Here is a 57,671-nt window from a genome sequence, read left to right on the forward strand (position 1 = left end):
AATTCGGGATCCTGCTCGTCCATGATGCCGCTTAAAGACTTCCGGACGATCTTGTATCCGACAAAGATGATATAGAGCCCGAAAATCAAAGCTACCACCGAGTCCAGCCAATAGATTTTTGTAAAATAAACCACGATCAAACTCATAACCACTCCAAGGGTCGTTACCGTATCGGATTGCAGGTGCTTTCCCGACGAAATCAACACCAGGGAATTTTCCGCTTTTCCTTTTTTAATGGAAATATACCCTAACAGATAATTGATAATGGCGGTAGCGGCAATGATCCATATTCCGACGTCCAGTTTGCTTAATACCTTGCCGGTGATAAGGCTGTTAACTCCTTCATAAATAATCATAAGTCCGGCAATGGCAATCAGTGCCCCTTCAATTCCGGAGGTTACAAATTCTACTTTTCCATGACCGTACGGATGGTCTTCATCTTTAGGTTTTGCGGCCAGGTATAGTGAATATAGCCCCATAAAGGCACTGATCACATTCACGATACTTTCCATTGCATCCGAAAAAACGGCATCGGAATTCGTCAGTTTCCATGCTACGATTTTTCCGATAAAAAGGATGATCCCAAAAACGGCAATAAGCTTCTGAAAGGCCAGTTTATCTTTATTTTTATTCTGCTGAACGTTCATAGGTTTGATAAAAAAAAGAATCTCAATTCTGAGACTCTTTTTAGGTTTGTTAGTTTATACTAAGTTCTTTTCTACCAGGTATTCTGCAATCTGTACCGCGTTGGTAGCGGCTCCTTTTCGCAGGTTGTCCGCCACAATCCAGAGATTCAGAGTCTTGGGTTGCGACAGGTCCCGCCGGATCCTTCCGACGAAAACTTCATCTTTCCCTTCGGAGTAGAGCGGCATCGGGTATTCGTTGTTTTTTACATTATCCATAACAACAACGCCTGGCGTTTCAGATAAGATTTTTCTTACTTCATCCAGATCGAATTCGTTTTCAAATTCGATGTTTACACTTTCCGAGTGGCCTCCCTGTACCGGAACCCGTACGGCAGTAGCCGTTAAATTAAAGGTGTCGTCTCCTAAAATTTTCTTGGGTTCCTTCATCAGTTTAATTTCTTCCTTCGTGTAATCGTCATCTGCAAAGACATCGCAATGCGGCAATGCATTTTTGAAGATCTGGTAAGGATATACTTTGGCAATCGATTCATCTCCTCCGATTTCCCCGTTCAGCTGGTCAACGGCTGCTTTTCCGGTTCCTGTAACGGATTGGTAAGTGGAAACGATCACTCTTTTAAGATCGTACTTTTTATTCAATGGCCCTAATACCATCACCAGCTGAATGGTGGAACAGTTCGGATTGGCGATGATCTTATCTTCCTTTGTTAATACATCCGCATTGATTTCAGGAACCACCAGTTTTTTGTCGGGATCCATTCTCCAGGCTGAAGAATTGTCGATCACGGTAGTTCCCGCTTCTGCAAAAAGAGGAGCAAATTCCAGGGAAGTTCCGCCTCCGGCAGAGAAGATCGCGATATCGGGTTTGGCAGCTATAGCGTCCTTCATGCTTACAATCGTAAATTCTTCCTGTTTATACTTCACCTTATTGCCTACGGATTTTTCGGATGCTACCGGAATCAGTTCGGTGATCGGGAAGTTTCTCTCTTCGAGAACTTTAAGCATAACCTGTCCAACCATTCCTGTTGAACCTACTACAGCTACTTTCATTGATAATTAAAAATTGTTTTGTTAAAATATATTTATGCCCCGAAGACTCTGGCCCACGGGAACGCGAATGCAAATAAACCTACGGCGATCAATCCCATAATCACTACCGCCAGGGTAATGGTAGGGTTTGTTTTTACTTTTTTGTTAACGACGGTCATCAGAACCGCAGCGATCAGCATAGAAAACGGATGCTCTACGTATTGGAATCTTTGAGCAGAATTTTTCATGATTTCACCCATGTTAACACTTCCTTGAGTAAAGAAGTTGATCAAGAGAATTATTCCCAATATAAACTGCACATGGAAAAAGATCATCGTAAAAAGGGTAATCTTTTTCAGAAACTTATTCACTTTTCCACTGTACCCGAACATCGTCGTTAAAAGGGCAATTACAAATAAAGTCACCAAAAGGATTTCCAGATATCCGATTCCTTTATGCGCATTAAGCAAAATGTTGTAAAATTCCATAATCTATTTTTTGTTTTTTAAAGTACACAAAGATAACAAAAAAATCCCGGCGAAATGCCGGGATTTATGGGTATAAAATCTGATGTTTTTATTTTATAAAGTATTCTAAAAATTTATCTTGAAGCTTTTTCTTATACATTATTTTTTTCAGTCCTTGATAGCTTAAACCTTCTTGCCAAATCCCCATTTGAAAGGTGTTATCAAAATTGTTTCTGTAAGTCTTGTTTTGAAATTTATATTTCTTCAACTTATTTTGAAATTTTTGATTATTTAGAAATACTGATGCCTTTATGAAGTGTGAATGCTCTTTAATATGTTTTATATTTTCAATGTTTACAGCTAGCTCTAAAACGTTTGTTAGCAATAAGTGTAATAAAGGAGATTTTAACTGATCAGATAATAAGTTTAAAGTTTTTATAAAATTAGTTAAAACTTTCATTTCAAATTTTATTTTAAGATCATTAATTTGATAAAAATAATGGATAAATAAAATTAAACCCTGATTAATGAAAACTATATATTTTTTTCTAAGTGAATCATTATTTGTTGTTATTAACCTGTTAATAAAATAAAAAAAAATATTTTCATTGAATGTAAAATGTTCTAGAGATATTAACTGATTATGTGTAAAAAAATAGTTTTTCAATTGATCTTCTAGTAGTGCAGGAAGGAAATCATCATGATTAATTTCAATCAAATTTTTGCTTGAAAGATAGTTTATTGTCCAAGCTATCCCTGTAAGGCCATTATAGAGACTAACATTTTTGACTTCTTCTATGGAGTTTAATTCATATTCAAGTAGTTCGATCCCTTTATTATAGGCGATTATATCAGTATATACATCTGAATATTCAAATAAAAAAAGTGATACGGCTGATCTCCCGTTTAGTCCCGAATCTAATTGTCCAAAGTCGTGTGGCAATTTCGATAAGACTAGATAAATCTCTTGAATTGAATACATTACATATTGTTTTGTTTATAATATAATTTTTTATAATATCTCCACAAAAAATCGTATATATTTAGTTCATGTAATCGATTATTATGTATGAAAAGCCTATTAATAGACATATGTATATAACTGCTTAATAGGCTTTCTATATTAATCTCTAAAGAATTTTTCTCATATACGGAAAGTAAACTTTTAATGTTGTTTTTTATTTCATATTTGTAGATCGCGATACTTTTTGTTAATTTATTAGCCTTGCTAATTTTAGTATCCAGTATTTTATTAATAGAATTTTGATTTGAGACAAAAACTTTATCTAATTGTTTTTTTACTTCTTTTTCAGAACCAAATTCTTTGTAATATGAATTTTTTAGTAATTCTGTATATTTTAATTTATCTAAAACAGATAGATTGAATGTATCTAGATAAAATGCCACCAATCTTAACCCGAAAAGACTTTTTTGATACAATAGTTCACTATCTGAATTTTCAATAAAATCAGATATAATTTTACTATCTATATAAAAAATCTTTTCAGAAATTTCCATTGTATTGCTGCCATATCTTTCTAATTCCCTTTTATATGTATCTAATTCAACATTCCATACAATTTCATTTGATAAGTATTTTTTTAGATAATTATTTAATTTTATTATTACCTGACCAATATATTTAGGGCTACTTAGTTTTATCCTATACCTTATGTGATAAGAAGGATCATTATAGCGTATAAAAAACCATTCATTGATCATCCCGGAAGATATAAATTCTTCACTAATAGGTTTTAAAAATTCCGTTATGATCTTATTTGAAGCATTATGGCCACAGAAAAATTTATAGTATAACCAATCATCGCCAATTATAAAATCTCTTTGTATAGAATGATCAGTCATTTTTTATAGTTGATAATTTTTGATTATTGTAGTAAGTGATAATGATTTGGTTTGTATAAAATTCTTGATTTTTTCTCACAAGCTGTTCATCATCCGTAAATAAGAATTCTTTAAAAATAAAATTTGCCTTTTCTCCTATTGCATTAATCATCATTCTTATACTATCAATATTTTGAAGATTAATAAATAATTCATTATCATTTTCAGCTAACACTATGTATGGGGGCATTTTCCATGTAGTTCTTGTTCTTTGAGCAGCTTCTAACAAATCATCGTCAGAGTCCGTTTGTATAGTAAATATTTCTAAATCTTTTTTTCTCAAATTCCATGTTGCAGGTTTGAGAATAAGATTGCCTAGTTCAATACGGGGAATAAACTTATAATTTTTTTCCATTGCTCCAAGTCTTAGGTTGAGTCCAGACCTCTTATTTTGATTTTGAAGGTCACATAAAAAATTATAAATCGGAATCGAATTGAACGAATAATTATGAGCGTTAATAAGTCTTGGAAGAATTCGTTTGTTTAGCTTTTTTGAAAAAAGAATTATTTCATTTCCTTTAACAGAAAGCATTAAATCATCAATGAGTATTTGTTTATCCGTTGTTTTTATTGATTGGGCAAGATAAGGAATTTCATATTCGCAAAAGCTTGGTCTTGATATAACATTTCCTATTCTTGATTCAGGAAGATGCGATAATTCAGCTATTACCAAATTAGGATTAATTTTTTTCTCAATATCAATTATATCTTTTGTATGATTAAAAAGTTCATCATCATTTAAGCAAAATCTTCCAAAAAGATCAGAGCCACTTGCACCTCCTGCTCCATCTAATTTTATTTTCTGCTCACCGTTAATATTAACAATTTCTGTCATAAATGATAAGGTGTCTGGAAGATCATTCCAAGTTTCTGTAATCCAAGCAGGAAGATCATTACTATTAAATCTTATTATATAGTCTCCGTTTTTATATGCCTGTGTAATTTTATAATGTAAAATACCATTAACATTAGACCAATTAATCTCATTTTTAGAATCTGATTGCTGAGGTATTATCAAATTGTCAATAAAATTGTTATCAGGAATAATTATACTCATATCATTATTCTTATAACCAATTCCTGATTCAGGATCCAAAACTTTAGAGAGAGGTATACACTGTCTATCATAACGGGCTTTAAATTTTTTAATAAAATTATCTATGTGAGTTTCAGAATAATTTTTCGATAAGATTGACAGTTTATTTAGAAAAATAATACCCTCTTTAATGTCTTTTAGAATTTTTTTGTCTAGAAAATTTTTATGAGTATTTATTTTAAGATCAGTTTGAAAAAAATATTTTAAATTGATATCAGTATTAAGATTATCAGCAATTGATCTTATTCTATAATATCTATCAACTGAGTTTCCAAATTTCTTGTCAATTGAGCTCAATTCATCGTTGATATCTTGTAGTACTTTTACAATGTCTTTTAAAATAATCTTTTTTTTAATAATTTTGAAGTAATCTTCACCTATTATTACAGGATCGATTTCGCTTACTAGTATTTGATTGTCAATTAATGCATTTATATAATCTTTTGCTTCGGAGACATTTATTTCGGAATCGAAGTTTATTAGATCATTAGCTAGTTGAGTAATTGTATTTCCTTCTATGGAATTATCGATGATATATTTAAAATATTTGTCACTTTCAATAGCTTCAATATGGTATATTCTTTTAAGATCGTTTAAATAAGTATATTCTATATATCGGTATTGGTTTCCAGCTTTATATAAACTACTATTACTTTTAAATTTTAATTTTCCTCTTATTTTCTTGTCTTTTAAAAAGTTTTGTGATAATGTGACTAAGTATTGCATATCTAACCTAGTTGATCTTCTGTAAGTTGATATTTCATTTACCGAAATTGAATTTTCATTTTTAAAAGTTCCTATATTGTAGCCAGCAAACAAACCAAAAGGAGTACATCTTGTTGACATTCTGCATATATATTTTAAAATGCTCAACTTTATTTTTTCATCCCTTACTTTATTATCTTCTTTTCTCTCTAACCAAACTTTAAGTGATTGATGTAAATTTGGAGATGCTAAAAATAAGGCTTCCTGAAAAAAAGGTTCAGAACAAATTTTCAGTAATTCTATGTCCGAAATTTTTTTGTTTCTTAAGAAGATTTTTAAAAAAGTTAATGATTTTGATGGCGCCCTCAGAACAAAATGATCTAAGGCCTTATATGGAAATTTACTCATGCGATCATTTAGTTATTATGATATCAGAAGGCATTCTCCCCAATTATGATCTGTATCAGTATAAACGTCAATAAGGGCTAACCCAATTCCAGATTGGCCATTTAAAATAGATAAATCATCTGGAAGTTTATTATTATTCAAATACTCAAGTCCCCTTGAAAGCCAATGTTTCTTAGCATTTAAAAATTCTTTTTCATTTGTGAGAGTATAGGCCCTTGAAAATATTTTATAAGCTCCAAAAAAGCCGTGACATAAACATGGGTGTTTTAGTAGTGATTGTTCTTCTGATAATCTTTTAGATGAGTGTTTAAGAATATTTACTGCTATATTTCTCATATTAATGTCATTAATATCACTAGATATATTTAATAATGTAATGCCAATACCTGGATCTCCTAAACACCATGATAAACCAGAATATTCTTTATTTATATCTGTGTTATATGAAAGCCAAGAAGGAAATAGTGACTTTTTGTTTTCTGAAAAATTATAAATTTTAATTAAAAAGTTATAATTTTTATACAGTAGATTATAACATTGCTCTTTTAATTGTGGGATTTTTGAAATGGTTAATAATATTTTCATATAACAGGCTACTCCATGAGCTAAGCCTAAATACGATCTTTCTGCTAATTTTTGATTTCTGAAATTGTATATTTCACAATATTTTTTTTCAAGAGCGTTGATATAATTTTGAAATAATGATAAGGAGTTACTGTTTATTTTTAGTTTATTAACAAGGTAATAAATAGTTCCAGTTGAGCCATGTAAAAAGTCATAATTACCAGAAGCAATAGCTATTAAAGTCCACTCTTTTATATATTTGTAAAGACTATTAATATTTAAATTAAAGTATCTTAGTTTATTTTCTTTTAAAAAATTAATAGCCCATATAAATCCACAAATACCATCACAGTATGTTGCTTTATTATAATTATTATTTATCCTATCAATGCATATATTCAATATGTGTTTTGACTGATATTCATTAGGCTGATCTGTTAAATATTTATTATAATATTCATAAAATATTGAGTATCCACTAATTCCATTTAACACACCTATATTAATGCTATTGCTGAAATTTTTGCTAACATTGATATGGATATTTTCGATGACTTGTAGAATCAAAGAATCATTCATAAGATTAATTTAAAGATTTCAATTAATGATAGATATCAGGAACTTTTTTAAGGTTAAAAACATATTGCTAATTAATAGTTTATATAAAAAGCACCTCGAATGAAGTGCTCTAATTTTTTAAATTATGTGTAATTACGAACCTCTTGTGATACATTCTGTGTAATCATTCAGAGCACAACTTGTAACGTATCCATACGTTCCTCCTAGGCCACCACCTTCTGTTTCAACAGTGACAACTGAAAATGCGCAACCATCACCGCCCTTTACATTTTTAAGTTCGGTTTGAGGTAATTTGGATTTTGATAGTTTAGCAATTTTAATCTTTTTTAAGTTTAATTTCTTTTTCATATTAATTATTATTTTAATTAAACAAATATATAAAATCTAAACTTCATACCACGATAGTGTGAATTGTTTTTCTTCAATTTTAACAATTTTTTTTTCTAAGTAACGATAAATTAATATAACAGATTGATGATTTTCTTTATTTAGACAATCAATCCATAGATAGATGAAATCTTGATCAGGAAATTTATCCCATGAATATATTCTTTGATATTTTTCATCAATAAATATTTTTTGAATTTTAGAATCGATAAAAGATTCATAGCCTAAATATAAAGAATAGAATTTCATTGTTTGTCTGAGAAAATTATAATAATGGTAAGAAAAAAAGGTTGATGTTTCAGGTAATGATTCTAAAAAAGTTTTATTACTATATATTGAATACATATTCGTATTAACAATTTCTTTAGAAATTTTTTTTTGTATAAATGGAGTTTCTAAATATACTTTTCCTGTCTCTATTAATTTTTCCAGTATATTCTTTTCATCATAAAGAATTTTTCCTATACTAAAAATTCTAGCTTCAAATTTGTTATTCATTAAAAAATCTTTAGAAAAGCTTTTAAAAGTTTTTTCTGATGACCTTCCTAAATAAGAAAATATATATCCATTAATAGTTGTAAGCCCCTTAATACTCTTCTTTTGTTTAGAATTAAAGATCAATCTTATATCTACATCTGAATTACTATTCTCTAGGCCTATTGCATAACTACCTGTTAAAAGTATACCTGTTACATAATTTTTTGTTTTCCATTCATTCACAAAAATTTCTAATGCATTCTCCATAAGGTTTATTTATATAAATATAACAAAAAATCCCGGCGAAATGCCGGGATGGGTAGGTTTAAAATCTAATGTTTTAATATTTATTAGAAGTTGAAAGACAATGTTGCAGCCCATGTTCTTCCGAATCCGAAGAATACACGGTTTGAAGTATCAATACCATTATAGAAGTTAGCAGGATTATTGATGTAGGCATCATATTTCTGCTGTGCAGTAGTTGTTACTCCTCCTGTTGTAGTAGTTGTAAAATCACCTACGGTTTTAACAAAGTTATTGGTAGCTCCGTCCTGGATATATGTTTTATCGAATAAGTTATAAACGTTTGCTCCGATAGTAAAGAATTTGGAATTATCTTTTAATCTTATTTTGTAAGATATACCAATATCGGTTAAGTTATAGTCCGGTAATTTCAAAACTCCTCTTTCCTGATTCGCAGGGTTTGAGAAAGTGGCAATATCAATAGATGAATAAAGTTTTCCTACAAAACGCCATCCGGCATATACACTTAAATCTTTTACTGGCTTAACTGTAGCTCCTAAAGCTGCGGTCATTTGCGGGATACTGTTGTTGCTTGTTCCTCCTACTTTCACTTTATCAAGATAAAGAGTAGTGGTGTTGGAATCACCTGCAACCGTTAAAGGATTGTTATTTCCGTCGAATGTACTACCTGTAGCATTTCCTTTATAATAGTAATCGCCCCATGAGAACATTCCGTTGAATTCTACAATGTTATTAAGTTTGTAGGCTGCATCTACTTCAACTCCTTGGTGGATTTCAGTGATTCCGTTCATTTCTGCATAAGCATCTGTCACATTAGGAACCGTAATCGTTCTCCTCAGTGCTCTGTCTTTCCACTGCGTTCTGTAAACGTTCACATTTGCATTGAATTTTGCAGATCTGAAACCATATCCCAGCTCAGCAGAGAAAATTTTCTCGTTTGTTAGTTGAGGGTTAACCACTTGCTGGTTACTAGGATATACTGTATTCATAAATGGCTGTTTACTGTAATAACCGATGTTGGCAAAAACATTATTGTTTTCATCGATGTTATAGTTAGCACCTCCTTTAATATTATATCCAAAGATATTTTTGAATCCGGTCTTTCTGTTTACTGTCTGATTTCTCTGTACAGTAATACCATCCTGAACGAATTCGTCAATCCTTTGATATCCTTGATTTGAAACAGATCCTTGAATGAATGCAGATAAATTGTTTTTAGAATACTCAATTTGTCCAAATCCGCTATACCAAAGTACTTCGCCATCATTGCTAAATCCTATTCTTTCATTTAATGGGACTTGGCTTCCACCAAAAGGGTTCCAGTTTAATTTTTTATAATCTGAAGTCGCTGTTACAATATTAGGAGCTATATTTTTGTTGGCATTATCTTTATATCCTTTTGCGCCATAAAGATCTGAAATAACCTGGTAATGATAACCATAGTAATATCTGTTATCTGTTCCTATTGAGAAATTCCAGTTATCATTTACTTTGTGTTGGAAATTTGCTAAAATACCATACCAGTTGTGAGAGTTGATACTAGCTCTGCGGATTAACGTACTTCCTGCGTTAGCGGTATTAACATTAACAGCTGCATTTTCAGCAAATAATTTATCATAGTTATAAAGACCTTGTGCATCTCTGAAATATGGCACTCCATTTACAGATGCTGTAAGGTTTCTTCCGTTTACTCTACCAAGATCACCGGTTCCTCCACCTCTACCGTTAGACATATATGCAACGGTACTTAATTTTGATTTTTCATTAAATGTCCAATCCCAGTTCAACATCATTACAGGCTTGTTATAGTAGTTTGATCTGTTAGATAATGCCACCCTTCTGCCTTCTGCATTGGTGTAATATCCCCAGTCACTGTTATAAGTTCTGTCCGGTGTTCCGTCATTATCCGGATTGTATTTGATATAATCAGAAATGGTAGGAGCAAAAGATCTTTGATCATGCCATTGCGGAGCTCCGGTTATCGTAAACTGTAGATTGTGCTTTTGGTTCACTTCCCAACCTAAGGCAAAGAAATACGTATATGCTTCGTAATCTGTATTTTGGATATAAGTAGATCCTGATTGTCTACCCATTAAGAATGATGAAGACCATCCCTTATCAGATTTTCCGGTGTTATAGGCAAATGAAGTTTTTAAATAATCATTGTTACCAACTCCTAATCTTACAATACCGCCCTTTTTCATATCGGCTGATTTTGTAATAAAGTTCATCGTACCTCCTACGGATGCAATAGCCAGTTTGGAAGAACCAAGACCTCTCTGTACCTGGATAAAGCTGGTTACATCAGAAAGACCGGTCCAGTTTGAAAAATAAACAGTACCACCTTCCATATCATTTACTGGCATACCGTTTACCATTACTGCAATATTTCTGGATTCGAATCCACGCATCACAATCTGAGAGTCTCCGAAACCACCACCTCCTTTGGTAGCATAAATGGAAGGTGTCGTATTAAGCATTTCAACAAGCTCCTGATTTCCTTGTCTTTCAAGAATTTGTGCTGCTTTAATAGTAGATACCGCAACTGGTGTTTTTCTATCTTTGGCGATATCTGTAACACCTCGTAGGATTACCTCTTCAATGTCTTTGGACTTTGCTGCAGTGTCCTGAACTTGTTGAGCGTAATAGACACTAGCTGTAGACAAAGTAATTACTGCAGTTAGAATCGATTTGTTGATTAATTTCATAATCGTTAGTAATAGTTAGATTAAATTTTCTGCAAAAATGAGGAAATATATTTTAACTAATATTAACTGTATGTTAATTTTTAAACGTTCTGAATAAGGTTTAAAATTCTGATTTACAATGTATTGAATAATAATCGAAATTCTGTATGAAAAAAATCACATTATTTAATTTTTAACAGAATATAGTTATTTTTATTGAAAATTCAATCCCTATTTAACGGCTTTCAGGCTTAAATCCATATTGTCCGCAGAATGGGTAAGCGCGCCCGCAGAAATGTAGGTGACACCGGTGGAGGCAATTTCTTTCAGCTGTTCACGGGTAATTCCGCCGGATGCCTCGGTTTCGCAGGTGCCGTTGACAAGCTTTACCGCTTTTTTCATGGTCTTCACATCCATATTGTCGAGCATGATCCGGTCTACTTTGGCATGGATGGCTTCCTGAACCTCTTCAAGATTTCTGGTTTCCACCTCTATTTTCAGTTTTTTCTTGTTCTTTTTAATATAATCCTTGGCCATTTTTACGGCGTTGGTAATGCTTCCGTTATAATCGATGTGGTTGTCTTTCAGCATGATCATGTCATAAAGTCCGTACCGGTGATTGGTGCCGCCGCCGATGGCCACCGCCCATTTTTCACATACCCTGAAGTTTGGCGTAGTCTTGCGGGTATCCAGAAGCTTTGTTTTGGTGCCGACAAGCCTGGAATCCCAGTCGTGGGTCAGGGTAGCAATTCCGCTCATCCGCTGCATGCAGTTTAGGACAAGGCGTTCGGTAGAGAGGATGGATCTTGCGCTGCCGGTAACGCTAAAGGCTATATCGCCCACTTTCACAGCATCACCGTCCTTTACGAAGGTCTCTACTTTCAGATCTTTATCGAAAGTTTTAAAAATGATCTCTGCCAGTTCAACACCTGCCAGGATACAGTCTTGTTTTACCAGAAGCTTAGCACTTTGTTCCAGGTCTTTCGGAATGGTAGAAAGGGTAGAGTGGTCGCCATCCTGGATGTCTTCCTCCAAAGCGCTCTTAATAAACTGTTTTAAAACTTTATCAGTAACGTATGCCGGTCTTTTCATAGGTATGCTTTTAAACTAAATCTTTATTATAAAACGCTCCCTTATTCTGCGTCATTTCCATAGATTGGGTAATGATAAGGTGCGCCACGGTGGTTAAATTTCTCAGTTCCGATAACTGAGGGGAAAGAATGGAGTAGTGGTAGATTTCGTCCACGGCCGCAGCGATTTCCTGGTGTTTCTGCAAAGCCATGTTCAGACGGCGGTTGCTTCTTACGATACCTACGAGGTCGCTCATCATTTCCTGAAGCTGTTTTCTCAGGTACGAAACGATCACCATTTCATCCATGATCTTCATACCTTCTTCATTCCATTCCGGAACCGCTTTCAGATCATCGAAGTTGAAGTTGTTTTCGTTTAGAAGTTCCACGGTCTTCATCGCCGCATTATGACCGAAAACCAGGCCTTCCAGTAAAGAATTAGAAGCGAGCCGGTTGGCACCGTGAAGTCCGGAGTTGGTACATTCCCCCACACCGAACAGGTTCCTGATGGAAGACTGCCCGTCCCGGTCGACCTCAATACCTCCCATAAGATAATGACAGGCAGGAACTACGGGAATCAGCTGGGTAAAAGGATCAACGCCCTCGTCTTTACATTTTTTATAGATATTCGGAAAGTGTTCAAGGAATTTTTCGCGGTTCATTTCGCGGCAGTCCAGTCCTACATATTCGTCACCGGTAATTTTCATTTCAGCATCAATGGCTCTGGCAACGATGTCTCTGGAAGCCAGTTCTTCACGCTCATCATACTTGTGCATGAATTTTTCGCCCTTTTTCGTTCGGAGTTTGGCGCCGTCTCCGCGGACCGCTTCCGAAATCAGGAACAGCATGCCGTCAATTTTGCTGTATAAAGCCGTCGGGTGGAACTGGTAATACTGCATGTTGGAAACCTTGCCTTTCGCTCTGGCCACAAAAGCGATTCCGTCTCCGGTAGCAATGGTAGGATTGGTGGTATTTTTGTAAACATGGCCGGCACCTCCCGTTGCGACTAAAGTGATCTTTGAGGTGATTTTTTTTATTTTTTTAGATTTTTCATCTAAAATATAAGCCCCGTAACAATGGATATCGCCTTCGTTCAGCTCTTTTCCCGGAACGTGGTGCTGGGTAATGATATCGATCACATAATGATGATCCAAGATCTCAATGTTTTCGCTTTTATTGGCGGTTTCCAGTAAAGCCCTTTCAATTTCAAACCCGGTGATGTCTTTGTGATGTACAATTCTGTTCTCGGTATGTCCGCCTTCTCTTCCCAATGCAAATTCACCGTTTTTCATATCGAAGTTGGCGCCCCATTCCACGATTTCGTTAAATCGTGCAGGAGCTTCCGTAACTACCATCTCTACGACATCACGTTTGTTTTCCCCGTCTCCGGCGCGCATGGTATCTTCGATGTGTTTCTGGAAATTGTCGTTTTTAGAATCCGTTACCACTGCAAGGCCGCCCTGGGCATATTTGGTATTACTTTCGTCTTCGTCCGACTTTGTTACGATGATTATCTTGGCATTAGGAAGCTGCTCAGAAACTTTTATGGCATAAGAAAGTCCCGAAATTCCGGAACCGATTACTAATACATCCGCTTTTATCATATCCTTGGTTTAAGAAAAATTGTCTGATGACTATATAAATTTAAACAATTTTTCGTTTGGTTTTCTCACTTTTTTCATGTGCTGGAAATGATCTTCCTCCGAGCGGTAGCCCAAAGCAAGGGTAACGCTTACTTTTTCAGTTTCCTGATCGATGTTTAAAATTCCTTCGATCAGTTCTTGTCGGAATCCTTCCATGGGGCAGGTGTCTATGTTTTCAATCGCTGCGGCATACATGAGATTGGCCAGAACGATGTAAGCCTGCTTTTCTGCCCAGCTGAAAATCTCATCCTGTGTTTTTTGACTCATATGCTGATTAATGCTGTTCTTGAAAAGATCCAGCTTTTCCAGTGGTGTTTCCCTTACTTTCGAGATGTGCCTGAAATATCCGTTGATATAATGGTCGTCCACAATTTTTTTGGCAACAATAACGATCAGATGGGAACATGTGGAAATCTGAGACGGATTATAAAAAGCCGGGATTAATTTCCGCTTCATCTCCTCACTTTCAACAATCAGGATTTCATAAGGCTGGAGGCCCAGCGAGCTTGCCGATAACTTTCCCGATTCAAGAATATTGTGCAATATGTCTTTCGGAATAATTTCGCCGTTAAATTTCTTTACAGAATATCTTCTGCTCAAAGCCTCCAAATAATTCATAAGACAAATTTAAACATTGAATGCGAATTAAATAAGGATAAAGCAAAATATCTTACTCTAAAATCAGATAAAAAAGATCACTCCAAATAATTTTGAAGTGATCCTTTTATATATATAGGAAATGGTTATTCCGTTAGTCTCTGTTTTTTACCAGGATCCATCCTGAGTATTTGATCGGCGTACTCTTCTTGTCGTTTTCATTCCATGAAACAGAATACCAATAGTTTCCGGTAGATACCTTCCTTCCGCCTACGGTTCCGTCCCAACGGTATTTGTTGTTTTTATCGGCTTCATGGATTTTTGCTCCGTAACGGTCAAAAATATTGAAAACCAAATTCTTTTTCCCGGCAAGCGCGGAATAGTCGATAACATCATTTATACCGTCACCGTTAGGGGTAATCACATTGATAAGGTTAGGGACAACAATGGTAATGGTAATCGGATCACAGTCGTAAGCATCTTTTACATATACCCGGCTGTCTCCCCGCGGTACATTTTTGAATTCGTTGGAATCCTGCCAGTGAATTCCGTCCATCGAATATTTGTAGGGGGCGGTTCCTCCGTTGGCGTAGATGGTAATTGTTGTGTTGGAAATATCAACACGGGTAATCACCGGCTGCCCGGAGGCGTATACTTTTACGGTTTGCCTTGCGGTACAGTTTCCTGTTTTAAGTTCCACCCAGTAGTTTCCTACGCCTACGTTGCTGATGCTCTGGGTAGTTGCTCCTGTGCTCCATTTGTACGAGGTGAATCCAGGTCCCGCATCCAGTATTGTCGTGTCTTCCATACAGATGGTTTTATCATTCAGTACTGTGGAGAAGATCTGCTGTATAACGATCAGTGTTACCTTAGCAATGCTGTAGCAGCCGTTTGTATTGGTTACTTTGATGTACGCTACACCATTCGGAGAGATGTAATTTGCCGGTGTGGGGATCGGGTTGGTTCCGTTCTGTGCATCTGTGAGCGATGGGAAGTAAGTTTTTGTACCTGGCTGTAAAGATACCGGAGCTGTCGTAAGGTCAAACAGTCCGGTGGAAGGATTGGTATCCATGGCACAGGCTCTGATGGTGGCATCCTGCACAACCACCACAGGGGAAATGACGAGTGTTATATCGGCAACGTCCGTACAGCCCTGCGGTGTGGTTACCTGAGCGTAAATAATGGCCGCCGGCGAAAAGAATGCCGAAGGATTCGCAATCGGGTTGATATGATTATTAAGATCATACATAGAATTATAAAATACAGCCGTACTTCCCGGAACTGAAGATACAGCCGCCGCTGTAAGGTTAAATACAGCTCCTCCTGCATTGTTATTGTTACATCCGGTAAGCGTAACATCATTAGCCGCAAAAGCTGTCGGTGTCAATACGATTTTCCCGTCACCATTATCACAGAGGGTAGACGATGGATCTTTTACGACAACCGTAACGGTTGTCGTTCCTGCGGGATAGGTGTAATTTGAAGGGTTTGTAATCGGTGTTCCGCCAGGCCCGAAATATGTAAAAACATAATTTGCCGGGTTATTTACAAACTGGTTCTGGAAAGACGTTAAATCTACTGTTCCGTTTCCTGTGCCCGGGTTTACGCACACGAAAGGCGTAATGGTATTGGTAAGGATAGGAACTTTATCAATATAGATTTTAGCATTTTTTATCGAGTGCCTTGCACTTGCTCCTCCGGTAGCGGCGGAAAATCCGAAATAACCGGTTGTCATTCCCACTGCTCCTCCGGATGCGGTAAACGGTTGGTCTACCAGAACAACACCGTCCAGCTGGATTTTAATATTCCAGATATTCGGATTTACGGGATCTATGGTACCGTTTACGATGACGTGCTTGTAATTAGATCCTACAAAAGGCTGTGTGGGGTTCAGGTCGGGGGTGTGATAAGTACTTCCCGGTGTGTTATTGAACTCTATATTATTGTTTGTTGCCGGAAGATTATTTGTTCCGTACAAAACGTGGATCTTGCTCATCTGCCCTTCCGTTGAATTATTGAAAATATCAAATCCCACCATCAGCCCGTTGGCATTTGAAGGGATTCCGAGCCCGCCTCCGCCTGAAAAGGTAGTCGGAGGATTGGTCAGGTACCAGAACGTAAATCCGTCACCACGGCCGTAGGCTGCAGTTCCGTTTCCGTCGATCCTGAAATCGAATTCCACCTTCCACTTGTCGCAGTATTTAAGATTAATGGGGGTTGATAGTTTTACCACTCCAAACTGGCTGGTAACATCCTGGGTAAGCTGTATAAAATCCGTATTTACGGTAGCATTGGGAACAAGATCCCATCCCGTTGTGTTTACAGGGTTGCCGGTAAGCTGGTACGTCTGAGCGGATAGCTTTCCGGTAAAGCAGATGAAAAGGATAAAAAAATTAATGAGTAATAGCTTTTTCATTCGAGCTAAGGGCTAATGATTAGAATTGTAAAATGATTTGTCGTTTTGTTTTTAATTGTCTGAATTCCGAATTAATGATAAAGCATGGTGGTATCATCTATTGACCGTACAAACTTTTAAAAACAAAAAGGATCACCCCATACGGAGCGATCCTTATATAAATTATTCCCTGTTTTTCACAAGTACCCAGCCATGGTAAGAGGTTGGAGTATTATTTTTGTCGTTTTCAGTCCAGGTGATCGTATACCAGTAGGTTCCTGTCAGTATTTTTTTTCCGCCAGAAGTTCCGTCCCATTTGAAGTTTCTGATTTTATTCGCTTCATAAAGTTTGTTTCCATATCGGTCATATACTGTAAACACAAGATCTTTTTTGTAGGCTAAAGCTGAATAATCAATTACATCGTTTACATTATCGCCATTTGGTGTAATGGCATTGATGAGATTAGGAACGGTAATCTGAATATGGATCGGTGTACAGTTGTAGGAGTCTTTTACATAAACTGTTACTTCGCCTCTTGTAAGTCCTGTAAATACATTGGAATCCTGCCATTTTACTCCGTCAAGAGAATATTGGAAAGGTCCCTTTCCACCTTTTACATTTACTGTAATGGTCGTATTGTTGATATCGATGCTTGAAATAACCGGTTGGCTGGCCGGATTTACTTTTACGGTCTGCAAAGTGATGCATCTTCCTGTTTTTAATTGTACCCAATATTGCCCCGGAGGTATGTTCTGGATAGATTGTGTCGTTGCTCCCGTACTCCACAAATAGCTGTCGAATCCAGGTCCGGCGTCAAGGTTGGTTTTAGCATCAATACAGATGATTTTATCCTTTAAAACGGAAGAATAAATCGGTGGTAAAACTTTAAGTGTAATTTTTACGATCACAAAGCAATTCGCAACATTGGTAATTCTTACGTACACGGTAGAAGATGGTGCAATGTAAGCCGTTGGATTCAGGATCTCATTTGTTCCTGCAAGGGCGTCGGCCTGTGTTTTAAAATATCTCTTCGTAACTCCGGTGGCCGATGTTACATTCGCCTGGGTAAGATTGAATAATGCGGTCGTTGGTGCTACATCAATATAACACGATTCTATGGTCGCATCCTGAGAGGCAATCTGCGGATAGAATGCCAGTGTGATAGGTGCCGAACCCTGGCATCCCTGAGGCGTTGTTACTTTTACATAAACAGTTCCGGCTGCAGAAATATAAGCGGTCGGGTTTGTAATTTCAGGGGTTCCTGCATTAAGATTAGCCATAGTGGCATAAAACTTTTTGGTAGAACCGGCTGGCTCGTTCACGTTGGCGAGCGTAAGATTATAAGTTGCTGTTCCTGCGTTATTGTTATTACACTCGGTAAGGGTAGCAGGTGTTGCCGTAAACGGAGACAATGTTAATTGGATTTTGCCGTCGGGATTATCACACAGAAGTCCGGAATTATCTTTAATTCTTACCGAAACAGTCGTATTGCCGCTGAACTGGAAGTTCGCAGGATTCGTAATCGGTGTTCCGCCAACGCTGTATGTGAAGGTATAGTTCGCCGGATTGCTTACAAACTGACTCTGGAATGTCGTTAGGTTGATGGTTCCCTGTCCTGTGGACGGATTCGGGCATACGCTTGCCGATACGCTTGTCTGGTTAATGGCAACCTTATCGGTAAATATTTTTGCATTTTTAATAGAATGTCTCGCACTGGCCGCCCCGGTAGATGCGGAGAATCCGAAATATCCCTGTGTCATTCCGACAGCTGAGCCGGAAGGTGCAAAAGACTGGTTCACTACCGTATTCCCGTCAATTTTGATGCTGATGATCCAGTTGGCAGGGATAGCAGGATCTACCTGTCCCAATACTTCAACGTGCTTGTAGGTTGCTCCTACAAAAGGCTGTGTCGGGTTAAGATCCGGTGTGTGGAATGTACTTCCGGGTGTATTGTTAAATTCAATATTTGATCCTGCAGTATTGTTGGTTCCGTACAGAACATGCACTTTGCTCATCTGTGCCTCGGTGCTGTTGTTAAAGATGTCGAATCCTACCATCAGCCCGGTAGAGTTGGCGGGAATCCCTAAACCGCCTCCTGCAGTATAGGCAGCGGGAGGATTGGCAAGATACCAGAAAGCGAAGCCGTCGCCGCGTCCGTAACTGGTAGTTCCGTTTCCATCGATCCTGAAATCGAATTCCACTCTCCATTTGTCGCAGAATTTCAGGTTGATGGGTGCATTGAGTTTGATACCACCTACCTGGGAAATCTGGTCGGCAGTAAGCTGAATGAAGTCGCCGTTAACAACTGCAGACGGAACTATATCCCATCCTGTGGTTACGACGGGATTTCCTGCCAGCTGATAGGTCTGAGCTGAGGATTTTCCTACCAAGCAGGATAAGAGCAGGATAAAACAAGCCAATAGTTTTTTATTCATATATTATGATACTTAAAATTAGACTTGTCAAAGATATTAAATCCCAAGCAATAAATGCGTATTCAATGTTAATTTTGCCGGAAATGAAGGCTATTCATCAAAAAATGATAAGTTTAAAAGGTAAATAGTGAAAATTTTTGATCGGCGTAGTATTGGAAAGGATCAGAATAAAGTGTTGTTTTCCAGGCTTTCGAAATAGTGATCTACTTCCAGGTCCGGAGAAGCAGCGGCGGTTACAGCCAGTTTATCGCACAGCTCATTTTCAAAGTGTCCTGCATGGCCTTTAATCCAGTGCATTTTGGGCTTATGGAGGTTGTATAAGCTAACAAATTTCTGCCAGAGATCAGGGTTTTTTACATTTTTCCAGCCACGCCTGATCCATCCGGCCAGCCAGTTTTGATTGATGGCATCCGCAACATATTTACTGTCGGTGTATACATGGATATCGTTATCGGGAGATTTTAGTTTTTCCAGCGCTGTGATGACGGCCAGAAGTTCCATCCTGTTGTTGGTCGTTTTCCTGAAGCCTTTGGAAAATGTTTTCTGGTAATTTTTTTCCGGTACGCGCATAAGGATTCCATATCCGCCTTTTCCGGGATTTCCGCTGCATGCTCCGTCGGTGTATATTTCAATTCTCATGTCAGGTTGAGATCAGGGCTCAGATTTAGTTTAAGATTCAGGAAGATTTAGCCTTAATTTTTTAAAAAGGAAAATCATCGTCATCATCAAAATCATTCATGGAAGATCCTGAAAGTTTTGAGCTGTCCGGCAGATCAAATGCGGCACCCGGCTGGATAGTGGTTTTAATCTTATCGAAACCGCTCGGCTCTCCCAACAATCCGCCATTAGAGCTGTAGCCCATCGATCCGCCGCCGCCATCGAATGCCATTTCGATATCGGCAAATTTTGCAAAATGTTTAAGGAAGGATAGACGCACATCGGCAGTAGCCCCGTTCCTGTGCTTGGCGATGATAAGCTCAGCCTGGTTTTCCGTTGAGGTTTCCTGTCCTTCTTCATCATTATCCCATACGGTTATCTTATAATATTCCGGTCTGAAGATGAAGGATACGATATCCGCATCCTGCTCGATAGCTCCGGATTCTCTCAGGTCAGAAAGCTGTGGCCTTTTTCCGGGACGGGTTTCCACACTTCGCGAAAGCTGGGAAAGTGCAATTACAGGAACATTCAGTTCTTTGGCAATGGCCTTTAATGATCGGGAAATCATGGAGATTTCCTGTTCCCGGTTTCCTGCTCCTTTTCCGCCACCTCCGGCAGTCATCAGCTGAAGGTAATCGACCATGATGATCTTTACCCCATGCTGCATCACCAGTCTCCGGCACTTCGCGCGGAAGTCGAAGATCGAAAGCGAGGGTGTTTCGTCGATATATAAAGGCGCATTTTCGAGTTCGGATACATTGGAGAATAGCCTTTGCCATTCTTCATCATCGAGTGTTCCTTTTCTCAGTTTTTCTGATGAAATTCTCGTTTCGGAAGCGATCATCCTCGTGATCAGCTGTACCGAAGCCATCTCGAGTGAAAATAAAGCCATCGGGATTTTATGTCCTACGGCTATATTTCGGGCCATGGAAAGAAGAAAAGCCGTTTTCCCCATCGCCGGACGTGCCGCAATGATGATCAGGTCGGAATTCTGCCAGCCCCCGGTTTCTTTATCCACATCCCGGAATCCCGAAGGTACTCCGGAAAGACCTTCTTTGTCCTTCAGTGATTTAATGGTATCTATAGCCTGTTTTACCAATGAATTCGCCGTGTCGAATCCCTTTTTAATGGTACCGTTGGTGATCTCAAAAAAAGATTGCTCTGCTTTATCCAGCAGTTCAAAAACATCAGTGGATTCTTTATACGAAGCATCAATCACATTGGCGGAAACATTAATAAGGCTTCTTAAAATATATTTTTCAAGGATTACCCGTACGTGGTATTCGATATGGGCGGATGAGCTTACGCCCATCGTCAGATCGATAATGTAGCTGTCGCCGCCCGCCAGATTCAGTTTGTCTTCTTTTTTCAAAGCCTGAATGATGGTCATTAAATCCACCGGCTGATTGCCTTCATACAATTTTAAGATGGTAGAAAAAATCACCTGGTGTCTCGGATCATAAAAAACTTCCGGTGTAAGCAGATCGATGGAATGATCAAGCCCTTTTTTGTCAATCAAAAAGGTTCCGATGACCAGTCTTTCGAAATCCAGAGCGTTGGGAGGCATCTTCCCATCGGCAATAGAGAGTTCTTTTGCAAAATTTCCGTTCGTCAAGGTAGATAATGTTTCTTTCTGCGCCATAGTTCTGCAAAGATAGTTTTTTTGAAAATCAATTAAAAAATAGTATTCAACAATTTATAAACACAATTTTGTCCGGGTTTATTGTATCAGAGAGGTTGCGATGATGTGTATAAAAAAATCACCCCAAAATGAGGTGATTCGTTTAGTTGAAATTAAATAAATTTCTTTTAGTTGATATTTTTTACCAATACCCATCCGCTGTATTTGGTTTCGGTATTGTTTTTATCATTTTCATTCCATGTAATCGTGTACCAGTAAGTTCCGGTTACGATTTTTTTACCGTTGGAAGTTCCGTCCCAGGTATAATTTCTGATTTTATCCGCTTTATAGATCATGTTTCCATATCGGTCATAAACTGTGAAAACAAGGTTTTTCTTATAAGCCAAAGCTGAATAATCGATATAATCGTTTTTGTTATCCCCATTCGGTGTAATGGCATTCAGAAGGTTTGGAACCGTTACCTGAACACTGATCGGATTACAATTGTAAGAATCTCTTACGTATACCTTGTTTTCGCCTCTCGGAAGACCTGTGAAAACATTAGAATCCTGCCAGTTGGTACCGTCCAGTGAATATTGATAAGGGCCTTTGCCACCGTTAGCCGTTATGGTGAATGAATCATTATTGATTTCAATGTTGGTAATTACAGGCTGAGCCGAAGCATTTACTTTCACTTCCTGCAGTGTCCAGCATTTTCCTGTTTTCAGTTTTACCCAATACGCTCCGGCTGCAACATTCGTAATCGATGGGGTCGTTGCACCGGTGCTCCATTCGTAAGCATCAAATCCCGGACCTGCATCCAGTGTTGTTTTATTTTCAATACAGATAATTTTATCTTTCAAAACGTTTGACTTTACAGGAGGCAGAACTTTCAGGCTAATTTTGGCAATTCCATAACAGTTTTGTATGCTGGTCACCCTTACATAGACAACGCCTGTTGTTGAGATATAAGCAGCCGCGTTTAAGATTTCATTGGTTCCCGCAAGAGCATCGGCCATGGTCTTGAAATATTTTTTTGTAACGCTGGTCTGAGAAGTTACATTTACCTGGGTCAGGTTGAATGCAGCACTGGTGATATTGGATTCAATGTAACATTCTTCCACGCTGGCATCATTTACGGCCACTGCAGGATAAAACTCCAGTTTGATCTGGTTGTATCCCGTACAACCCTGCGGTGTTCTTACTTTTACATATACTGTTTTTGGTGCAGCAGAAGTGTAAGTTGCAGGATTGGTAATTTCATTGGTTCCTGCATTCAAATCAACAATCGTAGGATAATACTTTTTCGTAATGTTGGTAGACGTAGGATAAACGTCGGGTGCCGTCAAATCGAAAACTCCGGTTCCTGCATTGTTATTGTTACAAGCATTTACGGTAGCCGGAACTACAGTAAGAGGCGGAAGGAACTGTAAGGTAATTTCCCCGGTTCCTACGCATCCTTCACTCGTAACAATTTTCACATATACCTTTTTAGGAGCAGATGCGTATGATGAAGGTGTGGTGATCTGATTGGTTCCCGCATTAAGATCTGCCATGGTCGGATAATACGTTTTCGTAACATTGGTTGGGCCGTAAACGTTTGCCGAATTCAGATCGAAATAACCGATACCGGTATCATCATAATTGCATGCCGTTATCGTTGCATTGTTAACCACAATATTCCCTGATCTGAATTTGAATTTCCCGATCTGGAAGCAGCCGTTTACAGGATTGTTAGGATTTGCGGGATCAGTATATTTGAGTCTGTAATAATAAATGGTAGTTGCATTTACCATAATTGGCGTGGTAATCGGCGCATTTCCTGTGATCGCATCGTTACTGTTTAAGTGATAAGTTACGGTAAAATTCGGATTACCATTGATGATCCCTGTTGATAATGTACTGAAGTCGAACATGGTTGGCAATGCACATTTCAGGATCTCATTCGGATCAGCCGGATTTGCAGCCGGTGCTCCCGGTGTAATGAACGGGTTCGGCGTCAATGCAGGGTCAGTGAAAGCAGATGTCAGTGAAGCAGTACCTCCCCAGGTTAGTGAAAAAGGTATGGATGCATTGGCGCCGGACCAGTTGTCTACAATAAGATAATAGGTTTCGCCAGCTATCACATTCATTGCAGGGCTCCATGCACCGCTTGTTGCAGGGAGACCGAGCTGTAATCCCGTCTGGTTGGGTGCCGGTTGTCCGGGTGCATAATTACATCGTATCGGAGCACCTTTAGTTCCGCAGGTTACGTTCGGTCCATATACTGCAAAATCATAATCAGCATTATAAGGCGCCGAAGGAGAAATAGTAAACGTTAACGTTCCGGATGTAGCAATCGTGAACTGGTACCATACGGAATAATGCTCATTTCCGCTTAAACAGCTTCCGTTTGCGCTTACCTGATCGTCCACGGTTCCCGAGCCTGTAGGAAAATAAGAAATATCTGAATTTCCGCACACAGGGATTGCCGACACACAATCTGATTGTGAGAACAGCAATTGCGACAGAAATAAGACAGTCAGAAGTATTAGTTTCTTCATGATAACTGATTTTTATATGATTAACTTTCTTTTATTAAATGTGAAAAAACCGCTTTTACCAAGCGGTTTTTTTCTACTGTCAATAGGTTTTTATTCTCTGTTCTTTACCATTACCCATCCGGAGAATTTAAATGGTGTATTCTTTTTATCGTTTTCGTTCCACTCTACGGAATACCAGTATGTTCCGGTAGGGACTTTTTTACCTAAGGTTGTTCCGTCCCATTTGTAGCCGTTGGATTTGTCGGCCTGTCCTACTTTTGTGCCGTACCTGTCATAGATCGTCAAGACTAAGCCTTTCTTACCGGCGAGTGCGGAATAATCAATCACATCATTCACCCCGTCGCCGTTTGGCGTAATAACATTGACTAAGTTAGGAACTATTACCGTTACTGTAATAGGGTCACAGTCATAATCATCTTTTACATAAATCGTATTGTCGCCTCTCGGAACATTGTTGAATACATTAGAGTCCTGCCATTTAATTCCATCTATCGAGTATTTATACGGTGGTGTCCCTCCGGCAACATTTACGGTTACCGTATTGTTGGTAATATCGATGTTTGATATAACAGGCTGCTCGGAAGGGTAAACTTTTACTGTCTGTCTTGTGGTACATTCTCCTGTTTTGAGGTCTACCCAATAAGTTCCTACCGATACATTGTTGATGCTCTGAGATGTTGCTCCGGTGCTCCATTTGTAAGAAGTGAATCCAGGCCCTGCATCCAGCGTGGTAGTATCTTCCATACAGATGATTTTATCTTCCAGCAGGCTGGAATAAACAGGAGGAAGAACAACCAGTGTCACTTTCGCTACGGTATAACATCCGTTGGAGTTGGTTACCCTAACGAAAACCACGCCATTAGGAGAAACAAAAGGTGAAGGCGTTAATATTTCGTTTGTTCCGGCTATGGCATCCGTTAAAGACGGATAATATTTTTTGGTTGCCTGTTGAGAGGTTACCGGTGCAGAAGTTAGGTCAAATGCTGCGGTTGCAGGGTTTGATGCAATATAGCATGATCTTAGTGTAGCGTTCTGAACGATAACCACAGGAAAGAAGTTCAATGTAATCTTTGCAATATCCGAACATCCCAGATTGGTTGTTACTTTTGCGTATACATCGCCGCTTGCTGAAACATAAGCCCACGGGTTGGTAATTTCATTGGTTCCGTTATTTGCATCCGCAATCGTAGGATAATACTTCGTAGTGTACGTATACGCCGGATTTGGCGTGTATAACGTTGTTGTGGTCAGATTAAACGTGGCAACTCCGTTATTATTGTTGTTACACTCTGTCAGACTTGCATTTATTGTTTTAAACGTAACGTCTTTAAATTTAAAGGCATTGATATTAAAACATTTATTCGTCGGATTATTAGGATTCGAAGGGTCCTGATAACGGATGGCGTAATAATATGTATCTGTGGTGTTTACGACGATCGGTGCAGTAATTGCGTTTGTATCGGATAAAGCATCGTTGGAGGTTCTGTAATACTTTACAAAGAAATTCGGATTGCCGTTAATGATATTGGCGCTGTTGCTCTGGAAATTGTATAATGCTGTGATATCACAGGTCTCTATAAGTCTTGGGCTGGATGCAGTCGCTCCGGGAATTCCAATCGGATTAAACGGATTAGGCTGAATCGCAGGATCATTAAATGGTGAGGTTAATGTAGCGGTACCTCCCCAGGTTAATGAGAAAGCCAATGCGGCATTAGCCCCGGACCAGTTGTCTACGATAAGATAATAAGATTCGCCTGCTGTAACATTCAATGCAGGACTCCATGCACCGGAATTAGCTGTAAGGCCGATTTGTAATCCTGTCTGGTTAGGAGCTGCCTGTACGCCTGCGTAATTACATCGTATTGGCGCTCCCTTGGTAGCACACGTTTTATTAGGTCCGTACACAGCGAAATCATAATCGGCATTATAAGGCGCCGAAGGAGAAATGGTAAACGTTAACGTTCCGGACGTAGCTACTGTAAACTGATACCATACGGAATAATGCTCGTTTGCGCTTAAGCAGCTTCCATTAGCATTTACCTGATCGTCTATGATTCCCGGGCCTGTAGGGAAATAAGAGATGTCTGAATTTCCACACACAGGAATAGCCGAAACGCAATCGGACTGTGCAAAGAAAATTTGTGAAAGAACGAGTAGTAATATAAGGTAGATTTTCTTCATAATGATATAGTTTATCTTAATTATGATAAATTATTTAATAATGGAAAGATAGTATTCTATATCTTCCTTCCCCCAGTTTGGATCCAGACTGGATTTTTTGCTATAAGTTTTAAATTTTCCTGATGCTGAATTGAAATATTTTTTTGCCAATTCTTTATCTCCTCCATTGAATGCAATTTCTCCTTTAATTACATCAATTCTTGGATTATTCTTATCTGCGGATGCTGCCTTAGTCAGATATTCATTTGCCTTGGCTAAGTTATCTGCACTACCGGTTGGATTATTTGATGATTTTAATACGTAAATTTGGGACAGAAGAATATTTGCTTCCGCATTATTAGGATTTTTTACAAATATTCCACCAATGTATTTTTCCGCTAACGCCGAAGTTTCATCAATGTTTTGTACGTTGCCTTCCCGCTGAGAGGTAATCTGACCTCTGATTATTGACAAAGCGGTATAATAATAAGCTCGCCAGTCTTCTTTTTTTGTTTGGGTACCTCTGGCAAGATTATTAACATAAGTAGCAAAATAATCCCTTGATTGCTGGAAGTCTTCAGTTTTTTTTGCAGACTCCAACTTAGTGATCTGATTTGCTAGGCCTTTTTCATCAGACGATTGAGCAAAAATGCATGTACCCACGGCTAATGAAAAGAAAATAAATAGTTGTTTTATCATGATATAGAATATTTTACACACAAATATAAAAAAATATTAACCTTAATTTAAAACTTTTAAGATTAATTTAATAAAATTGCTTATATTGTCTTAATATTGCATTTTTCTTAGTTTGGGATTTGTACTTCCCACAACCAGTGCGATTAGCACTGTCATGGTACCTCCAAAAATCACCGAACGTACAACTCCTAAAAGTTTCGCGGAAAGCCCGCTTTCAAACTGTCCCATTTCGTTGCTGGACATAATGAATATGGAGTTTACACTCATCACACGCCCCCTGATATTGTCCGGGGTTTTCAGCTGGACGATGGTTCCTCTGATCACCACCGAAATTCCGTCCAGCATGCCGCTCATCACGAGGAACATAAAAGAAATCCAATACCAGGTCGACAGCCCGAAACCGATGATGCAGAGTCCAAAGCCTGTTACCACGGCCAGTAAAATCTTCCCTTGGTTTTTTCTTAATGGAACGACCGACAGAATGGTGATGATGCACATCGATCCGATATCGGATGCCGCATTCAGTAGTCCGAAACCTTCTGCTCCTACTTTCAGAATGTCGGTGGCATAGACCGGAATCATCGCAACGGCACCCCCAAAAAGGACGGCAAACATATCCAGGCAAAGCGCTCCCAGAATTTCTTTAGTCTTAAAAATGTAAGAAATTCCTTCCCGCATACTGTCCATAACGTTAATATTCTCTTTTTTGTATTCCGAATGCTGTTTTTTTAACTGAAAAAAGAATAGAGAGGCTAAAAAGATCAGGGAAATAATAACCACCAATGTCCATTTGATCCCGAAATAACCGATCAGGAACCCGCCCACGGCATGTCCGCAGACCGATGAAATCAGAAAAGTGGCCTGATTTAAGGTAACGGCGTTCGGAAGGTTATCTTTTTTTACGATCTTAGGAATCATCACCGGAATGATCGGCCCGATGAATGCCCTTGCAATGCCTGTAAAGAAAATGACGCCGTAAATAAAGTAAGTGATCTGATGTCCTGTAAAATGCATTCTGATATCCAGGAATGCGGGAATCAGCAGTAGGCCGATCAGGAAAATATAAGCATAATTGCAGATTAGCAATAACTTTTTCTTCTCATTCATATCGATGACGTGACCCGCGTATAATGCACAGCTAACAGCTGGAATAACCTCTGAAAGACCGATGAGGCCGATAGAAAAAGGATCTTTGGTTAATTGGTATACCCACCATCCGAGTAATGTAGCGAGCATTCTGAAGGCAAGGACAATAAAAAATCTTCCTGTAAGGAGGTTCCTGAATTCGACATTTTTCAACGTCTGTAACGGGGTAAACGACATCATCCGACAAAAATAGCCTCAAATATTGATTTGAAGCTACTGTTATAATCATTTTTTAAATGAAAAATTAAATGAAGACCAAAAGATAAAATCTATTTTAGTCCGCTCTCGAAGCACTGAATACCAACGCAGCCACTCCGGCAGCACCGATAACGACTGCACCTGTAGCCATTCCTGCTTTTCTGCTGTCCCTTACCGCTGCCACATTAGCTTTAGGAATCGTTACAACTGTACTGTCTTTTCTGCCTGCAGTTCCGATCAGGTTATCTCCTTCCACATTGCGGAATAACATTTTCTGATTTTTGGAACCATCCCTCATCATTACCGTATACATTTTTCCTGCCTGAAGATTGGAGTAATCGTTTTTAGCAGTATCCATACTATATTTGGTAGTAGCGCAGGAAGAAATTACAAATAAGGATGTCAATAAAGATGATTTTAAAAGTACAGATGCTTTCATTATAATTTTTTAGTTTTCCAAATTTATAATTTTTTTCCAATATACGTTTCCGGAATTGAAAAAATGTAATTAAAGTTTATATATTTCCAATAAATCCGCGATTTTTCTATCATTGGCCAGTCTTGGTATTTTATTCTGCCCGCCGAGTTTGCCCTGCGATTTTGCATATTCCTGAAAAGCATTTTTCTGCAGGCTGGTGACAAGAAGCTGCTGAAGGATATTCCCGGAAATCAGATCATCATAATACGTATTACGTCTTCTAAGCTGATTATCCAATTCTACTCTGAAAAAGTCCGTATTTTCGGGCTCTTTTTCAAATTCGATAAACCATTCGTGATAGGGAAGTCCTTCGGTGGGGTTTACCTGTGGTGCAAGATGGAATTCCGTAATCTGGGCGGGATATTTTTCCAGGGTTGCTTTCATTGCTTCTTCCACTTCGAATGCAATCACATGTTCTCCAAATGCAGAGGTAAAATGTTTCGTTCTTCCGCTTACCAGGATCCGGTAAGGTTTTTTATCAATAAATCTCACCACATCGCCGATAGAATAGGCCCAGAGTCCGGAATTGGTCGTCAGGATCAGGGCGTAATCTTTATTAAGTTCCACTTCTTTCAGGGTCAGGCGTCTTGCTTCCGGTTTCCCATATTCTTCCAAAGGAATAAATTCATAGAAAATCCCCTGATTGGTCAGCAACAGCAATCCTTCTTTCGTATAGTCATCCTGGAATGCAAAAAATCCTTCCGAAGCAGGAAATGTCTGGACAATATCTACAGGTCTGCCCAGCAATTCTTCCATCTTGTCGCGGTACGGTTCGTAATTGACACCACCGGTTACGATAAGCTGAAGATTAGGGAAAATCTGTTTGATTTTTTTACCATGCTTTTCCGTAAGTTTTTCAAAATACATAATCAGCCATGGTGGAATACCGGAGATCAGGGTCATGTTTTCTTTTTCCGTTTCCTCCACGATTTTATCCACTTTGGCTTCCCAATCTTCCATCATATTGGTTTGCCAGCTCGGAAGCCTGTTTTTCTGTAAGTATTTTGGGATATGGTGGGCGACGATCCCGGAAAGCCGTCCGGTTTTGATTCCGAAAACCTCTTCCAGTTCAGGGCTGCCCTGAAGAAAAATCATTTTTCCGTTTACGAAATCGGCATTGTTTTTTTTAGCAATATAATGGAAGAGTGCACTTTGAGCTCCTTTTACCTGAAAAGATATTCCTTCTTTGGAAATGGGGATATATTTGGAACCTGAGGTTGTGCCTGAAGTTTTGGCAAAATATTCGGGAACATCAGTCCAGAGGATATTGGCCTGGCCTCTTTTGACCCTTTCGATATAAGGTTTCAGGTCTTCATAATCACCTACTTTTACACGGTCCTGGAAATCTTTTACCGATCTGATGTTTTCAAAATCGTGCTCCCTTCCGAAAAGAGTCTTTTTAGCAGCAGACGTTAGAGACAGCAGCAGGGCCTCTTGGTCCCGCTCTGCATGGTTCTTGAATTCTTCTGCATTCCGGACGTGCTCTTTCGACCAGAGCAAAGCTGCTTTTTTCTTTAGGAAATTTAACATGCATCAAATTTATAAATAACTGAAGAATTGTATGCTAATTTTCACAAAATAAGGCACAAAAAAACCGATGAATGAGTAATGCATCGGTCTTCGAAATTTGATTATGAAAATAACAACTATAATGTTGATTACTTATTGGCTTTATACCTTTTATCAGGAGTTCCGTCCTTTTTAAGGTTTTTATTCTCCTTGTATCTTTTATCGGGAGTTCCGTCTTTCTTCAGCTTCATTCCGGAAGGGGCAGCAGCAGGTTTTGTGGTTGCTGCCGGAGTAACCTGTTTGGCGGATTTAACCGGCTTTACTGTTTTAACAGTTTGAGTTTTCGCGGCCGGAGCAGTTTGCTGAGCCGTTGCAAGTCCAAGTCCTAAAACAACAGACATTGCGGTTAAAAATTTTTTCATAGTGGATACGTTTTGTTTTTTTCGTTGATTCAAAGTTATACAAAAAACAGACTGAAACCCCTCGTTTTTTAAACTTAACTAAAGTTTATCACTGCTTAAAAAAAGATTAAATCGCGGTATCCGGATTTTCATTAATTAGCTGAAGCTTTTACAAAAGCGAATAAATGATGCAAATTAGAAGTTTATACTTCCGATGATTATGGATTAAAAACAAAACCTGCTCCTCCCCGTAAGGAAAAGCAGGCCCTAACATATGTATGAAAAGCTGATTAACGGGTAGCGTTGGCCGTCCACGTTTTTCCATCCTTATTGTAGTAAATTTTCAGTTCGTTATTATCGATTCTGATGTAAGAGGTAGTGTTTGATCCTACCATTACCAAAGTATTGTCGCCCTGTTGGGTAAATTCAATCCCGTTCAGGTCCGGAATGCTGTTTGAAAAGGCAAAGTTGTATTTCGTTCCGCTGGCGATCTTCGTTACAAAAACACTTCCGTCATTCGTACTGATGTTATTTCCGTCCCCGTTGTACGAAATGCTTCCTTTGTAAGTTCCTGCGAAGAAATCATTGTTTGCCGGATCATCATCATTGCTGCATGAAGACATGGCCGTGACTGCGAAAAACGTTAGCAGGAATAATCCTAATATTCTGATTGCTTTTTTCATAATAATATTTCTTAAATGGTTTCTTAAGGCTGGTTATTCAAACAGAATGCCAGGTAAGCCACGGTTCGTTATTTTAACTTTCCGACTGGGAATTTTAGTAAAATATTAAGATTTTTCACCTGATATGAAGGAGAGTGCAGGTTGCTTTTCCTTTTAATAAAGAATATTTATCCTTATCTTTGTATGGATCAAACGATTTCGGAAACTTCCGGAATCGCTTTTGCCGTTTATACCAAAATATTTTTATGCAATTAAAAACCATCAGCGAAAAATTCCTTCCGGACCTGCTTCAGAAAGAATTCGGAAAGGAAATTTTCATTCAGCTGGAAAATCATCAGCATATCTCTGTGCAAGGCAGCGCCGGATCTTCAGTTTCCCTATTTGTGGCCGAACTTTTCCTTACGCAGAAAAAACATATCCTGTACATAGTAGATGACAAAGAAGATGCGTTATATGCCAATACGGAAATGGAAGACCTGCTCGGAAAGGAAAAGATCCTTTATTTTCCGGCAACCCATATGGAACCTTATCAGGTCGAAAAAACCCAGAATGCGAATCTTGTACTGAGAACGGAAGCCATTAATAAAATCACTTCCGAAAAATCTCCTAAAGTCATCGTAGCCTATGCAGGCGCATTATCTGAAAAAGTACTGAAGAAAGAAGATTTCAAAGCCATTTCCCATCACATCAAAGTAGGTGATCAGCTTGATTTCGATTTTGTAGACGAATTGCTGAACCATTATAATTTTCAGCAGGCGGATTTCGTTTCAGAGCCGGGCGAATTTTCCGTTCGGGGCGGGATCGTGGATGTATTTTCCTACTCCAACGAAAAACCGTACAGGATCACCTTTTTCGGAAATGAAGTGGAGAATATCAAGACCTTCGATATCGAAACGCAACTGTCCGTAGAGAAAGTAACCGAATTTCAGCTCGTTTCCAATATGAATTTTACGGTGACAGGCAGCCGTGTTTCCCTACTCCAGCTGTTGCCGAAAGGCAGCTGTGTCGTTTCCAAAAACGGGATTGTCGGCATGCAGAAGCTTAGGGTGTTTTACGAAAAAGCCCTGGAAAAGTACGATACCCTGAGTAAAGATATTTCCCACAGGACACCTCAGGAACTGTTTATTTCCGATCAGGAATTCCTGTTTGACTATAAAAAGTTTAAAACCATAGATTTCGGAGCCGTACCTATTGAAGGGCTGATCGAATTGACGGAACTGAAAATGGATCAGACCGCACAGCCTTCATTCCATAAAAATTTTGAATTGCTGATCGAAGACCTGGAAGGAAAGCAAAAGGAAGGGTTCGATACCTGGATTTCGTTTTCATCCGAGAAGCAGAAAGAAAGGCTGCAGTCTATTTTTGAAGAGCTGGAACATGAGCTTCCCTTTAAAAGTTTCACCTCGGAAATCCATGAAGGATTTGTAGACAACGGCCACAAATTCCTGTTGTATACCGATCACCAGATCTTCGACCGTTACCAGCGGTACAAAGCCAAAAATACCTTTGCCAAATCCGAACAGCTTACGTTAAAAGACCTGATGTCCCTCAAGATCGGTGATTATATTGCCCACATCGACCATGGCATCGGAAAATTCATGGGGCTGGTAAAGGTGAACAACGACGGGAAAATCCAGGAATGTTTTAAGCTTACCTATAAAAATGGCGACTTATTATATGTAAGCATCCATTCATTACACAAGATTTCCAAATACAACGGACCGGAAGGCCGCGAAATTGTGCTGAGCAAACTGGGATCGCCAACCTGGAAGTCTTTAAAACAGAAAACCAAGGCCAGGGTAAAACAGATTGCCTTTGACCTTATTAAATTATATGCCCAGCGAAAATCGGCGAAAGGCTTTTCCTATACACCGGATTCTTACCTGCAGAACGAGTTGGAAGCCAGCTTCCTGTACGAAGATACGCCGGATCAGGAGAAAGCCACCATTGATGTAAAACGCGATATGGAAGCCGACACGGTGATGGACCGCCTGGTCTGTGGGGATGTAGGTTTCGGTAAAACGGAAGTGGCGATCCGGGCGGCATTCAAAGCGGCAACAGACGGGAAGCAGGTAGCCGTGTTGGTTCCAACGACGATCCTTGCATTCCAGCATTACCGGAGCTTTAAAGACCGGTTGAAGGATTTCCCGGTAAATGTTGCTTATGTCAACCGTTTCCGAACAGCGAAACAGAAGTCGGAAACCCTGCAGGATCTTAAGAACGGAAAAGTGGATATTATTATCGGAACACACCAGCTGGCAGGAAGCTCGGTTAAATTTAAAGATTTAGGGCTGCTGATTATCGACGAGGAACATAAGTTTGGTGTTTCGGTAAAAGATAAATTAAAGACTCTCAAAGCAGATGTGGATACGCTGACATTAACGGCAACGCCGATTCCGAGAACCCTACAGTTTTCCCTTATGGCTGCAAGGGATTTATCCGTGATTAAAACGCCACCGCCGAACAGACAACCGGTAGATACGCAGCTGATCGGTTTCAGCGAAGAAATCATCCGTGATGCGGTGTCTTACGAGCTCCAGCGGGACGGACAGGTGTATTTCATCAACAACAGGGTGGAAAACCTTAAAGATATTGCCGGCCTGATCCAGCGGCTGGTTCCCGATGCAAGGGTTATTACCGGCCACGGCCAGATGGAGGGCAAGCAGCTGGAAAAAAATGTACTGGATTTTATGGAAGGTAAATATGATGTGCTCGTATCTACCACCATTGTGGAAAGTGGGGTGGATGTACCGAATGCGAATACCATCTTCATTAACGATGCCCACCGATTCGGAATGGCGGACCTTCACCAGATGAGAGGCCGGGTAGGAAGGAGCAACCGGAAGGCATTCTGCTTCCTGATTACTCCGCCTTACGATATGATGACTGCCGATGCCCGAAAACGCCTCGAAGCAATTGAGCAGTTTTCCGATCTGGGAAGCGGGTTCCAGATTGCCATGAAGGATCTTGAAATACGTGGGGCAGGGGATCTTTTAGGGGCAGAACAAAGCGGTTTCATCAACGAAATGGGTTTTGAGACTTATCAGAAGCTGATGCAGGAAGCTTTGGAGGAACTTAAAGACGATCAGGAATTCGAAAATCTTTTTGAAAATGAAGAAGACAGGAACAAACTTTTCAAGACAACCAAAGACGTCAATATCGATACGGATCTCGAATTGATGCTTCCGGACTGGTATATTTCCAATACGGAAGAAAGGCTGTTGCTGTACCAGAAACTTTCGGAGATTGATAATGAAGAAAATTTAACGAAATTTGAATCTGAACTTGTTGACCGCTTCGGCGAACTGCCAGACGAGGCAATAAACCTGCTGAAGAGTGTGAGCTTAAAATGGCTGGCTGCGGACATCGGTTTTGAGAAAATTGTTATGAAAAATGGGGTGTTTCTGGGATATTTTCCGGGAAATCCGCAAGATAAATTCTATCAGACCAGTAAATTCAGGAAGATTATCGGCTACCTTACAAAAAATCCTGCCCAAGCCCAGCTGAAGGAAAAAACAGGAAAAGAAGGCAATCAGCTGATGATGAGGAAAGATAAAGTCGGTAATGTGGATGAGGTAAATGCACTTTTGAAATCGATTCTGAAGAGTGAAGAATAAGCAGAAGATATATCGGGATTTAAAACCATCTATTTAAATTCCGATATATAATATTCAATTTCAAGTCATGGGATTTCGGGGCTTTGGATGACTTCCCTTGTCAGCAATTTCGCATTCTAAAAGCGTAAACTTTTGATTTTTTGTTTTAAGTGTGATTTATTTATGAATTTTAACTTTAAAGTAAAAGAAAATAAATTATATTTGACGGCATTAAAAATTAATAATTTATGACAAAAAAATACATTTTTTCTTCTCTGGCAGCGTTGTTCTTAGGTTTTGTAATATCCTGCGACAATACCACAGAAGATCCGCCTAATCAGAATAAAAACACTTCAGGCACCGGTACGATTACAGGACCGAGAATTCTGAGTAGGATTACCAATGGGAATAAGGATCTTGAAGAATATGTAACAAACGCGGGATTGCTCTCCATGGTATATGTACGGGATGCAGGATCTACCAATGCGACTGCTTCAACGGTCACATATACTGGGTCTGTCATCACACAGATTAAGATCCAGGATAATGCAAACCCTCACGTTACGGATAATACATATGCGCTTACCTACACAGGCGGGAAACTGTCCGCTTTTACGATGGACCAGACCATTATGGGGTCTGCCAACCATAGCGATTTTACCGTATATTATGATGCAGGAGGGATTTTATACAGAATCGTGGAAAAGAAAAAAGTAGGCGGAAGTGCTTCCTATTCTTTTTATAATGAAATGAAATTTACCTATTCTACCACCAATATTGTAAAGCTAGACTATACCAGAATGACGATGAGCGGTGGGAACCCCAACACTTCTACAGCTTCAACCACGGTATATTATTTCGATAATTATGACACCAAAGTTAATCCTTACATTACTCTACCGAAAGAATATTTCATGGTGGCTTCCACACTGTCGCAGCTTAATGCTTACATGCTTTCCAGCAACAATGTCGGGAAAATAACAGTTCAAAGCCCGGTATCCCCACAGGTGTCCTATACGAAAGGATATTTATATGATTCTCAAAATTATCCGGTTTCAGATCTTAGCCAGACCGTTAAGTATGTATATAAACCGTTGTAAGATAGAATTATCTTTTAATAGTTTTATCGTTATATGAGTAAAAAGATACTTTTTATTCAAAAAAAAATTATATTTTTGACAAAATAAATAATCCCCTTTGGAATGAAACGACTTTTTTATTTTATTTTGATCCTGGTAGGTGTTTCTTCAATTCATTCTTGTAAAGAAGTGATGGATGAAAACGGAGATCCTCTGGTGGATATCAACGGCAATTCAGGGCTTAACGGCCCGAGAGCATTATACAGGGAAATCACCGATTCAGATACATTGGCTACGTATTATTACAACGGGCTTCAGCTTACCAAGGTGGTTACCGACAGTATGAATTCCACAGCAGACATAGCATGGAGCGGAGACAAGATCAGCAGGGTGGATTTCAGGGGATTCCTGGATCTCAACGGAAACGGAAAGCTGGATAAAGACAGTATTACCTATACACAGCAGTTTACTTACGGAAGTACGGGAAGACTGGAAACGATTTCCGAAAACCGTTCTTTCTTCAAAAGAAGTATTACGGCACCTTATTCCGCTACCGCGCCGGGCCCGCAAACCCTTTATAAAAAGACAAAAGCCCTTTATGGTATAAAATATTCCGCTACAACGGCTAAACTGGATTCTATTATCATGAGGAACGGCCCGGATGTATCGGGAACACCTTTTACCTATACTTCTTATTCTAAAACAAAATATGAATATAGCGGAGATAATGTTTCTAAAGTGACCAGACTTTACGGACCGATCAGCGGAAGTACGCTAGGATCGCCTACAGTGAAATATGGATATGAGTACTCGAATTACGATACGCAGATCAATCCTTTCACATTGCTTCCAAATGTATATAAAATCTCAAGACTTTTATCAACGGACATCAATGATGTAAAAAGCTGGATCTTATCACCGAACAGCCCGACCAGGTATTCCGTTACGGATCTTATGCAGCCTGTTCCGACTCCGGTTATCTTCTCAACCAATTACAACTACGATGCGCAGACATATATGAGAAAAGGATACGGTGTAAACTATATCTACAAACCATTGTAAGAAATAATTTAAATAATATCCAAGCCCGATCTTCCGAAGATCGGGCTTTTTATTTTGAAAGTTTTAATTTTGCAAAAAATTTCGCAATGAAATACTTGATAGTCGGTCTTGGAAATAAAGGTGCCGAATACGAAAATACACGTCACAACATCGGTTTCAAGGTAGCCGATAAAATTGCCGAAACGCTGGAGGTTTCCTTCAATACTACCAATTTCGGCTGGATGGCAGACGGGAAATATAAAGGAAGAAGGGTGCTGGTGCTGAAGCCGGATACTTATATGAACCTTTCCGGGAATGCGGTACGCTACTGGATGCAGAAAGAAAATATTCCATTGGAAAATGTGCTGATCGTTACAGACGATCTGGCACTGCCTTTCGGGACATTGAGAATGAAAGGCAAAGGTTCCGATGCAGGTCATAACGGACTGAAAAACATTAATGAGGTGCTCCAGACGCAGAATTACGCACGTCTTCGCTTTGGAATCTCTGCCGATTTTTCCGAAGGCCGGCAGGTAGATTACGTGCTGGGTACATGGAATGAAGAAGAAAGCGAAAAATTGCCGGAGCGGATTGATAAATTTTCAAAAGCCAGCCTGTCGTTTGTCTTTGCAGGAATCAGCAATACAATGTCTGCATTTAACGGTAAGTAAGTAAATCAAACAAAATTAAATAACCTCCGGAAACGGAGGTTTACTGTTTATAGACGACAATATCTTTAATGATCCTGCTTTCAAAGAAGTTTTTTTCACTGACGGTAAACCTGTAATTGTGCTCCTGCTCGAAAAATTCGAGGGGAGTAACCAGGGTATCCTCAGGTTTCCATTTGATGGCTACCGTTACCTGGCCGGGAGCATCTATATCTTTATCTGAAAACCTGAATAAAGTACTTGCCAAAGGATTGTCCCGGTCTTCTTTGATGTCGGATTTTGCTTTTTTAAACGGGAGCTGCGTCATATCCTTCAACAGCAGTGAAAATTTTTTTCCGATATATTTGTCCTTATTGATTTCAAATTTTTTAGCATAGCCTAAGGTATCGCTTATGGTTTTCTGGGCTTTGGCCAGTCCTGTAAATGATGTCAGAAGAGCCGTTAAAAGTATATTGATGATGAATTTCATAGATAAGCTGTTTCTTTAATTTTTTGCCTTATCAAATGTAATAATTTAAGGCAACAATACCTATTTTACACTGGTTTAAAAATCTAGAGAAGCTTGTTCACCTCTTGGACTATGATTTATTATTTTACAGATTTTATAACTTTTATTAATATAGGTATTAACAGTTTTGTCAAAAATTTGTTTTATTTCAAGTTCTACCTCAAGCATATCCCCTTTAGAAAATTTTTCACCTTTATCTATTCTTTTATAGAAATCTGGGTCGTTAATTTTTGAAGATATTTTATGCCCTTTATAGTAAAAATCTGATTTAAGTTTTTCTTCAAAAGAAATTCTTAGAATATTTATATTTGCAAGTACTTTTATTACGTTTTCACCCTCTAAAATCTGATCTGGACTAGTTGCTAAAACTTCAAAATCACTACGTTCTACTCTTACCAAGGGATTTTCTTCACTATCAGTAATTTCGTATCCGGTTATCGATTCATCATTTTCTAATGTTTCAAAGCTTTTACTTAGTGCATCGTTAATTACATGATTATTATAAATATTTTGAACAAAATTTTCTACATAAATAACTTGCCCTTGTTCGTTTTGTATCTTAACTTTATCGCCTGTACTTTCTGTTTTTTCAGCATCCTTTCCTTTTAAAAACTTTTTCAGTTTAATTATAGATGTAAATGCACTTATTATCTTAACTGCTACCTCCATATTTTCCATGGTGAGGAGGTTTTTTAAACTTTCAATAAAAGTTTCATCTAATCCAATATGTATAAGAAAGCTTCCTTTTTCTAATGCTTTTACATTTATCTCTATTTTCTTACCACTATCTAAATTCCTATTAATTTCTTGTATGATTGTGGTTGTATGGATAAGATTATTAATCAGAATATTTGCATCTATTTCATGTTTTCTGCCGTCAAACTTAATTTTAAAATCAGTATTCACTTCTTAGTTTTGCTATAAATTTAGACTTTTATTTTATATTGCAGTATTTTTTTAATCTCAAAATCAATCCTTTTGTGTTTATAATCTATTGTTTTTAAATTTGTTAAAATTTATAAATATGGAACAAAAAGAAATATACGACCTAATTATGGAATTAGGAGTTTTAGTACCAGATAACCATATTTGGTCAAATGACTTAAGACAAAGGTTTGATAAGATTACTTCCTACCTTTCTTCTTATTAGATACATTTCGATCATAAGGAGGCTTATTAGTTGGTTGTAATGAGATGTTTTCTTGGTTTGCTCTATTTCTGATAGAATCTACTGATCTTCCTAGTTTAAGTCCAATGATTCCTGTTGGTGTATTCCCATTAGCTAGATCTTTAAGCTTTTGCAAATCTTCTGAAGTCCAAGTTTTCCCGTGATTTTTAGGTTGTTTATCTGTCATAATCAAAGTTTTAACTAAGATAACAAATTTATTTACAGGTAAATGCGGTTTTCCGTAAAATAAAGATCCTTGACTTTGGTTAAGGATTTTTTCTTTTTTAATGTATAGATTTGAATACTTTTGCACTATCGCAAACTAAGTGCGTAAAATAAGATTTCTGTCCTGTCTTCTGTTCTGTAAATATTTCTGATTCAAATCTTATCTTTAGGTCCCAAACATCCCATTTCATCATTCCAACTTCGTAAGGATTAAAAGTACATTTTACTTCAAAGTGCTGTTTTTTCTTATCACCTTCAAATTCTACGACAATGCTGCTTGCATTCTCTTGTACATCTTCCCGGATAGTTGCTCTAAGTTTCATAAGGTAACTTTTTTCAAAACTAATAGAGTAATACGACAAAACTCGTCGTATTTTTTTAATCTTTAAATTTCCTTGCTTTTAAAAGAGCCCTATTAAAATCTGATAACTCTTCTTGTCTTCTACCTTTCTCAATATTCTCTATTGTTGCAGTTGGTTTATACTCTCCGTCAATCGGCAGTGTTAGCCCGATAACTTCAGATAAATCTTCATTTAAAAGTTTTGATACATCTTCAATGCTGAAATAATTTTCACCTTCAAACTGAACTTTTCTTATTTCTTTGTTTTCTAATAATTGTTTTTTATCTAGTCTAAGCATTCATTAAATCTTTATAACGTGTTCTTGTGTCAGAGTTCAAAAGTAAGTAATTAAATCGAACTCCTGCTTCCATTGTTCTTGTATTGAAACGGAAAACAAATTCATCTACGTATATTTGAAGATACTTTTTTGATACTGAATTGTACATATCTCTAAGGCTATTTTTCATTATTTTCCAGGCTGATTCAATGCCATTAGTATGAATATAACTATCATGTACTCTTTCTTTATAATCCTTTACAACATAATGATTGTATTCAGGCATATTTCTGTATCCTTTCCAATCATCAGTGATAAATAGTGTATCTGGTTTAACATACTTTCTTATTACAGGTTGTATTTCTCCTCTCGAAGTATTTTTTGTTACAACGGCCGTTAATTTTCCATCTCTTTGAAGAAGTCCCAGTACTGGTGTTTTATCTACACATGCTCGTCCTTGGCTATTCTTGATCTTTTTGTCTTTGTGGCGGTTTTTATTTAGTCCGCCATAAAAACTTTCATCAGCTTCAACTACACCGTCTAAATCATTATAGTTTTCAATTCCGAAACATTTTCTAATACGTTGCAGCATAAACCAAGCAGTTTTTTGACTAATTCCTAAGTCTCTTCCAAGTTGTGCGGAAGAGATTCCTTTTTTATGACTAGTCACTAAATAAATAGCACAAAACCATAAAGGTAATCCTACTTTAGTTCCACCAAACATCGTACCTGTAATAACTGTAAAATACTTACCGCTATTCTTACATTTATACTTTCCTCCTTTACACTTGTAGACCTTAGAATTTTCATCAAATGGACTTACCGGAACACCTTGCCAATAAAGCTCTTCTAAGTGCGCAATACATTTATCCTCTGTTGAGAATACTTGCATTACTTCTACGATCGAATTAAATTTTCCGTTAAACATTTTGCTTTCTTTTTTCTCCTTAAACATAGTCAAATACCACACCAAACCATTAAATTGGTGTAATGATCGACTACCTTTTTTCCTCTGCTTTTACAAAGCTAAGGTGGAATTAAGCGATATGCAAAAGGGTTGATTTTCATATTAAAATTCTTTATATATTTGTAATTCAAACTTTATCGAAACAAAGCGTTAGCTGTTTATACTACCTCGTGGAATCTGGTAAATTCAAAAAATAGGTATAGATAAATTAGCGAATGCTCATGCTATATGGCGTGGGCTTTCCTGTTTATTTACCTATTGGCTTACCAGAGCCCCACGAGAGATAAATACGGTTTAGTCCCACGCTTTATGTATTTATAACCATCACTTTGGGGCTAGTGATATAAACAAATCACTATGAAAAAATTTTTTCTTCTAGTATTGATGGTAAGTCTCTTATCATCTTGCAAAAAACAAGACTATGTTTCAACTCCAGATAATGAGTACATAGATACCCTAACATTAGGAAAAGAGATAGAACAAGAGTTTAAAGAAAACCCACCACAAAAATTTGTCGAAACTGAAATATCTTATCCAAATGAGCTCGATGAGCCGATAAAAAATATAAAAGAAGCTACTGAACATGCAAATAATTATTCCAAAGCTCAGATTGAAAAAGGAGAAGAAGCTATGCGACAGGTCAATGAGAGCCATCGTAAAATGAACGAAGAATACGAACGCTCTAAAATGCTTCAAAGTATACCCTCATCTCAAGAGATCAACGAATATTCTCCTTTACCATCATACGATAGGGAGGAAACTAAAGCTCTTAGGTATGTAAATTCTATAAAAGAAAAATCTTCTAATAATAATAGCTCTGATGATGTTCGTGTTAGAAGTTACATTAAATCTAATGGAACCTATGTTGAACCTCACATGAGAACCGCTCCTAATCAAACCACTTACGATAATTACTCCACTTCTCCAAACATTAATCCATATACGGGAAAAGTTGGAACTAAATAATTACTAACTTTGAAAAAATCTAAAAATGAATATACCTCAAGATAAAATCAATAGTTTTGCAATTAATTATAACTTAGTAAATAGGAGTCTTGCTGAAAAATATGTATCAGATATAGAGGTAAAATCAAAAGACCTGAATAAAGATGAGCTTATAATTCTTATATCTGAATATAAACTGAATCTATCTAATAATTTTGAAAAAAATATAAGCATTGTCTCAGAAGAATTAAAAATTGATTTTAATGTAATGGTAGAAAATCCACTTATTAAAGGAAATCAAATACTACTTAAAGATGCCGTAATTGTCATTATAGTGGCCCCTATTACAAAAAGTATAATAAAAGCCTATGAGGAAAAAACTAAAGCTATATTAGATTCTCTTTAGATAATGATTGAAGTAAATTTTGTAATATTTTTTCTTGTTCAGCACTTGTCCCTAAACATATTGTTACATTAGAATTATTAGTTTTTAATATTAAGTTCATACCCTCAATAATTTTTACTATTCCTCGTAAATAGTCATTTGTAATCAAATTAGAATGTTCCATTGTTTGTAAATTTAAGTTATTGATCTGCGCTTAATAAAAACGCTTTGCTTAAACTGAAAAATAATCAGTTAGTGTAATTTAAGTATTGTTGCCTAATTTAAAATCACTTGCGATTTAAAATTCATAACGTCTATCAGAAATAAGCAAACCACCGGATTCCGGTGGTCTGCTCGTTGTACTCTTAAAAATTTAATTTCCAATCTATCTAACGATAACATTCTTATCATTAAAATGCTCCTTCAAAAAAGGATTCGACTATAACCAGGTGACAACCCCGGTTTCTACATCGTAGTTGGCACCTACGATCTTAATTTTCCCTTCTTCTTCAAGTCTTCTCAAAGTAGAACTCTGCTTGCGGATATCTTCGATAGCATTTTTCACGTTATGCTGATTCAGCCTTTCCAGAAGTTCGGCATTGGAAGACGAGCGTTCTTCGCCATCCTCGATGATTTTATCAATAATCGGATCGAAATGGTTGATCAGATGGTTGAGGTTATCCATGCCCATACCTTCGATTTGTGCGGCATCCAGACCGCCTTTCAGGGCTCCGCATTTGGTGTGTCCCAATACTACGACAAGCTTGGATCCGGCCACATTACATCCGAACTCCATAGAACCCAGGATATCCTGATTCACAAAGTTACCGGCAATCCTGATGCTGAAAACATCACCTAGTCCCTGGTCAAAAATAAGCTCTGCAGAAGTACGGCTGTCGATACAGCTTAATACCACGGCAAAAGGCCACTGTCCCTCACGGGTCGCATTTACCTGTTCCAAAAGGTCTCTGTTGGCCTTCAGGTTATTTACAAATCTCTGGTTTCCTTCTTTTAAAAATTCCAGTGCTTTTTCAGGAGTGATGGTGGCCTGGGTTTCGTGCGTATGTGCTTTCATATATTTTATTATTTTTTGAATTATATTTTGTTAAAGTTAGAAAAAATTTAAGGTGAAGATATTACATTGCCCTTTTATGGGTTATAAGAATGTGAGAATCTTCGTCTCTTTCATAATCTCTGTATGAGGTTTTAAAGCCTAAAAGTTCCACGATGATATCCTCTTCTTTCGCCCGTATGTTGGCAAAGTCCTGGATCATTTCGAGAACGTCGGTTGCAATGTAGGATGTTCCTCTTGCATCGATGGTTACCGCAGAATTCGGCTTGATATTTTTCAGTGTTTTTTTAATGGCTGCTTTATTTAAAAATGAAACTTCCTCTGCCAACTTCATTGTAATTCCATCTGCATCGTCCAGCTCCTTCCTGCTCAAATAATAAGCCCTTTTCATATTCCCCTGAAGGATATAAAAAACAGAAATGGCAAGACCTATTCCCACCCCTTTTAAAAGGTCTGTGGCCACAACGGCCACTACCGTTGCCACAAAAGGAATAAACTGGAATTTTCCCAGATGCCAGAAATGTCTGAATGTCGCAGGTTTGGCCAATTTGTATCCCACCATAATCAAAACTGCAGCCAAAGTAGCCAACGGAATTAAATTTAATACCACGGGAATCGAAAGGACACAAATCAGCAGCAAAATCCCATGAATAATGGTCGACACCTTGGAAGTAGCTCCGGCATTGGCATTGGCAGAACTTCTCACGACCACCGAAGTCATCGGAAGACCACCAATAAAGGAGCTGACTAGATTCCCGATTCCCTGTGCTTTCAGTTCCAGGTTGGTGTCCGTTATCCTGCGCTGAACATCCAGACGGTCCGAAGCTTCGATACACAGCAGTGTTTCAATGGAAGCAACAATCGCAATCGTTGCCCCGGCAATCCATACCTTCGGATTGGTAAAGCCTGTAAAATCAGGCATTGTTACCAGGCCTTTGAAATCGTCGAAAGACTGCGGTACCGGTAATGAAACCAGGTGCTGGGATTGGATGGCCAGTGAGCTTCCCGTCATTTTAAAGACTTCATTCAGAACAATTCCCGTAACTACGGCTACCAACGCTCCCGGAAGCATTTTAATCCTTTTCAGGATATATACTTTATCCCAGGTAATAAGAATTGCAATGGAAATTAAGGTAATAAGAATAGCACCGGGCTGTACGGCCCCAAACAATTCCGTGAAATACCCAAAGTTAAGGCCGTTGTCGAAGATCGATTCGTGGCCTTCGTAATCTTTATCGAATCCCAGTGCATGCGGAATCTGCTTCAAAATGATGATGATCCCGATGGCGGCAAGCATTCCTTCAATGACATTATTCGGGAAATAATTGGAAATACTTCCGGCTCTGATGAATCCCAGAACCAATTGGATAAACCCTGCGATGATTCCTGCGCAAAGAAAAAGTTCAAAAGCGCCAAGATCTTTGATGGCCGTTAAAACAATGGCCGTAAGTCCTGCGGCAGGTCCGGAAACCGAGATGTTCGAGTTGCTGATAGATCCTACGACGAGTCCTCCCACAATTCCTGCGATAATGCCGGATAAAGGCGGTGCGCCCGATGCTAAAGCGATTCCCAGGCACAGAGGAAGTGCTACCAGAAATACAACGAGGCCTGAAGGGAAGTTTTCCTTTATTCCTCCGATGAATGATGTCTTTTTCATGATGTTGAGCTGTGAAAAATAACCGGTTTATTTTTAGAAATAAATCAGCTATGTAAATGAAAATTTAATTTTTAAAGTGCATGTGAATTTATACCGGCATTTCGATATAAACGGTAAAAAAAACGGACTGTAAAAATTATGCTTCCGGAGGAGGGGAAAATAGGGTAAGTAATGGTGACAGATGAAAAGAATCATCGATCAGTACAAAAGATTTTACTTCGCTGGAAGGCTCGAAGAACTTCAGGTAGTCGAAAACATCCAGAGGTTTGGGAAGTGTTTTTTCGTAAACGATAAAAGAGCTTGGATGAGAATGAGGTTCTTCTTCACTGATCACGACATTGGTGCGGGTAAGATCCCAACCGAATACCGCAGCCATACCTGGTAATGCTGTAAAGTTGAGAAAAAACACCAATGTAATAATACTCCAAAGTTTCATTTCACATTATTTTTGAGCTATTTTTTTCTGCTCATAACCCAATTTGAACTGGTAAGGTTATAAATTTTCTGGATGTCTTTCAGAATTTTTTCAAAATCGATTTCCAGATCAATGATTTTACCGGTTCTAAGGTCGAAAACCCAGCCATGTACTACAGGAAATTCTTCCAGAATGTAGCGTTCCTGCACACAGGCCATTTTCACCACGTTGATGCATTGCTCCTGAACGTTCAGTTCCACAAGCCTGTCATAACGTTTTCCTTCATCTTCTATTGCGTCCAGTTCGGTCTGGTGTAACCGGTATACATCCCGGATCGTTCTCAGCCACGGATTCAGCAATCCAAGATCCTCAGGCGTCATTGCCGCTTTCACGCCGCCGCAGTTGTAATGCCCGCAGACGATAATATGCTTTACTTTCAGATGCTCTACGGCATACTGGATAACAGCGGCTGAACTCATGTCCAGGGTGTTCACCACATTGGCGATATTCCTGTGTACGAAAACTTCACCCGGTTTGGCTCCCATCAGTTCTTCCGCAGTTGCCCTGCTGTCCGAACATCCGATGTACAAATAATCGGGCTGCTGGTTTTTTGCAAGATCATGGAAGAAATCCGGGTTTTCCGCAATTTTAGCTTCCACCCACTTCCTGTTGTTTTCAAAAATAACTTTGTACGATTGTGACATAAATAAAATTTTTATTGGGTCTGATTATTTATTTCGTTTAAATTATTTTTAAAATCAATAGACTAAATCAATAATATTGCAAAAATAAAATTTTTGTTGAGAAAGTAAATACTTTTAACAAAGTTTAATATCAAAAATATCTGAAATCAGGCTGATATTGATTCCATTATTCTGCAAATCCGGTTAAAATTACAAACTATTTAAATATAAGAAGCCGTTTTTACATTAAATTTGAAAAGAATACTATATTTTATTATTGATATATCCGTCCGTCGCTTTAAGATTGGGGTAGATCCTTGCCGGATTTCCTACGGCTATTGAATCTTCAGGAATATCAAAATTGATATAGGAATTGGGAGCAACCAAAACATTGTTGCCAATGGTAATACCACCGACAATGACCGCGTTGGTTCCGATCCAGACCTCATTACCGATAATGGGAACACCCGCTTTTGTACCCCGGTTCTGCTGTCCTATGGTAACGCCCTGCGCAATATTGCAGTTCTTACCAATCTTTGCCTGCGGATTGATCACCAGGCTTCCCCAATGTCCTAAATAAAACCCTTCCCCGATTTCCGTCTCCGGGTAAATCTGGAATCCGTATTTGATCTGATAATGCCGGAGAACAAATTTCCAGAAGACATTCAGCAATGGTGTTTCCAGATGCTGCTGGGATTTTCTCAGGACATAAATAAAATGGAGATTGGGATTAAGGCATTTTTTCCAGATCTCTACAGTGGAAAGCCATTTTCCGCTTTCCCTGAAAAAATCTTTCTGAAGGATAGAATATTGTTCAGCCATACAGCAAAAATAAAGATTTCCGGTTTATATTAATTTAAAATGATGCTAAAGACCGTCCAGAACTGAGATTATTTTTTCGACAGAATTTTTAAGGGTAAACGGTATTTTATAAGATTTCAGCTTTTTCGTGTATTGTTCAAAGCTTTCGGGATGATTAAGTGCCTGCTTCATTCCGGCATAAATCCCTTCTTCTGAATTTTCCACCAGCAATCCCAGTTCGCCATTCCTGAGCATTTCGGCAGATCCGGAAACCTCTGTGGAGATGATTTTCTTTTTAAGGGTAATGGCTTCAAAAAGAACGGTCGGAAAACCTTCGTATCTGGAACTTAAAATGTAAAATTCCGCCTGTTTGAAATAAGGATAAGGATTGTCGGTAAAGCCCAGCATTGTTGCTGTTTCATCAACTCCAAGATCGGATTTTAATTTTTTTATATTCTCAAAATCGTATCCGTCGCCTACGATCAGGATATTATGCTTAAAACCTTCATCCAGAAGCCTTTTATGAACTTTCAATAACCTATCAAAACCCTTTTGTGGAAAAATAGTCCCTACGGAAATAAATGTAGGAACAGAGAGGTCAAAATAATACTTACCCCCCGGCTGTTCCGCTTTGGAAATAAATTCTTCCGTATCCAGAGGATTGTAGATTTTAATAATTTTATCTTTCTCCGTTTTATTGCTGGCCAGACTCTTAAAAAGTGTTTCGATCTTCTCAGAGATCACCATAATTTTATCAAACCCAAAAAATTTCCGGATCTCAGCATCGGTATATCCTTTCACTTCTGAAAGGTCGTTGTGGATCCAGACTATTTTTTTAGATGAGGACAGGGGAGAACCCAGGATTTCATCGCGCATACCGTGAATGGCAGCAAATTCGATGTCATATTGTTTATTCTTTAACTTATTTTTATAAAGAAGCTTTGGGAATTTTTTCACGATTTTTTCATGTATTACCCGGGCCGCTTTCCTTGGGATCTCATGAGGCCTGTTGGTGGTAATCATTTCCCCTTTGTGAAGATACAGGATATTGATCCATTCCGGAACCTCCGGAAGGTATTTTCCGGAATACAGATTTAGCAGCAGATCGATCTCATATTTATCTTTCGGCAGGTTTTTCAGGAACGTGACCAGCACTTTTTCCGCCCCACCATGGCGAAGGGATCCGATTCGGATGAGGATTTTCTTTTTTTCAGGCATTTATTTTTTAACGGGTTTAAACTTACGGGGAAGGTTTTCTTTAATATAGGTTTCCAGCTCAGGCCTGTCTTTTTCCAATTCTCTGGGATATATTACATTATTGGCCAATAATTTATCCCCGTATTCTTCGATCGTACAAATATATTTGGCGGGCACACCGGCATATACGGTTCCGCTTGGCATGGATGTCGTTAAAATAGAGCCGGCGCCCAAAACACAATTGTCGCCCATTTCAACCCCAAGCATGATGATGGTATCTGCTCCGATAAGACATTGCTTACCGATCTTAATCCTTCCGAAAGTCCTCACATCTTTATATTTTTCAAAAAAATGAAGAGCGTTTTGGCCACCATCGTGGTTCACGAATCTTACATTGTTGGAAAAGGTGGTTTCGTCCCCGATCTCAATAAGAAAACATTCGGTACCGAATTGAGGCACTTCTACAAAACGGACGTTTTTTCCTACTTTCAGTCCTTTGGAAAGACAAATTTTAAGATATATTCTCTGTATCATAAACTGATACATGGTATGAATTTTAAGGATGGCACGATATAAAAGGATCATGTTTATTTTTTTGATAAATTAATGATAATATTTTCAACGGCATTAAAAATCTTCTGATTATCAAATTGCCCGTCTATATTTTCCAGATTCTTTTTAAGTTCAGAAACCAGTGGTGATTCGGTAAGGAACCTCTTCATCGCTGCATACATTTCCTCTGTTTCGTAACTAATAAGATAGCCTGTTTTTTCATGTTGAATCATAGCCGGAATATCTCCTGTTCGGGTTGCAATCGTTGGTTTTTGGAGAATAAGTGCTTCTGCAATCACAAGCGGCCAGGCTTCAGATTCCGACGGGAGAATGAAGTAATCCGCATTTTTAACATACGGATACGGATTCATTTTGTTTCCTGCCAGGATAAAGGTGTCTTCCACTTTATTGCCGGCAATCTGCTGCCTGAGGTTTTGACGTTCTTCTCCGTCGCCTACGACCAGGATCTTATGTTGAAAACCCTCATGAATGAGTTTTGTATGGGCTTCGATCAGTTTATGGTATCCCTTTCTGGAGTGTAGCCTTCCGATAGATACAAATACCGGCCCTGCAGGAAAATGGTCGAGCGGTTCTTCCGCCTTTTTCCGGATCTCTTCAATCGGAATGGCGTTGATGATCACTTCTTCGGGTGGATACTGAAGATCAGGATAATACTGATGCATCATATCTTTAATTTTTTGAGAACAATACACCATCTGATCGAATTGGGGAAAGTTTTTCAGGATTCCGGGAACCAGCGGTTGCAGCTTCGGCAGATTGATTTCAGAGTGGAACCAGCCGATTTTTTTTGAATTCCTGTTGGTGGAATTCAGTACGGCCGGAAAATCGCCGTAGGTCATTCCGATTTCCACATCGTATTTTTCGCCGAGCAATTTATCCGCAATGGCGGGTTGTCTCTGTATCTGTTTCAGCCTCAGATTTCTGCGGATCAGCTGAATTTTCTGGAGTAAGGCGTTTTCAGAAAGATCTTCTTTACCGTCGGTAAGGTAAACTTTACGTACGTGATCAGGAAATTCATCCCGTAGCTCACCTTGGTTGATGTTGAGGCATACTGTAAGCTCAAATTTTTCCCTGTCGAGATTGTTAAGTAAACTCAGCATTACCTTTTCCACACCGCCCATTTCCATAGACCGGTGTCTGAAGAGAACCTTGATTTTGTCATTTTTTACCATCAACCGAAGATTTTTTGTATAAAAATAATGACCTTTTTCTTAATTCTGTAAGGAATGGAATGCTGGTATTCCAGAAGACTATAAATTTCCCGGGAATGGGTATATTCGTCTGGTATTTTATTTCCATTAATCTTTTTAAGCCCTCTGCGTTTCATGGCACTGAAAATTACTTTTGCAAAATATTCGTAGGACTCCGACTTATTGTCATTCTGCGAAATCCCCCCTGAATGAAGCCTGTATAAATAATTGATTTCGTTAATGAATTTTACTTTTCCCTTTTCATACATTTTCAGGTATAGGTCCTGGTCCTCCGCAATTTTCATGGCCGTATTCATTTTTTCCGTATTACGATAAACCTTTTTTCTAAAACATACAAAATGGGCAATCTGGATGGGATAATTAAAGAAATAGTGATCGTTATTCCTTACCTGCCTGGTTACAAAAGGAGAGACCGGCTGAAGATTGTCGTTGCAGCTCATGAATCGGGAATACGTTAGGACAACATCCTGCTTCCGGAAATTTTTTATGCTGGACGAGATGGCAGTAGGTGTAATGGCATCATCCGGATCCACAAATCCGCAAATGTCTCCGTCTGCAAGCTCTATAAGTTTACTTTTGGTAATTCCCACGCCGCTGTTTCCGGCATTTTCAAAAAATCTGAAACGGTTGTCGGACCCAATGATATTTTTGATAACAATGACGGAATCATCGGTAGAAGCATCATCCAGAATCACAGCTTCCCAGTCTCTGTATTCCTGTGCCATAATAGAATCATAGCATTCTTTGAAATACTTTCCGTTGTTATAATTGGCAATTAAGATTGAGAATTTCATGAAACGGAATTAAGAATTAACTGCTGCTGATTAATAACTTTTGTATTGCTTGGAATGTCTTTGAAAATGGTACATCCCGCACCGATGATGCAGTTGTCGCCGATGGATACTCCTTTCAGTACCGTAACATTGCTTCCCAGCCAGCAGTTTTTACCGATTTTTATCGGAGCTGTAGAAAAGTCCGAATTTGAAACTTTGAATTCCGGAACCGCTGTGTACAGGTGATTGTGGTCGTAAAGTTTTACATTTTCCCCAAAAAGCGTATTCTCTCCGATGGAAATAGAGTCCAGGCAGTTTACCGAACAGAAATTGTTCATAAATACACCATCTCCAATGGTAAGTTTTGCATTTTTTTCCACTACAATATGGATGTAGTTTCTGAAACTTACAGCAGTTCCGATCGCTACTCTTTCCAGCTTTTCAGATAGGATAAAATGATTGTTGATTCCTATTTTAATACTTCCTAAAGTGGTATTGTGATTTTTTTTCAGAACAGAAAGCTGATGTTTGCGTTGGAGCTTTTCAAGAATAAGGTGCAGCATGTGGGGATTGTATTTAATTCATAATTTGTATCGCAAAGATAATTAATTGTATTATACCGTAAAAAATATTATTTTTGTGGCCTAAATTCAACACAGTGAGCGAAATATCATCGGTTCTCAAGACATTCATTGCTTATCTTAAAAGGCCTGACCTGTATCCGGAGCTAAGAAGGAAAATCATAAAAAATACTTTACAGAGAAAGAACGCTTTTAAAGGAAAGGAGAAAACCAATTCCTGGGCGGCTTCACACGCCATGTCCCAACAGGAAGCTATTTCAAAACTTTTCGGAATGGAGATGGGTTCTTTCAGAAACGAATATGCTGAAGTACTAAAGAATGCCGGGCAGAAGCAGATGGATTGTCCTATTAAAATGGGCGGTGCGGGTGCACTTGAGCTGATCTATTACGCCTGTGAATTTGCAGGAGCCAGGAACGTGGTAGAAACCGGGGTTGCCTACGGATGGTCTTCTCTGGCAGCACTATTATCCCTTACAAAAAGAGACGGTACTCTTTACAGTTCCGATATGCCTTATCTGGCACAGGATGGTGATCAGTATGTGGGGTGCATAGTTCCTGATACCCTTAGGCCAAACTGGAAACTTTTCCGCTTTGCGGATAAAGAGTCCCTGCCGAAGATTTTTGCTGAAAATTCTGTATTTGATGTGATCCATTATGATTCGGATAAAAGTTACAACGGAAGATTCTGGGCTTATAACGAATTATATAAACACCTGAGATCCGGAGGAGTCTTCATCAGTGATGATATCGGAGACAACTCGGCGTATCAGGATTTCTGTGAGAAGAATAATCTTGAAACCATGGTGGTGGAATATGAAGGAAAATATATCGGGCTGTTTGTAAAATAAGCTGAAAAAGCGAAGAAAACATTTGGTTTTCTTCGCTTTTTTATTGCGGCAAATCCTGATTTTTTAGATTTTCAGAACAGATATTTCCTGAAATTAATATTGTAAATCCCGGATCGTATACTCGGGTAATCGGTGATAAGATATTTTGTGATCATTCCCCATTTCTTTACAGCCGGGGCAAGAGCAATTTCATAACTGCGCTGCATTCTCCCGATATGCCGCTTTATATCTTCCGGAATAGTATCTTCATGTTGTGCCCAGTTGTTAACTTCCCGCCATAGCAATACTCTGGTCGTTGCAGGATTTACTTTTTGCGAATCGACGGTGGTTATTCTGTTATTTTCATGAACGCCTCTCATGGCGACTGCTTTATCCAGAATGCCGGGATAAAGATCGAGATAATATGAAAGCCTGAACAGAAACTCAGTATCCTGGTGAAGTCTCAGATGGGTTTTAAAAAGAGGTTTCAGCTTTTGGATCATCTGTTCCCTTCTTACTGTAAGGCAATCGATGCTGAAGAGTCCGAAACTTCCTTTCATATTTAACTGGCCCGGAAAGACATCTTTCGGATCATGCTTTCTGTAAACCGTTGTGAGATTATCTTTAAACAGCGAATAGTATTGTTCTTTTGCTTTTTCCGAGTAATAATGTACGCCAAGTGCTCCGTAAACACCTTCTACTTTCGGATCTTTGAAGAGTTCCTTCTCCGCATCAAAACGGTTGGGAAGATAATAGTCATCTGCATCCAGAAAAGCTATGAAATCCCCGCCAGCTTTTTCCAGTCCGAGATTTCTTGTTGCTCCGGCTCCATGATTTCCCTTATCGGGATGCTGAAAAAGCTTTACCCTATCGTATTTTTCCGTTAATTGCTGACAGACTTCCAGTGCATTATCCGGAGATTTGTCCTCAACTAAAATCACTTCATACACTTCATCAAACTGAAGCGCGGATTCTACGGCCTGTGCCACATATTTTTCGGCGTTGTAGACAGGAACGATGACGGAGATTTTCATAATTGATGTGTTTTAAAAAGTAAGTACATTAACAGGAATAATTTATTTTAAATAATTGAAACGATATTGAGTTCGTAATATATCTGGATTTTTTATACTTTCAAATAAGATATAGCCATATTTTACCGCACCTTTTTTCTGTGAAAGATCAAAAGATTTATAGATCAGGTATATTCTTTTCTTAGCTGCCAAGGGTAAACTTTTTTCACCGATGGCCCAATCATAAATTGATTTCCAGTATACGTACTGCCTTTGGTTGTATTGAGGTGAATATTGGATAATCTTTGTGATTCTGTTGTCGTCGTGAATCCCCCTTACCGCAACAGCCTTATCGATAATTCCTGCTTTCAGATAGCAGTGATAAGCAAGTCTGATAATAAACTCCGAATCCTGATGTACCCGAAGATTCGCGTTAAATCTAAGGTTATGCTTTTCAAGAGCAGATTTTCTTAGCGTTAACGTATTCAGGTGGAAGAATGTCCCGAATATCCGCGGAGTTAATCCCAACAGGCCTTTAAAAACTTCTTCTCCTTCAGCCGGATAATTAACAGTAGTAAGCGGAGTATTTTTAAATTTTGCCTGATATTCCTCTTTTCCTTTTTCTGTAATGTATTCCACTCCCAATGCTCCAAAAACGCCTTCTATTTTGGAATTCTTAAAAATCTCTTTTTCAGCATTAAAACGGTTCGGAAGATAATAGTCATCCGCATCCAGGAAGCTGACAAAAGTTCCGGTTGCTTTCTTAATTCCTAGATTGCGGGTGGCACCGGCACCATGATTGCCTCTGTCGGGGTGTTGAAATAGTTTTATTTTCGAATGGGTGAAGGCTAATTTCTCACAGATTTCGAGCGAATTATCAGTTGAACGGTCTTCAACCAGGATAATTTCCTTCACTTCGTCAAAACCAATAGCGGAATGCACCGCCTTCTCAAGGAAAAGACTCGCATTGTAAACAGGGATAATGACTGAGACTTCGTTATTCATACATTCAGTTTTTGTTTTAGATACTCAGTTATTTTTCTCTCTACAAAATGATAGAGAAAGGCCGCCAGAAAAATGACCAATATAATTTTCAGGATAAAGTAAGGAATATTCAGGTAGCCCTCTACTTTAAATCTCCTTAAAAATATTTCCACAAAAGGATGTGAAAGATACAGCGAGTAGGATATGTCTCCTAAAAAAACCAGGCTTTTTTTTCCTTTGAAATGAAAAGTATAATCCAAAAGTAAAAATGAAAATACGAAAAGCGCGATGATTAAAAAAATCCAGAGTTCATGATTTGTTGAGATAAAATCGAACAGATACAGGATAAACGAAGAAAAGCCGATGATAACTACAGGAATTGCCCATTTTTTCGGAACAGAAAATTTTTCCAACAACAGCGCAAATACAATTCCTATTATAAAATAAAGATTGAGCGGACTTGTGATCATCTCCATATATCCATTATCAAAGCTAAATATTTTCCCGACTATGTAGGTCGCTAAGAAAAAGAGAATGATGAAAAAATATCTGTATTTTTTGAATAATAATGACAAACCAAAAATAAGATAAAAAAAGATTTCATAATTAAGCGACCAGCCGAGATACAATATGGGAAACGTATCTTTTTGCGGGATAAAAGATATGGAGTGGATAAGCCGCGAAAATAATTTTTTATCTGTAAAGTATAACCAAAAGCTTCCGCCCGATACCATCCATAAAAATGTAAGTATATAGTAAAGCGGTACAATCCTGGAGATCCTTTTTTTATAGAATGCAAGAACCTGCTTTCCGGTATCTCCTTTACATTCGATTTTTCTTGTGGTAAAAACCATGATGAAACCGCTGATCGTAAAAAAGACGGGAACCCCAATGCTTCCTTTTTTAAATAAAAAATCCCCCAATTCAAGATCCTGAAATTTGAGATAACCCCGGAAATGGAAACAGCAGACCAGCATTGCCGATATTGCCCTCAAAATCTGTAGATTATTCAGTTTCATGGAGAAGAGATATAAGATGAACAAAAGTTGTTATGGAAATATCAGGCATTATAAAACATTTTTATTATTATGCGCCCAAAGTGCCAGCTGAAACAGGTTCCAGTGCTTATGATCTTTATTTAAAAACTTTTGGGCAGCCTTGAAATCGATGTAATTGAATATTTTCTGATCCGGATTTTTTAGTAAATCGTCGGATAAGCTGATCAGGTTTTTTTCTTCAAACCATGTTTTTATGCTCATGCCGAAACCTTGCTTGCGGCGTTTCCTGATGGTTTCCGTCCAGTAAGATCCCATTGCTTCACGAAGAATAATTTTATCGTTATCGTTGGTAAGTTTAAGCTGTTCCGGAAGCTGAATGCAGAACTCGGCAAAATCAATATCAAGGAAAGGGGTTCTTACTTCCAACGAATTGGCCATTGCCATCCGGTCGGATTTCACCATCATATTGGCGGGAACATAGGTTTCAAGATCTAATCTCATGATATCATTTAAAGAGTCCGGATCAGGGACAAAGCTGTACGGCTGTTCGTACGTCGAAGAAATGCCCAGAGCAAGCCGTTCTTCGGTATTAAAAGCATTTCTGACAAAGTTCCGGTGAAAATCCAAAATATTTTTATGTTCTGTATTCTTTTGGGAAACAAAAGAGATCGGTTTTACTTTCCGGTATATATTCAAGCCGAACTGAGCAATGATATTTTTATAGCTGAAATGATTTCTCATCTCATTTTCTACCCGATAAAAATTATAGCCGCCAAATAATTCGTCGCCGGCATCTCCAGAAAGGACAACGGTAAGATTTTTTCGGGCATTCCTGCAGATTTCAAAATGTGGAATGAATGAAATGTCAGAAAAGGGTTCATCAAAAAACGGAGAGATTTTCAGCAGGGAAGTGGCCAGATCTTCTTTCTTTTCGTGAACTTCGATATGATTGGTTCTATATTTATCGGCGATCTCTTTGGCAAATTTCAGTTCGCTTGCTTCATGATCGTAACCAAAGCTGATGGTCGTTTGTTTTGGTAAGAATTCATCAACCAGTGCGACGATAGAAGATGAATCGAGACCTCCGCTTAAAAAACTGCCCACTTCAACATCAGCAATCAACTGTTTCTGTACAGCCTTTCTTAGAAGATAGGTGAACTCGTCCTTTGCATCGGATAGGCTCATCACCCTGTCTTTTTTCGGAAGGCTGTAATAGCGGGAAACCGTAATTTTTCCGTTTTTCCAGATGAGCTGATGCGCAGGTGGTAAAGTATGAATATTTTTGTAGATACTCTGATAGGTGCTTACATAGCCATGCTGAAGATAATGGGACATGGCTTCCGTATTTATTTCCGGCCGGATCAGTCCCGACGCCAGGATGGCTTTTATTTCGGAAGCAAAGATAAATTCGTTATTGCTTCCAACTGCATAGTAAAACGGTTTTTCCCCGAACCTGTCTCTTGCGCAGAAGAGTTCCTGTTTTTCATCATTCCAGATGGCGAAGGCGAACATTCCGGGAAGATCGTGGACCAGGTTTTCCTGTTTGCGCTGGTACATCGCCAGGATAACTTCGGTATCAGAGCTTCCGCGGTAGGGATATTTGGGATATTGGGCTTTAATATCCTGATAACCGTAGATTTCGCCGTTCAGGACAATGCATTCATTTTTTGTGCTGGAAAACATGGGCTGTTTCCCACCCTCGGAAAGATCGATGATAGAGAGCCTCCGGTGGCCCAAGGCTGCATTTTCATAAAATTCATGATGTGCCGAATCCGGGCCGCGATGTGCAATGGCATCGGTCATTTTTCTGAGCTCTTCCCGGTAATTTCCTGCATTATCGGCAATAATTCCTGCTATTCCACACATATGAATTTGTTTTTCATCATTTACGTTTAACTTTTAAGTGCCAAATTTACAACATATTGTAAAAGTATCTTCTTACCGATAGCCCGATTGTGTAAAATTAGTAACTTTTCAATATTCTTCAAGATTTATCAAATCCTTAATCCTATCTTTTCAGGGTATATTTCATAATTTTAAATAATTGCATGATGAGCATCTTAAAATGGCCGGAAAGAAAAAATCTTTCGAAGACAGCCTTGTAAAGATGAAGATTTACCAAAGGAATTTTAAACTCTTTTTTGTAGTAATATTTTAATATCAGCTGATCCAGATCCGTTATGATCTGCCTGTTGGCCCTGTTGTCATGATTAATACGTTTGATATTGCTGAAAATATTGA

General features: G+C 38.4%; 53 protein-coding genes (1 of these 53 running past the window's edge). 7 read left to right on the forward strand and 46 right to left on the reverse strand.

Going from position 1 to position 57,671, the window contains the following annotated elements:
- The 25 genes from ACED20_RS03425 to ACED20_RS03545 all read right to left on the reverse strand — a co-directional run.
- On the reverse strand, nucleotides 1–647 hold a 647-nt coding region (locus tag ACED20_RS03425), incomplete at its 3' end, for a cation diffusion facilitator family transporter (protein WP_378103500.1).
- Nucleotides 648–701: 54 nt separating this feature from the next.
- On the reverse strand, nucleotides 702–1,694 hold the full coding sequence (locus ACED20_RS03430; protein ID WP_294203692.1) for an aspartate-semialdehyde dehydrogenase: 993 nt from the start codon (nucleotides 1,692–1,694) through the stop codon (nucleotides 702–704).
- A 32-nt stretch (nucleotides 1,695–1,726) separates the two neighbouring features.
- Nucleotides 1,727–2,161, reverse strand: coding sequence for a hypothetical protein (locus ACED20_RS03435; protein ID WP_294225174.1), 435 nt, complete (start codon nucleotides 2,159–2,161; stop codon nucleotides 1,727–1,729).
- Nucleotides 2,162–2,249: 88 nt separating this feature from the next.
- The gene (locus tag ACED20_RS03440; RefSeq protein ID WP_294331260.1) at nucleotides 2,250–3,122 is read right to left on the reverse strand and encodes a hypothetical protein; all 873 of its coding nucleotides are present in this window, start codon (nucleotides 3,120–3,122) and stop codon (nucleotides 2,250–2,252) included.
- Nucleotides 3,122–4,003 carry a thiopeptide-type bacteriocin biosynthesis protein gene (locus tag ACED20_RS03445; RefSeq protein ID WP_294331262.1) on the reverse strand — a complete coding sequence of 294 codons (882 nt, stop codon included), beginning with the start codon at nucleotides 4,001–4,003 and terminating at the stop codon, nucleotides 3,122–3,124. Before ACED20_RS03445 ends, ACED20_RS03440 begins: the two co-directional genes overlap by 1 nt.
- Nucleotides 3,996–6,251: a lantibiotic dehydratase family protein gene (locus ACED20_RS03450; RefSeq protein WP_294331264.1), complete on the reverse strand. Its 2,256-nt coding sequence runs from the start codon at nucleotides 6,249–6,251 to the stop codon at nucleotides 3,996–3,998. The genes ACED20_RS03445 and ACED20_RS03450 overlap by 8 nt, the downstream gene beginning before the upstream one ends.
- A gap of 15 nt (nucleotides 6,252–6,266) precedes the next feature.
- Entirely contained in the window at nucleotides 6,267–7,394 is a 1,128-nt protein-coding gene (locus tag ACED20_RS03455) for a lanthionine synthetase LanC family protein (protein WP_378103503.1), read from the reverse strand.
- A 132-nt stretch (nucleotides 7,395–7,526) separates the two neighbouring features.
- The gene (locus tag ACED20_RS03460; RefSeq protein WP_294331266.1) at nucleotides 7,527–7,742 is read right to left on the reverse strand and encodes a hypothetical protein; all 216 of its coding nucleotides are present in this window, start codon (nucleotides 7,740–7,742) and stop codon (nucleotides 7,527–7,529) included.
- Nucleotides 7,743–7,778: 36 nt separating this feature from the next.
- Nucleotides 7,779–8,525, reverse strand: coding sequence for a nucleotidyltransferase domain-containing protein (locus ACED20_RS03465; protein WP_378103505.1), 747 nt, complete (start codon nucleotides 8,523–8,525; stop codon nucleotides 7,779–7,781).
- An 83-nt stretch (nucleotides 8,526–8,608) separates the two neighbouring features.
- Nucleotides 8,609–11,230, reverse strand: a complete 2,622-nt coding sequence (locus ACED20_RS03470) for a TonB-dependent receptor (RefSeq protein WP_378103507.1) — start codon at nucleotides 11,228–11,230, stop codon at nucleotides 8,609–8,611.
- A gap of 210 nt (nucleotides 11,231–11,440) precedes the next feature.
- A complete protein-coding gene (nadC, locus tag ACED20_RS03475) occupies nucleotides 11,441–12,301 on the reverse strand; it encodes a carboxylating nicotinate-nucleotide diphosphorylase (RefSeq protein WP_378103509.1) in 861 nt (286 codons plus the stop codon).
- A 10-nt stretch (nucleotides 12,302–12,311) separates the two neighbouring features.
- Nucleotides 12,312–13,883, reverse strand: coding sequence for an L-aspartate oxidase (gene nadB, locus ACED20_RS03480; protein WP_294309188.1), 1,572 nt, complete (start codon nucleotides 13,881–13,883; stop codon nucleotides 12,312–12,314).
- Between the two features lie 30 nt (nucleotides 13,884–13,913).
- Entirely contained in the window at nucleotides 13,914–14,540 is a 627-nt protein-coding gene (locus ACED20_RS03485; protein ID WP_294239446.1) for an NAD(P)H-dependent oxidoreductase, read from the reverse strand.
- A gap of 133 nt (nucleotides 14,541–14,673) precedes the next feature.
- Nucleotides 14,674–16,935: a T9SS type B sorting domain-containing protein gene (locus tag ACED20_RS03490; RefSeq protein ID WP_378103512.1), complete on the reverse strand. Its 2,262-nt coding sequence runs from the start codon at nucleotides 16,933–16,935 to the stop codon at nucleotides 14,674–14,676.
- A gap of 162 nt (nucleotides 16,936–17,097) precedes the next feature.
- Complete coding sequence (locus ACED20_RS03495) at nucleotides 17,098–19,350, reverse strand: gliding motility-associated C-terminal domain-containing protein (RefSeq protein ID WP_378103514.1); 2,253 nt, start codon at nucleotides 19,348–19,350, stop codon at nucleotides 17,098–17,100.
- 162 nt (nucleotides 19,351–19,512) lie between these two features.
- Complete coding sequence (gene rnhA / locus ACED20_RS03500; RefSeq protein WP_294200567.1) at nucleotides 19,513–19,989, reverse strand: ribonuclease HI; 477 nt, start codon at nucleotides 19,987–19,989, stop codon at nucleotides 19,513–19,515.
- Nucleotides 19,990–20,050: 61 nt separating this feature from the next.
- Nucleotides 20,051–21,649 (reverse strand): replicative DNA helicase, encoded by a 1,599-nt coding sequence (gene dnaB, locus ACED20_RS03505; RefSeq protein ID WP_294233941.1) that lies wholly within the window; start codon nucleotides 21,647–21,649, stop codon nucleotides 20,051–20,053.
- 167 nt (nucleotides 21,650–21,816) lie between these two features.
- Nucleotides 21,817–24,171 (reverse strand): gliding motility-associated C-terminal domain-containing protein, encoded by a 2,355-nt coding sequence (locus ACED20_RS03510; RefSeq protein ID WP_294200564.1) that lies wholly within the window; start codon nucleotides 24,169–24,171, stop codon nucleotides 21,817–21,819.
- Nucleotides 24,172–24,261: 90 nt separating this feature from the next.
- A complete protein-coding gene (locus ACED20_RS03515) occupies nucleotides 24,262–26,352 on the reverse strand; it encodes a T9SS type B sorting domain-containing protein (protein WP_294200562.1) in 2,091 nt (696 codons plus the stop codon).
- Nucleotides 26,353–26,382: 30 nt separating this feature from the next.
- Nucleotides 26,383–27,030 carry a hypothetical protein gene (locus ACED20_RS03520; protein WP_294225200.1) on the reverse strand — a complete coding sequence of 216 codons (648 nt, stop codon included), beginning with the start codon at nucleotides 27,028–27,030 and terminating at the stop codon, nucleotides 26,383–26,385.
- A 90-nt stretch (nucleotides 27,031–27,120) separates the two neighbouring features.
- Nucleotides 27,121–28,353: an MFS transporter gene (locus ACED20_RS03525; protein ID WP_378103674.1), complete on the reverse strand. Its 1,233-nt coding sequence runs from the start codon at nucleotides 28,351–28,353 to the stop codon at nucleotides 27,121–27,123.
- 97 nt (nucleotides 28,354–28,450) lie between these two features.
- Nucleotides 28,451–28,813, reverse strand: a complete 363-nt coding sequence (locus ACED20_RS03530) for a hypothetical protein (RefSeq protein ID WP_294200559.1) — start codon at nucleotides 28,811–28,813, stop codon at nucleotides 28,451–28,453.
- A gap of 69 nt (nucleotides 28,814–28,882) precedes the next feature.
- Nucleotides 28,883–30,382 carry a GH3 auxin-responsive promoter family protein gene (locus tag ACED20_RS03535; RefSeq protein WP_378103519.1) on the reverse strand — a complete coding sequence of 500 codons (1,500 nt, stop codon included), beginning with the start codon at nucleotides 30,380–30,382 and terminating at the stop codon, nucleotides 28,883–28,885.
- A gap of 128 nt (nucleotides 30,383–30,510) precedes the next feature.
- The gene (locus ACED20_RS03540) at nucleotides 30,511–30,783 is read right to left on the reverse strand and encodes a hypothetical protein (RefSeq protein ID WP_294318128.1); all 273 of its coding nucleotides are present in this window, start codon (nucleotides 30,781–30,783) and stop codon (nucleotides 30,511–30,513) included.
- Nucleotides 30,784–31,052: 269 nt separating this feature from the next.
- Nucleotides 31,053–31,445 (reverse strand): hypothetical protein, encoded by a 393-nt coding sequence (locus ACED20_RS03545; protein ID WP_294200555.1) that lies wholly within the window; start codon nucleotides 31,443–31,445, stop codon nucleotides 31,053–31,055.
- 245 nt (nucleotides 31,446–31,690) lie between these two features.
- Here ACED20_RS03545 and mfd point away from each other — a divergent pair, with 245 nt between their 5' ends.
- From mfd to pth, 4 genes are all read left to right on the forward strand, one after another.
- Nucleotides 31,691–35,062 carry a transcription-repair coupling factor gene (gene mfd / locus ACED20_RS03550; protein WP_294200553.1) on the forward strand — a complete coding sequence of 1,124 codons (3,372 nt, stop codon included), beginning with the start codon at nucleotides 31,691–31,693 and terminating at the stop codon, nucleotides 35,060–35,062.
- A 227-nt stretch (nucleotides 35,063–35,289) separates the two neighbouring features.
- Nucleotides 35,290–36,141, forward strand: a complete 852-nt coding sequence (locus ACED20_RS03555; protein WP_294239463.1) for a hypothetical protein — start codon at nucleotides 35,290–35,292, stop codon at nucleotides 36,139–36,141.
- Between the two features lie 102 nt (nucleotides 36,142–36,243).
- Nucleotides 36,244–37,182 carry a hypothetical protein gene (locus tag ACED20_RS03560; RefSeq protein ID WP_294200549.1) on the forward strand — a complete coding sequence of 313 codons (939 nt, stop codon included), beginning with the start codon at nucleotides 36,244–36,246 and terminating at the stop codon, nucleotides 37,180–37,182.
- Between the two features lie 86 nt (nucleotides 37,183–37,268).
- Nucleotides 37,269–37,832, forward strand: a complete 564-nt coding sequence (gene pth / locus ACED20_RS03565; protein ID WP_294239465.1) for an aminoacyl-tRNA hydrolase — start codon at nucleotides 37,269–37,271, stop codon at nucleotides 37,830–37,832.
- A 40-nt stretch (nucleotides 37,833–37,872) separates the two neighbouring features.
- On the opposite strand, the gene ACED20_RS03570 is transcribed toward pth, so the two are convergent.
- The 6 genes from ACED20_RS03570 to ACED20_RS03595 all read right to left on the reverse strand — a co-directional run bounded on the left by ACED20_RS03570 (nucleotide 37,873) and on the right by ACED20_RS03595 (nucleotide 41,276).
- Nucleotides 37,873–38,298, reverse strand: coding sequence for a hypothetical protein (locus tag ACED20_RS03570; protein ID WP_294239467.1), 426 nt, complete (start codon nucleotides 38,296–38,298; stop codon nucleotides 37,873–37,875).
- 75 nt (nucleotides 38,299–38,373) lie between these two features.
- Nucleotides 38,374–39,243, reverse strand: coding sequence for a hypothetical protein (locus tag ACED20_RS03575; protein ID WP_378103524.1), 870 nt, complete (start codon nucleotides 39,241–39,243; stop codon nucleotides 38,374–38,376).
- A gap of 218 nt (nucleotides 39,244–39,461) precedes the next feature.
- Nucleotides 39,462–39,818, reverse strand: coding sequence for a hypothetical protein (locus ACED20_RS03580; RefSeq protein WP_378103526.1), 357 nt, complete (start codon nucleotides 39,816–39,818; stop codon nucleotides 39,462–39,464).
- Complete coding sequence (locus tag ACED20_RS03585; RefSeq protein WP_294240411.1) at nucleotides 39,790–40,053, reverse strand: hypothetical protein; 264 nt, start codon at nucleotides 40,051–40,053, stop codon at nucleotides 39,790–39,792. Before ACED20_RS03585 ends, ACED20_RS03580 begins: the two co-directional genes overlap by 29 nt.
- Nucleotides 40,054–40,108: 55 nt before the next feature.
- Nucleotides 40,109–40,369: a hypothetical protein gene (locus tag ACED20_RS03590; protein ID WP_378103528.1), complete on the reverse strand. Its 261-nt coding sequence runs from the start codon at nucleotides 40,367–40,369 to the stop codon at nucleotides 40,109–40,111.
- The gene (locus ACED20_RS03595) at nucleotides 40,362–41,276 is read right to left on the reverse strand and encodes an IS1595 family transposase (protein ID WP_378103530.1); all 915 of its coding nucleotides are present in this window, start codon (nucleotides 41,274–41,276) and stop codon (nucleotides 40,362–40,364) included. The genes ACED20_RS03590 and ACED20_RS03595 overlap by 8 nt, the downstream gene beginning before the upstream one ends.
- 396 nt (nucleotides 41,277–41,672) lie before the next feature.
- On the opposite strand from ACED20_RS03595, the gene ACED20_RS03600 reads away from it, so the two are divergent.
- Nucleotides 41,673–42,281: a hypothetical protein gene (locus ACED20_RS03600; protein ID WP_378103532.1), complete on the forward strand. Its 609-nt coding sequence runs from the start codon at nucleotides 41,673–41,675 to the stop codon at nucleotides 42,279–42,281.
- Nucleotides 42,282–42,306: 25 nt separating this feature from the next.
- Nucleotides 42,307–42,666 carry a hypothetical protein gene (locus ACED20_RS03605; RefSeq protein WP_378103534.1) on the forward strand — a complete coding sequence of 120 codons (360 nt, stop codon included), beginning with the start codon at nucleotides 42,307–42,309 and terminating at the stop codon, nucleotides 42,664–42,666.
- Nucleotides 42,667–43,084: 418 nt separating this feature from the next.
- On the opposite strand, the gene ACED20_RS03610 is transcribed toward ACED20_RS03605, so the two are convergent.
- The 10 genes from ACED20_RS03610 to ACED20_RS03655 form a co-directional block, all read right to left on the reverse strand.
- Nucleotides 43,085–43,720, reverse strand: a complete 636-nt coding sequence (locus ACED20_RS03610) for a carbonic anhydrase family protein (RefSeq protein ID WP_294200542.1) — start codon at nucleotides 43,718–43,720, stop codon at nucleotides 43,085–43,087.
- A 61-nt stretch (nucleotides 43,721–43,781) separates the two neighbouring features.
- Nucleotides 43,782–45,374 carry a SulP family inorganic anion transporter gene (locus tag ACED20_RS03615; protein WP_378103537.1) on the reverse strand — a complete coding sequence of 531 codons (1,593 nt, stop codon included), beginning with the start codon at nucleotides 45,372–45,374 and terminating at the stop codon, nucleotides 43,782–43,784.
- Nucleotides 45,375–45,510: 136 nt separating this feature from the next.
- The gene (locus ACED20_RS03620; protein WP_294225217.1) at nucleotides 45,511–45,810 is read right to left on the reverse strand and encodes a hypothetical protein; all 300 of its coding nucleotides are present in this window, start codon (nucleotides 45,808–45,810) and stop codon (nucleotides 45,511–45,513) included.
- A gap of 17 nt (nucleotides 45,811–45,827) precedes the next feature.
- Entirely contained in the window at nucleotides 45,828–46,493 is a 666-nt protein-coding gene (locus ACED20_RS03625; RefSeq protein ID WP_294225220.1) for a carbonic anhydrase, read from the reverse strand.
- Between the two features lie 243 nt (nucleotides 46,494–46,736).
- Nucleotides 46,737–47,294 carry a serine acetyltransferase gene (locus tag ACED20_RS03630; RefSeq protein ID WP_294200538.1) on the reverse strand — a complete coding sequence of 186 codons (558 nt, stop codon included), beginning with the start codon at nucleotides 47,292–47,294 and terminating at the stop codon, nucleotides 46,737–46,739.
- 45 nt (nucleotides 47,295–47,339) lie between these two features.
- A complete protein-coding gene (locus tag ACED20_RS03635; protein WP_294239473.1) occupies nucleotides 47,340–48,491 on the reverse strand; it encodes a glycosyltransferase in 1,152 nt (383 codons plus the stop codon).
- A complete protein-coding gene (locus ACED20_RS03640) occupies nucleotides 48,492–49,055 on the reverse strand; it encodes a DapH/DapD/GlmU-related protein (RefSeq protein ID WP_294199936.1) in 564 nt (187 codons plus the stop codon). It abuts the gene before it with no gap.
- Between the two features lie 2 nt (nucleotides 49,056–49,057).
- On the reverse strand, nucleotides 49,058–50,215 hold the full coding sequence (locus tag ACED20_RS03645; protein ID WP_378103540.1) for a glycosyltransferase: 1,158 nt from the start codon (nucleotides 50,213–50,215) through the stop codon (nucleotides 49,058–49,060).
- Entirely contained in the window at nucleotides 50,215–51,048 is an 834-nt protein-coding gene (locus ACED20_RS03650; RefSeq protein ID WP_294309201.1) for a glycosyltransferase, read from the reverse strand. Before ACED20_RS03650 ends, ACED20_RS03645 begins: the two co-directional genes overlap by 1 nt.
- A complete protein-coding gene (locus ACED20_RS03655) occupies nucleotides 51,045–51,590 on the reverse strand; it encodes an acyltransferase (RefSeq protein ID WP_294239475.1) in 546 nt (181 codons plus the stop codon). Before ACED20_RS03655 ends, ACED20_RS03650 begins: the two co-directional genes overlap by 4 nt.
- 95 nt (nucleotides 51,591–51,685) lie before the next feature.
- Between ACED20_RS03655 and ACED20_RS03660 the strand changes: the two genes are divergently transcribed.
- Entirely contained in the window at nucleotides 51,686–52,456 is a 771-nt protein-coding gene (locus ACED20_RS03660) for an O-methyltransferase (protein WP_294309204.1), read from the forward strand.
- Between the two features lie 71 nt (nucleotides 52,457–52,527).
- On the opposite strand, the gene ACED20_RS03665 is transcribed toward ACED20_RS03660, so the two are convergent.
- From ACED20_RS03665 to ACED20_RS03685, 5 genes are all read right to left on the reverse strand, one after another.
- Entirely contained in the window at nucleotides 52,528–53,469 is a 942-nt protein-coding gene (locus ACED20_RS03665; protein WP_294233922.1) for a glycosyltransferase family 2 protein, read from the reverse strand.
- Nucleotides 53,470–53,511: 42 nt separating this feature from the next.
- Nucleotides 53,512–54,453 (reverse strand): glycosyltransferase family 2 protein, encoded by a 942-nt coding sequence (locus tag ACED20_RS03670; protein WP_294199942.1) that lies wholly within the window; start codon nucleotides 54,451–54,453, stop codon nucleotides 53,512–53,514.
- Nucleotides 54,450–55,451, reverse strand: coding sequence for an acyltransferase (locus ACED20_RS03675; protein ID WP_294239480.1), 1,002 nt, complete (start codon nucleotides 55,449–55,451; stop codon nucleotides 54,450–54,452). Before ACED20_RS03675 ends, ACED20_RS03670 begins: the two co-directional genes overlap by 4 nt.
- Nucleotides 55,452–55,499: 48 nt before the next feature.
- Complete coding sequence (gene asnB / locus ACED20_RS03680; protein WP_294239482.1) at nucleotides 55,500–57,296, reverse strand: asparagine synthase (glutamine-hydrolyzing); 1,797 nt, start codon at nucleotides 57,294–57,296, stop codon at nucleotides 55,500–55,502.
- Between the two features lie 142 nt (nucleotides 57,297–57,438).
- Nucleotides 57,439–57,671, reverse strand: partial view of a glycosyltransferase family 2 protein gene (locus ACED20_RS03685; protein ID WP_345767032.1) — the final stretch only. Its footprint extends 691 nt past the window's final position; only the last 233 of its 924 coding nucleotides appear in the window; its start codon lies beyond the right edge, outside the window — the gene reads right to left on this strand; the stop codon is at nucleotides 57,439–57,441.

Origin of the sequence: Chryseobacterium sp. sg2396 (assembly GCF_042610505.1) — a bacterium.
Taxonomy (GTDB): Bacteria; Bacteroidota; Bacteroidia; order Flavobacteriales; family Weeksellaceae; genus Chryseobacterium.

Excerpts from the sequence above, each read along its gene's own strand:
- ACED20_RS03430 (WP_294203692.1), bottom strand. The coding sequence starts at position 1,694 with ATGAAAGTAGCTGTAGTAGGTTCAACAGGAATGGTTGGACAGGTTATG.
- ACED20_RS03435 (WP_294225174.1), bottom strand. The coding sequence starts at position 2,161 with ATGGAATTTTACAACATTTTGCTTAATGCGCATAAAGGAATCGGATAT.
- ACED20_RS03440 (WP_294331260.1), bottom strand. The coding sequence starts at position 3,122 with ATGTATTCAATTCAAGAGATTTATCTAGTCTTATCGAAATTGCCACAC.
- ACED20_RS03445 (WP_294331262.1), bottom strand. The coding sequence starts at position 4,003 with ATGACTGATCATTCTATACAAAGAGATTTTATAATTGGCGATGATTGG.
- ACED20_RS03450 (WP_294331264.1), bottom strand. The coding sequence starts at position 6,251 with ATGAGTAAATTTCCATATAAGGCCTTAGATCATTTTGTTCTGAGGGCG.
- ACED20_RS03455 (WP_378103503.1), bottom strand. The coding sequence starts at position 7,394 with ATGAATGATTCTTTGATTCTACAAGTCATCGAAAATATCCATATCAAT.
- ACED20_RS03460 (WP_294331266.1), bottom strand. The coding sequence starts at position 7,742 with ATGAAAAAGAAATTAAACTTAAAAAAGATTAAAATTGCTAAACTATCA.
- ACED20_RS03465 (WP_378103505.1), bottom strand. The coding sequence starts at position 8,525 with ATGGAGAATGCATTAGAAATTTTTGTGAATGAATGGAAAACAAAAAAT.
- ACED20_RS03470 (WP_378103507.1), bottom strand. The coding sequence starts at position 11,230 with ATGAAATTAATCAACAAATCGATTCTAACTGCAGTAATTACTTTGTCT.
- nadC (WP_378103509.1), bottom strand. The coding sequence starts at position 12,301 with ATGAAAAGACCGGCATACGTTACTGATAAAGTTTTAAAACAGTTTATT.
- nadB (WP_294309188.1), bottom strand. The coding sequence starts at position 13,883 with ATGATAAAAGCGGATGTATTAGTAATCGGTTCCGGAATTTCGGGACTT.
- ACED20_RS03485 (WP_294239446.1), bottom strand. The coding sequence starts at position 14,540 with ATGAATTATTTGGAGGCTTTGAGCAGAAGATATTCTGTAAAGAAATTT.
- ACED20_RS03490 (WP_378103512.1), bottom strand. The coding sequence starts at position 16,935 with ATGAAAAAGCTATTACTCATTAATTTTTTTATCCTTTTCATCTGCTTT.
- ACED20_RS03495 (WP_378103514.1), bottom strand. The coding sequence starts at position 19,350 with ATGAATAAAAAACTATTGGCTTGTTTTATCCTGCTCTTATCCTGCTTG.
- rnhA (WP_294200567.1), bottom strand. The coding sequence starts at position 19,989 with ATGAGAATTGAAATATACACCGACGGAGCATGCAGCGGAAATCCCGGA.
- dnaB (WP_294233941.1), bottom strand. The coding sequence starts at position 21,649 with ATGGCGCAGAAAGAAACATTATCTACCTTGACGAACGGAAATTTTGCA.
- ACED20_RS03510 (WP_294200564.1), bottom strand. The coding sequence starts at position 24,171 with ATGAAGAAACTAATACTTCTGACTGTCTTATTTCTGTCGCAATTGCTG.
- ACED20_RS03515 (WP_294200562.1), bottom strand. The coding sequence starts at position 26,352 with ATGAAGAAAATCTACCTTATATTACTACTCGTTCTTTCACAAATTTTC.
- ACED20_RS03520 (WP_294225200.1), bottom strand. The coding sequence starts at position 27,030 with ATGATAAAACAACTATTTATTTTCTTTTCATTAGCCGTGGGTACATGC.
- ACED20_RS03525 (WP_378103674.1), bottom strand. The coding sequence starts at position 28,353 with ATGTCGTTTACCCCGTTACAGACGTTGAAAAATGTCGAATTCAGGAAC.
- ACED20_RS03530 (WP_294200559.1), bottom strand. The coding sequence starts at position 28,813 with ATGAAAGCATCTGTACTTTTAAAATCATCTTTATTGACATCCTTATTT.
- ACED20_RS03535 (WP_378103519.1), bottom strand. The coding sequence starts at position 30,382 with ATGTTAAATTTCCTAAAGAAAAAAGCAGCTTTGCTCTGGTCGAAAGAG.
- ACED20_RS03540 (WP_294318128.1), bottom strand. The coding sequence starts at position 30,783 with ATGAAAAAATTTTTAACCGCAATGTCTGTTGTTTTAGGACTTGGACTT.
- ACED20_RS03545 (WP_294200555.1), bottom strand. The coding sequence starts at position 31,445 with ATGAAAAAAGCAATCAGAATATTAGGATTATTCCTGCTAACGTTTTTC.
- mfd (WP_294200553.1), top strand. The coding sequence starts at position 31,691 with ATGCAATTAAAAACCATCAGCGAAAAATTCCTTCCGGACCTGCTTCAG.
- ACED20_RS03555 (WP_294239463.1), top strand. The coding sequence starts at position 35,290 with ATGACAAAAAAATACATTTTTTCTTCTCTGGCAGCGTTGTTCTTAGGT.
- ACED20_RS03560 (WP_294200549.1), top strand. The coding sequence starts at position 36,244 with ATGAAACGACTTTTTTATTTTATTTTGATCCTGGTAGGTGTTTCTTCA.
- pth (WP_294239465.1), top strand. The coding sequence starts at position 37,269 with ATGAAATACTTGATAGTCGGTCTTGGAAATAAAGGTGCCGAATACGAA.
- ACED20_RS03570 (WP_294239467.1), bottom strand. The coding sequence starts at position 38,298 with ATGAAATTCATCATCAATATACTTTTAACGGCTCTTCTGACATCATTT.
- ACED20_RS03585 (WP_294240411.1), bottom strand. The coding sequence starts at position 40,053 with ATGAAACTTAGAGCAACTATCCGGGAAGATGTACAAGAGAATGCAAGC.
- ACED20_RS03590 (WP_378103528.1), bottom strand. The coding sequence starts at position 40,369 with ATGCTTAGACTAGATAAAAAACAATTATTAGAAAACAAAGAAATAAGA.
- ACED20_RS03595 (WP_378103530.1), bottom strand. The coding sequence starts at position 41,276 with ATGTTTAACGGAAAATTTAATTCGATCGTAGAAGTAATGCAAGTATTC.
- ACED20_RS03600 (WP_378103532.1), top strand. The coding sequence starts at position 41,673 with ATGAAAAAATTTTTTCTTCTAGTATTGATGGTAAGTCTCTTATCATCT.
- ACED20_RS03605 (WP_378103534.1), top strand. The coding sequence starts at position 42,307 with ATGAATATACCTCAAGATAAAATCAATAGTTTTGCAATTAATTATAAC.
- ACED20_RS03610 (WP_294200542.1), bottom strand. The coding sequence starts at position 43,720 with ATGAAAGCACATACGCACGAAACCCAGGCCACCATCACTCCTGAAAAA.
- ACED20_RS03615 (WP_378103537.1), bottom strand. The coding sequence starts at position 45,374 with ATGAAAAAGACATCATTCATCGGAGGAATAAAGGAAAACTTCCCTTCA.
- ACED20_RS03620 (WP_294225217.1), bottom strand. The coding sequence starts at position 45,810 with ATGAAACTTTGGAGTATTATTACATTGGTGTTTTTTCTCAACTTTACA.
- ACED20_RS03625 (WP_294225220.1), bottom strand. The coding sequence starts at position 46,493 with ATGTCACAATCGTACAAAGTTATTTTTGAAAACAACAGGAAGTGGGTG.
- ACED20_RS03630 (WP_294200538.1), bottom strand. The coding sequence starts at position 47,294 with ATGGCTGAACAATATTCTATCCTTCAGAAAGATTTTTTCAGGGAAAGC.
- ACED20_RS03635 (WP_294239473.1), bottom strand. The coding sequence starts at position 48,491 with ATGCCTGAAAAAAAGAAAATCCTCATCCGAATCGGATCCCTTCGCCAT.
- ACED20_RS03640 (WP_294199936.1), bottom strand. The coding sequence starts at position 49,055 with ATGATCCTTTTATATCGTGCCATCCTTAAAATTCATACCATGTATCAG.
- ACED20_RS03645 (WP_378103540.1), bottom strand. The coding sequence starts at position 50,215 with ATGGTAAAAAATGACAAAATCAAGGTTCTCTTCAGACACCGGTCTATG.
- ACED20_RS03650 (WP_294309201.1), bottom strand. The coding sequence starts at position 51,048 with ATGAAATTCTCAATCTTAATTGCCAATTATAACAACGGAAAGTATTTC.
- ACED20_RS03655 (WP_294239475.1), bottom strand. The coding sequence starts at position 51,590 with ATGCTGCACCTTATTCTTGAAAAGCTCCAACGCAAACATCAGCTTTCT.
- ACED20_RS03665 (WP_294233922.1), bottom strand. The coding sequence starts at position 53,469 with ATGAAAATCTCCGTCATCGTTCCTGTCTACAACGCCGAAAAATATGTG.
- ACED20_RS03670 (WP_294199942.1), bottom strand. The coding sequence starts at position 54,453 with ATGAATAACGAAGTCTCAGTCATTATCCCTGTTTACAATGCGAGTCTT.
- ACED20_RS03675 (WP_294239480.1), bottom strand. The coding sequence starts at position 55,451 with ATGAAACTGAATAATCTACAGATTTTGAGGGCAATATCGGCAATGCTG.
- asnB (WP_294239482.1), bottom strand. The coding sequence starts at position 57,296 with ATGTGTGGAATAGCAGGAATTATTGCCGATAATGCAGGAAATTACCGG.